This window comes from Pseudarthrobacter sp. NamE2 (assembly GCF_005796205.1).
In the GTDB taxonomy this organism is placed as follows: Bacteria; Actinomycetota; Actinomycetes; order Actinomycetales; family Micrococcaceae; genus Arthrobacter.
In genome coordinates this window covers 396472-454142 of the sequence record NZ_VAHN01000001.1, presented here as the reverse complement: position 1 = coordinate 454142, position 57671 = coordinate 396472, and the positions used below count along the sequence as shown (strand labels likewise).

General features: G+C 67.1%; 47 protein-coding genes (2 of these 47 only partly in view). 31 read left to right on the top strand and 16 right to left on the bottom strand.

The annotated features are described in order from the left end of the window. Nucleotides 1-1716 carry the 3' portion of a VWA domain-containing protein gene (locus FDW83_RS02160; RefSeq protein WP_138135950.1) on the top strand. 285 nt of this gene lie to the left of the window's left edge, so only the last 1716 of its 2001 coding nucleotides appear in the window; the start codon falls outside the window, past its left edge; its stop codon occupies nucleotides 1714-1716. On the opposite strand, the gene FDW83_RS02155 is transcribed toward FDW83_RS02160, so the two are convergent. Then, nucleotides 1713-3866, bottom strand: coding sequence for a glycogen debranching N-terminal domain-containing protein (locus tag FDW83_RS02155; RefSeq protein ID WP_138135949.1), 2154 nt, complete (start codon nucleotides 3864-3866; stop codon nucleotides 1713-1715). The two genes, FDW83_RS02160 and FDW83_RS02155, sit on opposite strands and share 4 nt — an antisense overlap. Before the next feature lie 149 nt (nucleotides 3867-4015). Here FDW83_RS02155 and FDW83_RS02150 point away from each other — a divergent pair, with 149 nt between their 5' ends. Continuing rightward, nucleotides 4016-4651, top strand: coding sequence for a dihydrofolate reductase family protein (locus FDW83_RS02150; RefSeq protein ID WP_138135948.1), 636 nt, complete (start codon nucleotides 4016-4018; stop codon nucleotides 4649-4651). A gap of 4 nt (nucleotides 4652-4655) precedes the next feature. On the opposite strand, the gene FDW83_RS02145 is transcribed toward FDW83_RS02150, so the two are convergent. Genes FDW83_RS02145 through FDW83_RS02125 form a run of 5 tightly spaced genes read right to left on the bottom strand, consistent with a single transcriptional unit; the run spans nucleotide 4656 to nucleotide 11930 of the window. After that, nucleotides 4656-5840, bottom strand: coding sequence for a VWA domain-containing protein (locus FDW83_RS02145; protein ID WP_171027411.1), 1185 nt, complete (start codon nucleotides 5838-5840; stop codon nucleotides 4656-4658). Further along, a complete protein-coding gene (locus tag FDW83_RS02140) occupies nucleotides 5837-8080 on the bottom strand; it encodes a DUF5682 family protein (protein ID WP_138135946.1) in 2244 nt (747 codons plus the stop codon). The genes FDW83_RS02145 and FDW83_RS02140 overlap by 4 nt, the downstream gene beginning before the upstream one ends. A 3-nt stretch (nucleotides 8081-8083) precedes the next feature. After that, on the bottom strand, nucleotides 8084-9190 hold the full coding sequence (locus FDW83_RS02135; protein ID WP_138135945.1) for an AAA family ATPase: 1107 nt from the start codon (nucleotides 9188-9190) through the stop codon (nucleotides 8084-8086). Continuing rightward, a complete protein-coding gene (locus FDW83_RS02130) occupies nucleotides 9187-10635 on the bottom strand; it encodes a DUF5691 domain-containing protein (protein WP_138135944.1) in 1449 nt (482 codons plus the stop codon). The genes FDW83_RS02135 and FDW83_RS02130 overlap by 4 nt, the downstream gene beginning before the upstream one ends. Then, nucleotides 10632-11930, bottom strand: a complete 1299-nt coding sequence (locus FDW83_RS02125; RefSeq protein WP_138135943.1) for an SWIM zinc finger family protein — start codon at nucleotides 11928-11930, stop codon at nucleotides 10632-10634. The genes FDW83_RS02130 and FDW83_RS02125 overlap by 4 nt, the downstream gene beginning before the upstream one ends. 212 nt (nucleotides 11931-12142) lie before the next feature. Here FDW83_RS02125 and FDW83_RS02120 point away from each other — a divergent pair, with 212 nt between their 5' ends. Together FDW83_RS02120 and FDW83_RS02115 are read left to right on the top strand one after the other, a co-directional pair. After that, nucleotides 12143-13246: an MFS transporter gene (locus FDW83_RS02120; RefSeq protein WP_138135942.1), complete on the top strand. Its 1104-nt coding sequence runs from the start codon at nucleotides 12143-12145 to the stop codon at nucleotides 13244-13246. A 32-nt stretch (nucleotides 13247-13278) separates the two neighbouring features. Beyond that, nucleotides 13279-14217, top strand: a complete 939-nt coding sequence (locus tag FDW83_RS02115; protein WP_171027410.1) for a 5'-3' exonuclease — start codon at nucleotides 13279-13281, stop codon at nucleotides 14215-14217. A gap of 112 nt (nucleotides 14218-14329) precedes the next feature. Here FDW83_RS02115 and FDW83_RS02110 read toward each other — a convergent pair whose 3' ends face one another. Continuing rightward, on the bottom strand, nucleotides 14330-14743 hold the full coding sequence (locus tag FDW83_RS02110; RefSeq protein ID WP_138135940.1) for a CBS domain-containing protein: 414 nt from the start codon (nucleotides 14741-14743) through the stop codon (nucleotides 14330-14332). Between the two features lie 230 nt (nucleotides 14744-14973). Between FDW83_RS02110 and FDW83_RS02105 the strand changes: the two genes are divergently transcribed. The 4 genes from FDW83_RS02105 (at nucleotide 14974) to FDW83_RS02090 (ending at nucleotide 18885) form a co-directional block, all read left to right on the top strand. Continuing rightward, the gene (locus tag FDW83_RS02105; RefSeq protein ID WP_138135939.1) at nucleotides 14974-15279 is read left to right on the top strand and encodes a hypothetical protein; all 306 of its coding nucleotides are present in this window, start codon (nucleotides 14974-14976) and stop codon (nucleotides 15277-15279) included. Then, nucleotides 15269-15862 carry a hypothetical protein gene (locus FDW83_RS02100; protein ID WP_138135938.1) on the top strand — a complete coding sequence of 198 codons (594 nt, stop codon included), beginning with the start codon at nucleotides 15269-15271 and terminating at the stop codon, nucleotides 15860-15862. Before FDW83_RS02105 ends, FDW83_RS02100 begins: the two co-directional genes overlap by 11 nt. Next, nucleotides 15813-18539 carry an ATP-dependent helicase HrpB gene (gene hrpB, locus FDW83_RS02095; protein WP_138135937.1) on the top strand — a complete coding sequence of 909 codons (2727 nt, stop codon included), beginning with the start codon at nucleotides 15813-15815 and terminating at the stop codon, nucleotides 18537-18539. The genes FDW83_RS02100 and hrpB overlap by 50 nt, the downstream gene beginning before the upstream one ends. A 154-nt stretch (nucleotides 18540-18693) precedes the next feature. Beyond that, complete coding sequence (locus FDW83_RS02090) at nucleotides 18694-18885, top strand: hypothetical protein (protein ID WP_138135936.1); 192 nt, start codon at nucleotides 18694-18696, stop codon at nucleotides 18883-18885. Here the strand turns inward: FDW83_RS02090 and FDW83_RS02085 are convergent. Then, nucleotides 18866-19543: an alpha/beta family hydrolase gene (locus FDW83_RS02085; protein ID WP_138135935.1), complete on the bottom strand. Its 678-nt coding sequence runs from the start codon at nucleotides 19541-19543 to the stop codon at nucleotides 18866-18868. The two genes, FDW83_RS02090 and FDW83_RS02085, sit on opposite strands and share 20 nt — an antisense overlap. Nucleotides 19544-19612: 69 nt before the next feature. Between FDW83_RS02085 and ligD the strand changes: the two genes are divergently transcribed. Then, complete coding sequence (gene ligD / locus FDW83_RS02080; RefSeq protein WP_138135934.1) at nucleotides 19613-20635, top strand: non-homologous end-joining DNA ligase; 1023 nt, start codon at nucleotides 19613-19615, stop codon at nucleotides 20633-20635. 10 nt (nucleotides 20636-20645) lie between these two features. Here ligD and FDW83_RS02075 read toward each other — a convergent pair whose 3' ends face one another. After that, nucleotides 20646-22142, bottom strand: a complete 1497-nt coding sequence (locus FDW83_RS02075; protein ID WP_240720808.1) for an HNH endonuclease signature motif containing protein — start codon at nucleotides 22140-22142, stop codon at nucleotides 20646-20648. 191 nt (nucleotides 22143-22333) lie between these two features. After that, entirely contained in the window at nucleotides 22334-22954 is a 621-nt protein-coding gene (locus FDW83_RS02070) for an L-threonylcarbamoyladenylate synthase (RefSeq protein WP_138135932.1), read from the bottom strand. A gap of 121 nt (nucleotides 22955-23075) precedes the next feature. Here FDW83_RS02070 and FDW83_RS02065 point away from each other — a divergent pair, with 121 nt between their 5' ends. From FDW83_RS02065 to FDW83_RS02040, 6 genes are all read left to right on the top strand, one after another. Continuing rightward, the gene (locus tag FDW83_RS02065; RefSeq protein WP_138135931.1) at nucleotides 23076-23510 is read left to right on the top strand and encodes a VOC family protein; all 435 of its coding nucleotides are present in this window, start codon (nucleotides 23076-23078) and stop codon (nucleotides 23508-23510) included. Between the two features lie 259 nt (nucleotides 23511-23769). Beyond that, entirely contained in the window at nucleotides 23770-24171 is a 402-nt protein-coding gene (locus FDW83_RS02060; RefSeq protein ID WP_240720807.1) for a hypothetical protein, read from the top strand. Nucleotides 24172-24204: 33 nt separating this feature from the next. Continuing rightward, nucleotides 24205-24711, top strand: a complete 507-nt coding sequence (locus tag FDW83_RS02055; RefSeq protein WP_138135930.1) for an HAD domain-containing protein — start codon at nucleotides 24205-24207, stop codon at nucleotides 24709-24711. Nucleotides 24712-24866: 155 nt separating this feature from the next. Further along, nucleotides 24867-26171, top strand: a complete 1305-nt coding sequence (locus FDW83_RS02050) for an inorganic phosphate transporter (protein WP_138135929.1) — start codon at nucleotides 24867-24869, stop codon at nucleotides 26169-26171. Then, nucleotides 26168-26389: a hypothetical protein gene (locus tag FDW83_RS02045; protein WP_138135928.1), complete on the top strand. Its 222-nt coding sequence runs from the start codon at nucleotides 26168-26170 to the stop codon at nucleotides 26387-26389. The genes FDW83_RS02050 and FDW83_RS02045 overlap by 4 nt, the downstream gene beginning before the upstream one ends. Before the next feature lie 59 nt (nucleotides 26390-26448). Further along, nucleotides 26449-27000: a dihydrofolate reductase family protein gene (locus FDW83_RS02040; protein WP_138135927.1), complete on the top strand. Its 552-nt coding sequence runs from the start codon at nucleotides 26449-26451 to the stop codon at nucleotides 26998-27000. Nucleotides 27001-27020: 20 nt separating this feature from the next. On the opposite strand, the gene FDW83_RS02035 is transcribed toward FDW83_RS02040, so the two are convergent. Beyond that, nucleotides 27021-27491: a hotdog fold thioesterase gene (locus tag FDW83_RS02035; RefSeq protein ID WP_171027409.1), complete on the bottom strand. Its 471-nt coding sequence runs from the start codon at nucleotides 27489-27491 to the stop codon at nucleotides 27021-27023. 166 nt (nucleotides 27492-27657) lie between these two features. Between FDW83_RS02035 and polA the strand changes: the two genes are divergently transcribed. From polA to rpsA, 3 genes are all read left to right on the top strand, one after another. Then, nucleotides 27658-30300, top strand: coding sequence for a DNA polymerase I (gene polA / locus FDW83_RS02030; RefSeq protein WP_240720821.1), 2643 nt, complete (start codon nucleotides 27658-27660; stop codon nucleotides 30298-30300). 63 nt (nucleotides 30301-30363) lie between these two features. Next, nucleotides 30364-31662, top strand: coding sequence for a GNAT family N-acetyltransferase (locus tag FDW83_RS02025; RefSeq protein ID WP_138135925.1), 1299 nt, complete (start codon nucleotides 30364-30366; stop codon nucleotides 31660-31662). Nucleotides 31663-31871: 209 nt separating this feature from the next. Continuing rightward, nucleotides 31872-33347: a 30S ribosomal protein S1 gene (rpsA, locus tag FDW83_RS02020; RefSeq protein WP_138135924.1), complete on the top strand. Its 1476-nt coding sequence runs from the start codon at nucleotides 31872-31874 to the stop codon at nucleotides 33345-33347. A 117-nt stretch (nucleotides 33348-33464) separates the two neighbouring features. On the opposite strand, the gene FDW83_RS02015 is transcribed toward rpsA, so the two are convergent. Together FDW83_RS02015 and FDW83_RS02010 are read right to left on the bottom strand one after the other, a co-directional pair. After that, nucleotides 33465-33974, bottom strand: coding sequence for a GNAT family N-acetyltransferase (locus FDW83_RS02015; protein ID WP_138135923.1), 510 nt, complete (start codon nucleotides 33972-33974; stop codon nucleotides 33465-33467). Further along, complete coding sequence (locus FDW83_RS02010) at nucleotides 33958-34647, bottom strand: YigZ family protein (protein WP_138135922.1); 690 nt, start codon at nucleotides 34645-34647, stop codon at nucleotides 33958-33960. Before FDW83_RS02010 ends, FDW83_RS02015 begins: the two co-directional genes overlap by 17 nt. 70 nt (nucleotides 34648-34717) lie before the next feature. On the opposite strand from FDW83_RS02010, the gene coaE reads away from it, so the two are divergent. From coaE to FDW83_RS01990, 4 genes are all read left to right on the top strand, one after another. Next, nucleotides 34718-35947, top strand: a complete 1230-nt coding sequence (gene coaE / locus FDW83_RS02005) for a dephospho-CoA kinase (RefSeq protein ID WP_138135921.1) — start codon at nucleotides 34718-34720, stop codon at nucleotides 35945-35947. A gap of 72 nt (nucleotides 35948-36019) precedes the next feature. Continuing rightward, a complete protein-coding gene (uvrB, locus tag FDW83_RS02000; protein ID WP_138135920.1) occupies nucleotides 36020-38119 on the top strand; it encodes an excinuclease ABC subunit UvrB in 2100 nt (699 codons plus the stop codon). A 218-nt stretch (nucleotides 38120-38337) separates the two neighbouring features. Next, entirely contained in the window at nucleotides 38338-39375 is a 1038-nt protein-coding gene (locus FDW83_RS01995) for a TerC family protein (RefSeq protein WP_138135919.1), read from the top strand. A gap of 99 nt (nucleotides 39376-39474) precedes the next feature. After that, entirely contained in the window at nucleotides 39475-40836 is a 1362-nt protein-coding gene (locus FDW83_RS01990; protein ID WP_138135918.1) for an MFS transporter, read from the top strand. On the opposite strand, the gene FDW83_RS01985 is transcribed toward FDW83_RS01990, so the two are convergent. The 3 genes from FDW83_RS01985 to FDW83_RS01975 all read right to left on the bottom strand — a co-directional run bounded on the left by FDW83_RS01985 (nucleotide 40822) and on the right by FDW83_RS01975 (nucleotide 45284). Then, complete coding sequence (locus FDW83_RS01985) at nucleotides 40822-42087, bottom strand: alpha/beta fold hydrolase (RefSeq protein WP_138136110.1); 1266 nt, start codon at nucleotides 42085-42087, stop codon at nucleotides 40822-40824. The two genes, FDW83_RS01990 and FDW83_RS01985, sit on opposite strands and share 15 nt — an antisense overlap. Nucleotides 42088-42190: 103 nt before the next feature. Further along, a complete protein-coding gene (locus FDW83_RS01980; RefSeq protein WP_138135917.1) occupies nucleotides 42191-42691 on the bottom strand; it encodes a GNAT family N-acetyltransferase in 501 nt (166 codons plus the stop codon). Between the two features lie 49 nt (nucleotides 42692-42740). Then, nucleotides 42741-45284, bottom strand: coding sequence for an RNA helicase (locus FDW83_RS01975; RefSeq protein WP_138135916.1), 2544 nt, complete (start codon nucleotides 45282-45284; stop codon nucleotides 42741-42743). Nucleotides 45285-45379: 95 nt separating this feature from the next. On the opposite strand from FDW83_RS01975, the gene FDW83_RS01970 reads away from it, so the two are divergent. From FDW83_RS01970 to rapZ, 9 genes are all read left to right on the top strand, one after another. Then, nucleotides 45380-46159 (top strand): trans-aconitate 2-methyltransferase, encoded by a 780-nt coding sequence (locus FDW83_RS01970; protein ID WP_138135915.1) that lies wholly within the window; start codon nucleotides 45380-45382, stop codon nucleotides 46157-46159. A 160-nt stretch (nucleotides 46160-46319) separates the two neighbouring features. Beyond that, a complete protein-coding gene (locus FDW83_RS01965; protein WP_171027422.1) occupies nucleotides 46320-48092 on the top strand; it encodes an ABC transporter ATP-binding protein in 1773 nt (590 codons plus the stop codon). Then, complete coding sequence (locus tag FDW83_RS01960) at nucleotides 48089-49903, top strand: ABC transporter ATP-binding protein (protein ID WP_370281149.1); 1815 nt, start codon at nucleotides 48089-48091, stop codon at nucleotides 49901-49903. The genes FDW83_RS01965 and FDW83_RS01960 overlap by 4 nt, the downstream gene beginning before the upstream one ends. Beyond that, nucleotides 49900-50280: a GntR family transcriptional regulator gene (locus tag FDW83_RS01955; RefSeq protein WP_138135914.1), complete on the top strand. Its 381-nt coding sequence runs from the start codon at nucleotides 49900-49902 to the stop codon at nucleotides 50278-50280. The genes FDW83_RS01960 and FDW83_RS01955 overlap by 4 nt, the downstream gene beginning before the upstream one ends. A gap of 50 nt (nucleotides 50281-50330) precedes the next feature. Next, nucleotides 50331-53249, top strand: coding sequence for an excinuclease ABC subunit UvrA (gene uvrA, locus FDW83_RS01950; RefSeq protein ID WP_138135913.1), 2919 nt, complete (start codon nucleotides 50331-50333; stop codon nucleotides 53247-53249). A gap of 68 nt (nucleotides 53250-53317) precedes the next feature. Further along, on the top strand, nucleotides 53318-54034 hold the full coding sequence (locus FDW83_RS01945) for an HAD hydrolase-like protein (protein ID WP_138135912.1): 717 nt from the start codon (nucleotides 53318-53320) through the stop codon (nucleotides 54032-54034). Next, entirely contained in the window at nucleotides 54021-54689 is a 669-nt protein-coding gene (locus FDW83_RS01940) for a 1-acyl-sn-glycerol-3-phosphate acyltransferase (protein ID WP_138135911.1), read from the top strand. The genes FDW83_RS01945 and FDW83_RS01940 overlap by 14 nt, the downstream gene beginning before the upstream one ends. A gap of 58 nt (nucleotides 54690-54747) precedes the next feature. Further along, nucleotides 54748-56775: an excinuclease ABC subunit UvrC gene (gene uvrC / locus FDW83_RS01935; protein WP_138135910.1), complete on the top strand. Its 2028-nt coding sequence runs from the start codon at nucleotides 54748-54750 to the stop codon at nucleotides 56773-56775. A gap of 69 nt (nucleotides 56776-56844) precedes the next feature. After that, nucleotides 56845-57671, top strand: the 5' portion of a protein-coding gene (gene rapZ / locus FDW83_RS01930) for an RNase adapter RapZ (RefSeq protein WP_138135909.1). 97 nt of this gene lie beyond the right edge of the window; the window shows 827 of its 924 coding nt (coding positions 1-827); its start codon is at nucleotides 56845-56847; its stop codon lies beyond the right edge, outside the window.

Below are 57671 nucleotides of genomic sequence, written 5' to 3'. Positions count from 1 at the left end.
CTGGAGGAACGCAAGCAGCTCGCCCGGGACGCGATGATGGACAACATGGACCGGGCATTCCGGGAGATGCAGCTGCAGAACCTTCCCGCGTCCACCGCGGCCGCCGTCAACGAACTCGCTTCCTACGACTGGCAGTCCGGCGCCGCAAGGGAAGCGTACGAGCGGATCAAGGACCTGCTGGGCCGGGAAGTGCTGGACCAGCGGTTCGCCGGCATGAAGCAGGCGCTCGAAGGCGCCACCGACCAGGACCGCGAGGCGGTCAGCGCGATGCTCCAAGACCTCAACGAACTGCTCGGCAAACACCGCCGCGGCGAAGACACCAACGCCGATTTCCAGGAGTTCATGGCCCGGCACGGCCAGTTCTTCCCCGAAAACCCGCGCTCCGTCGAGGAGTTGGTGGACGCGCTGGCCAAGCGCGCGGCCGCAGCCCAGCGGCTCCTGCAGTCCATGTCCGCCGAACAGCGCGACGAACTGATGCGGCTCTCGGCCCAGGCGTTCGGTTCGCCGGAGCTGATGGCCCAGCTCGACCAGCTGGACGACACGCTGCGGGCGCTCCGGCCCGGGGAGGACTGGAGCGGCTCTGAACGCTTTGAGGGCCAGGAAGGGCTCGGCCTGGGCGACGGCACCGGTGTCCTGCAGGACATCGGGGAACTGGATGCGCTGGCCGAGCAGCTCTCCCAGTCATACAGCGGCTCCCGGCTGGACGATCTGGACCTGGAGGCCCTGGCCCGCCAGCTGGGGCAGGACGCGGCCGTCACCGCACGTACCCTTGCGGAGATCGAACGGGCAATGCACGACGGCGGCTACCTGCGGCGGGGTGCCGACGGCGACCTCCGGCTGTCCCCGCAGGCCATGCGGAGGCTGGGGAAGTCACTGTTGCGGGATACCGCCCGGCAGCTGTCCGGCCGGCAGGGGCGGCGGGAAACCAGGACCGCAGGTGCCGCGGGCGACCAGACCGGCTCCAGCCGGCAGTGGGAGTTCGGGGACGCCGAGCCGTGGGACGTGACCCGGACCATGACGAACGCCATCCGCCGCACCGTGGCAGAGGGCGGCGATCCCGGCCGGGGATTCCGGCTGGGTGTGGACGACATCGAAGTGACCGAAACGGAGGCGCGGACACAGGCCGCCGTCGTCCTGCTGGTGGATGTGTCATTTTCCATGGCTGCCGAGGGCCGCTGGGTGCCAATGAAGCGCACGGCACTGGCGCTGCACCACCTGGTCTCCACGAAATTCCGGGGAGACCGGCTGCAGCTGGTCACGTTCGGCCGGTACGCGCAGTCCATGGACATCGGCCAGCTCACCGCCTTGCCGGCACTCCGGGAACAGGGCACCAACCTGCACCACGGGCTGCTGCTGGCCGGCCGCTTCTTCCGCAAGCACCCGTCCATGCAGCACGTCCTGCTGGTGGTGACGGACGGCGAACCCACCGCGCACTTGCTGCCGGACGGTGAATCGTGGTTCTGCTGGCCGCCGGACCGCGAGACCATTCGGGCCACCGTCACCGAACTCGACCGGCTGGGCCGCAGCGGCGTGCAGGCGACGTTCTTCCGCCTCGGCAACGACCCGGGGCTTGAGCGCTTCGTCCAGCGGATGGCACGGCGGATCGACGCACGGGTGGTTGCACCGGATGTGGGCGGCCTGGGCGCCGCCGTGGTGGGGGAGTACCTGCGGGCCCACGTCCGCAGTTCGTATGACGACGCCGGCTGGGCGCTTTAGGGCACGCTGTTCCGGGCGCTGCCAAGGCCGGCCTGGGCCACGAGTTCCGTCAGCCAGGGCCGGTGCCCACGGTGGAATGCGATGCCCTCCGGCAGGCCCTTCACCGACGCCTCCGAACGGGCGATGTCGATGGTGATCCGGCCGCCTCCCATGGGTGCGTTGGTGATGTGCAGGTCGCCGTACGATTCCGGCAGCGCCGGGTCCATCCAGAAGCCGCCCAGCGGAACGTGGGCGTCGTACCGCATCAGGCTGGTGATCAGCATGATGGGTGTGGTGGCTGCCCAAGCCTGCGGCGAGCAGGCGGTGGGGTAGGGCACCGGTTCCGCAACCTGGTCCCGGCTGAACCCGCAGAACAGTTCCGGAAGCCGGCCGTCGGAGTATTCTGCCGCTTCAAGCAGTGCCGTGGCGATGCGTTGCGCCTCCGCCACGAAGCCGTAACGCATGAGGCCCGCCGCGATGATGGCGTTGTCATGCGGCCAGACAGATCCATTGTGGTAGCTTGCCGGGTTGTAGGCGCCCATGTCCGTGGCAAGGGTCCGGACGCCCCATCCGCTGAACATCTCCGGCGACATCAGCCGTTCGGCCACCAGCGGCACCTTGTCATCATCGATAATGCCCTGCCAGAGGCACTGGCCCATATTGGAGGCGCAGGCGTCCACCGGGCGCTTCCTGCCGTCCAGCGCTACGGCGAAGTAGCCGCGGTCCGGCAGCCAGAACGCCTCGTTGAACTTCTTCTTCAGCGCCGCCGCCTCCCCGGTGAGCTGCGCCGCCAAAGCCGCGTCGCCGCCGTCGTACGCCATCCACGCCCGTGACAGCAGGGCGGAATACACCAAAGCCTGCACCTCGCAAAGGGCGATGGGCGGCTCCGCGAGGGTGCCGTCAGCGAAGTTGATGCCGTCCCACGAGTCCTTCCAGCCCTGGTTGAGCAGGCCCTGGTCGTTGAGGCGGGAGTACTCCACAAAGCCGTCGCCGTCCTTGTCGCCGTAGTTCCGGACCCAGTCCAGCGCACGGTCCGCGTTGGGCAGCAGGGCAGCGATGGTGTCCTTTGCGAAGCCCCAGCGGCTGACCGAGCCCAGCGTCATCACGAACTGGGGCGTGGCGTCCACGCTGCCGTAGTAGACCGACTTTCCGCCCAGGGCCAGCCCGGAGGACACCCCCAGCCGTACCTCGTGGAGGATCTTTCCGGGTTCCTCTTCACTCACCGGGTCCACCACCCTGCCCTGGTGGTCAGCCAGGGTCTGCAAGGTGCCAAGGGCCAGGGACGGGTCCACGGGAAGGGCCATTTCGGAAGCCCAGAGTGAGTCCCGCCCGAACAGCGTCATGAACCAGGGCGCTCCGGCGGCCACCACAATCCGCTCCGGATGCGCCGGGTCCTCGATCCGCAGCGCGCCGAGGTCGTCATAGCTGCGCCGCAGCGTCCGTACGATGGACCGGTTGGTCATCTGCAGCTTGGGAATCTTCGCGACCCACTCCTGGTGGCGCCGGTCGCTCGGTGACATCCCGTGCCTGGGAGGACGGGTGGCTTTGTGCGGCCCGGCAGGTGCTACGCTCAGCCGCGTGCTCCAGTGGCCGTGGCCGGGGACCAGGGCATGGTACGTGAGGGCACCGGCGGTGGCGACTGCTCCGCGTCCCCGCACCAGGACAGCCTTCCGGAGGTCCTGCCAGGCTGCGCTGATGATGAGGGAGTCGCCGTCGGCTCCGCGGACCACCTCCCAGCGCCGCTGGACCCTCGCCTCCTTCACTTCGAACAGGTCCGCAAAGTCCGAATCGACGCCAACGGAGACGCTGCACTCCACAGGGTCTCGGGAGTAGTTGCGGATGGTGATTTCCTCAACCACCCCGGCAGCCACTTCCCGCAGGCGCTCGACGATCAGGGGGCTGTCCGCGTATCCGTCCGCACGGGGGACGCGCCCAATGAACAGTGCCCGGTAGGGTTCCTTCGTTTCCGCGGTCAGCGGTTCGAGGGGCTGGCCATTCACCGCCATGTTCCACCCGGACAGGATGCGGGTGTCCTCGTGGAACACACCGTGGGGAAGCTCAGAGTGGATGTCGCCGTTGGCAGCGGAGATGCAAAAACATGACCCTTCCACCAGCGTTACGGTTCCCGCGCCCACGGGCCCCGCGGCTGTGTCCGCATTCCATCCAGCCATGTCCGCTCCTTTGACGGCTGCGACCGTTCCCGGCGGAATAGACGCTACGCCTCAGGCAGGGCTGATGAAAGGGGAGGACCCTTGAAGCCGGCCCGGTCCGGGCATAGCATTGCCGGCACATCCACGCCGATCAGTTCGAGGAGCCGGCCATGGGCGCCACACCTGCGGAAACGTCACCAGCAACCCTGATGGTGGACCTGATCATCTCCTTGGACGGGTATGCCTCCGCTGAGGGATGGCCCGGCTGGTGGGGGCTGGAGGGGCCGGAATACCTGGAGTGGCTGGACCAGGAGGCGGAGAAGAACTACACCTTCCTGATGGGTGCCAACACCTACCGGCTGATGTACGGCCTGTCCGCGCAGGCAGCGGCGGACCGCTCCGGCTTTTCAAAGGAGGAGGGCGCCAGCCTCACCGGCCTTGCCGCCGTTCCGAAAGTCATCTTCTCCTCCACGCTGCAGGCACCCCTGGACTGGCCCAACTCGATGCTGGTTCCCGGGGACGCTGTGGAGGCGGTGCGGGACATGAAACGGAACGGAACCGGGCCGTTGAGCACCCTGGGCAGCCTGAGCCTGTCCCGGTCCCTGCTGGTGGCGGGCCTGGTGGACCGGTTCCGGCTGGTTGTCTTCCCGGTAATCACCGGCAGTACCGGCCGCGAGCGCATTTACGACGGCTACCCGGACGTTGCGCTGGAGATGGTGCAAAGCCGGACCTTCGACGGCCGGCTCCAGCTGCTGGAGTACGTGCCGACGGTGCTTACCGGCCCGCCGGGCAGCGGCCAGACGTGACCGGCTAGCTTTCATGATTCGTGGGGATGCCGTGCGCGGCCGCCCAACCACTGACGTCCCGCCGCTCGATCGCGGCAGCCATCAGTTCCGGGAACAGATCCGGAGTGCAGGCGAACGCCGGAACCCCGATCCCGGCGAGCGCAGCCGCATGGCCGGCGTCGAAGGTCGGATGCCCGCTGTCGCTCAGCGCCAGCAGCGCGACCATGGTGGCACCTGATCCTACGATGGCCGCCGCACGCCGCAGCATCTCCTCCGCGATGCCGCCCTCGTACAGGTCGCTGACCAGCACGAGGATGGTCTCGTCCGGCCGGCTGATCTGGCCCTGGCAGTACGCCAGGGCGCGGTTGATGTCGGTGCCCCCGCCCAGCTGCACGCCGAACAGGACGTCCACCGGGTCGTCCAGGTCTTCCGTAAGGTCCACTACTTCCGTGTCGAAAACCACCATGCGGGTGCGGAGGGAACGCAGTGAGCCGAGCACCGCACCGAACACGCTCGAATACACCACGGACTCGGCCATCGACCCGGACTGATCGATGCAGAGGATGATTTCGCGCTGGATCTCGGTGCTTCGCCGGGCGTGGCCCACCAGGCGTTCCGGCACCACCGTGCGGTAGGCGGGCTGGTAGTGGCGAAGGTTTGCCGCGATGGTCCGGTTCCAGTCGATGTCCCGGTGCCGGGGCCGCCGGGTCCGCGCCGACCGGTTCAAGGCCCCGGTGACGGCCTGGATGGTGCGTGCCCGCAGGCGTTCTTCAAGCTGGGCCGTCACCTGCCGCACCACCGCGCGGGCCGTTTCGCGGGAGTGCTCGGGGATTACCCGGCCCAGCCCGAGCAGCGTGCCCACCAGTCCGACGTCGGGCTGCACGCTGCGCAGCATCTCCGGTTCCAGCAGCAGCTGCCTCAGGCCGAGCCGGTCCATGGCATCAGCCTGCATCACCTGGACCACCGAGGACGGAAAATAGCTGCGGATGTCACCCAGCCAGCGCGCCACCCGGGGGCTGGAGGCCCCCATGCCCCCGCGGCTGCCCTTCCGGTCCTCGTACAGTTCGTGCAGTGCCTGGTCGCGGCGGGCGTCGTCCGCGGAAAGCACCACGGCCTCGCCGCCGGGCGTGGAGACCCCGTCGGCGTCGTTCCCGCCGAGCACCAGGCGCCACCGCTTCAACCTGCCGCGCGCGGAATCTGAATCGGTCATGCTCGGGCCTCCCATCCCAGGTACCCCGCCATTGTCCGAATCGCCGGGGCAGCCGCGGCGAAGTCCAGACCCTCCTGTGCCGTGGGTGCCCCGCTGCTGCCGGTGCGGCTGACCTGCTCGCCGATCTCCCGGCGTTCCGGGCGGCTGAAGGCGGAGAACGTCCTGCGCAGGAGCGGCAGGACGTCGTCGAACACCTCCTCGTCGACCGCGCTGATCCAGCCGTCGACGATCGCCAGCAGGTGGGGGTCGTACACCAGCAGGGCGGCGTCGCCGGACAGCAGGCCGTCCAGCCACGCTGCGGCAGCGGGCGCCGGCGTGGCCAGCGAAAGGCGCCGGCTCAACCTGGCGGCCACTTCGCCGCCGTCGAGCACCCCCGCGTCCAGCAGCAGCCGGCTGGCCCGCCCCGCCACCGAACCGTGGATGCGGTCCGATCCTGCCACGGCGGCCAGTGCCTGCCGCCAGTCCCCGGGCGGCATGTCCGGCAGGAGGGCCAGGCCGTCGTTCGCTGCATCAAGGGCCCGGCGCATGGCGGCGGCAGCGTCGTCGTCGAGCCCGGCGCAGGCGGTGGGCAGGCCCACGCAGGCGCGCACTACGGTGGCGTCGAGGATTCTCCGCACCCCCGCAGTGTCCACGCCGCGGACGTTGCCGTACCTGCAGGTCCGGGCCAGGGGAGCGATGGTTTCCAGCAGCGGCGCCACGTCCTGCTGCAGGGCCGTCCGTTCGGCCAGTGCCGGTACGACGGCGCTGATCCCGTCCGGAAGGTCTGCAAGCAGGCACCGCGACAGCAGCGCACTGAGGCCGGCAAGGCTCTGGGCGTCCCTGGCCTGTTCCGCGGCGGCCGCAACTGCTGCCGAAGCGACGGTGGTCCCGTAGCGGCTCGCTTCCACCAATGCCACGCTCAGTTCCGGGTCCCACTGAAGCGTCCAGGCCTCCTTGAAGGTGCCAGTGGTGCGTCCGGTTTCGGTTGGTACACCCCAGTCAACACCCAGCAGCTGCAGGCGGTGCAGCAGCACCGACCGCGCCAGCTGGCCCGGCTTGCGCAGGTCGAGGACCAACACCTCCTCCAAGGCGCCGGGCTTCCACCGGAGGCTGCGGAGGACTGCGGCCAGATCGGCGGCCAAAGGGAGCGTGGGCACCGACTCCGGGACGTTCCCGATTTCCTGGCCGACCGTGAGCTCCCGGTGGACGACGGCGAGCGGCAGCGGCGAGCCGTCACACAGTACGGCCTGCGCGGCGTCGTCGAGCTCGGCGAGGCCGGGGCTGGGCCGGCCCCGCACGGCAGCGAGGGCCGTGGCCAGCCTGCTTGCCTCCACCACTGACGCTGTGGAGGCGTCCAGGTGCTCCCTGCGCAGGGCGTGCGCCACCCGGACCAGCCAGGTGGTTGCCACGTCGACAGGGCGATCCTGGTCCATCCAATGGGCGAAGAGGTGCTGGTACCAGCCTGGGGCGGTAACCCCGGCACCATAGCCGCTGCGGAAGCTCAGTCGGTGGGAGGTCCACGGCACCCAGGTGGCGGTGACCTTGGCCTTGGGCAGCCCGGCGAGGACCTTGCTGTCCGCCGCGGCTGCGGGGAAACCGGCCGGCACCAGTGCAGGAGCGTGGTAGGCGCCGCAGACCACGGCGATATTTTCGTGGCCTTCGCGCATGGCCGCCCTAAGGAGCCGCCGCATGGCAGCCTCCCGCAGGTTGTTTTCGACGACGTCGGGATGTTCCGCCGGCCGGGAATCCGTTGCCCGGATCTCCGCAATGGCTTCGGAGATGGCGGCGAACCTGTCCAGGGGTCCGCCCTTCCGGTGCTCGACGGCGTCTTCCCACCACCGCTCGGGGTCGCTGTACCCGGCAGCGTCCGCGAGTATCCCGATCGCGTCAGGCCGGTACGCCCCGGGGGCAGCGACATCGGGGGTGGCCGCCGTCCGGCGCATGGCAAAGGTGTTTGCTGCAGGCAGGTCAATGGCCCGCACCCCGGCGCCTATCGACAGCGCCCAGCGGATGGCCACCCACTCCGGTGAAAAGCCCGCCAGCGGGTAGAAGGAGGCCAGCCGGGGCTCATCCACCGCATAAACCAGCCCTGCTACCGGCGGCACCATGTCAACGTCGGCGAGCAGTGGCAGGACCGTGTCCAGTTCCGGCGGGCCCTCCACCAGGACCAGCTCCGGCCGGAGTTCCGCCAGGGCTTCGGCTACCGACCTGGCGGAGCCGGGACCGTGGTGACGGATCCCCAGGATGTGCACCTCGGCCATCGGTCAGTTGGACGCTTCGAGGTCGCGGCAGGCCCGGTAGAGGTCCTTCCAGTCCGGACGGTTCCGGACAACTGTCTCCAGGTATTCCTGCCAGACCACGCGGTCCTGCACCGGATCCTTGACCACCGCACCCACCAGGCTGGCGGCCACATCCTGGGCACGCACGGTACCGTCCCCGAAATGGGCGGCCAGGGACAGCCCGTTCGTCATCACCGATATGGCCTCCGCCGTGGACAAAGTGGCCGACGGCGACTTGATGGTGGTGCGCTGGTCCTGCGTCACCCCGGCGCGCAGCTCGCGCATTACCGTGACCACCCGCCGGATCTCGGACAGTTCGGCCAGGCCGGCCGGCAGTTCCAGTGCGGTACCCAGGGCGCGGACCCGGGCTGTGACGATGTCCACCTCCTGGTCGAGGGTGTCCGGAAGCGGCAGCACCACCGTGTTGAAACGGCGCCGCAGGGCCGATGACAGGTCATTGACGCCCTTGTCCCGGTTGTTGGCCGTGGCAATGACGTTGAAGCCTTTCCGTGCCTGTATTTCGGTGTTGAGTTCGGGGACGGGGAGGGTCTTCTCGCTGAGGATGGTGATGAGGGAATCCTGCACGTCCGAGGGGATCCGGGTCAGTTCCTCCACCCGGACCAGGATGCCGGCTTCCATGGCCCGCATCACCGGCCCCGGCACCAGGGCTTCGCGGGACGGGCCGTCGGCGAGCAGGCGCGCGTAGTTCCAGCCGTACCGGAGTGCTTCCTCCGGCGTTCCCGCTGTGCCCTGGACCACCAGGGAAGACGACCCCGAGATGGCTGCCGCGAGGTGCTCGCCCAGCCAGGTCTTGGCCGTGCCGGGTACACCCAGCAGCAGCAGGGCACGGTCCGTGGCCAGCGAAGCCACGGCGATCTCCACAAGCCGCTGCGACCCCAGGTACTTGGGGGTGATCTCCACACCGTTGGGCAACGTACCGCCGAGGACGTACGTGGTGACCGCCCAGGGTGACAGCCGCCAGCTGGGCGGGCGCGGGCGGTCGTCCACGCCGGCGAGTGCGTTGAGTTCCGCGGCGTAGGCGTCCTCGGCGTGGGCGCGGACAATGTCCGCCGGGGCCGGGGCATTGGTCATGGGAAGGCCTCCGTCAGTGATTGTCGGAATGAGTGGTACTGGACGACGTCACGCAGCACGCGCCGACGCGATGCGTCGTCGTCGGAGCGGCCCAGCAGGCGGCGGCACTCGTCGGCGGCTTCGGCGGGCAGTGCCGCGGGCAGGACCGGGGCAAGGATGGCGGCAACGTAGCCGCCTTCCTTGCGGGCCACGAGCTCGAGGACGGCGCCGGCCAGGTCGGGACCCCAGGGCGTGGGGAGTCCGCGGAGCAGCGGAACCAGCGCAACCGGCTGGATGCTGCCCTCGCGCAGATGCTGCGCGAGCCACCGCTCCTGCTCCTCCGCCGGCAGGCAGGAGAGGAGGCGCGCGTCTGCCCGGAGCGCCAGCAGGGCACGCGCCCATTCGCGGTCGGCGCGCAGTACGGCGGTGGCGAGGATTGCTTGGATGATCCGCGGTTCCCCGTCCAGCAGGGCGAGGGTATAAGCCGGATCCCTGCCCGCCGCCGTCGTCCAGACATCCAGCGGTGCACCGCGGATGATCGTGTCCAGCCGGCGCAGCCGGTCCGGTTCGCCGGCAGGCGGCGGAGGGGGTATCCCGTCGCGCAACGCCGCTGCGTCCGGAGCGGGCGGCAGTTCAATCTCCAGGCGCCTCCGCAGCGCACCCCTGACGCTCAGCAGCGGCCGCAGCCGGGCAGCCATGCGGGCAGCGCGGGCGCTGCCGGGAAGCCGGTCCAGGAGGGAAGCGGCTGCATCGCGCACCGTCCTGGCCTTGTCATCCAGGGACTTCTCCAGGAGCGGCTCATCCCTGGCATCGAGATTGGTTTCCAGGACCCCCAGGAACAGTGCGCGGTCGCGGGCGCCCAGGCTGTCCCACTCGGCTTCCAGGCGTTCGACGGCGGCGGCCGGGTCGGTGCGCCGCAGCAATGTCAGCTTTTCCAGGGCATCGGCGCCGGTCACCTCCCTGTCCCCGGCCGTACCGGGGAGAGGCTCCGTAACCTGGGCCCGCTGGAGCTTCTGAAGCCAGCGGCCGCGGGTTCCGATGGCCGGTTCCAGCTGGTCCCTCACGGCGGGCTGGGTCTCTGCCAGGGTAAACAACGCGGGCAGCAGCCGGTGCGGAACCCGCCGTTCGGATTCCGCTGCGAGTCGCAGCCAGTCGGCCACCAGCCGGGTCCGGAGTTCGGACCCGACGGGAGGTTGCGTGAGGAGCAGCTCGAGGAGCCGGGCGGCGTCGCCCGCGGCGGGCGGGGCATCGTCCAGCGGCGCGGCCGATGGTTGGCCGCCCTGCACGGGGACAGCCCTGCGGGCCGCACGTGTGGCCACATCAGCAAGGGCAGCCTGGCCCAGCAGCGACTCCTCGGGCGAAATCCCGTCGGGACTCTGCACATGGAGCTCCGGGGGCGGCTGGGGAACCGGATGGCGGCCCGTGCCCACCAGCGCGGCGGCCCGCAGTTCGGCCAGCCATGTCATGCGGCCACCACTGCCCCGTCAACCACCACGGACAGCGGCCTGAGCCGGCCGTCCTCGAGTTCACCGAAAACCTCGACGGCGTGTCCGCCTGTCACTGCCAGCAAGTGGTCCAGGCGGGCGTCAACCAGCGGCAGCCCCTGGCCGGAGCTGTCCTGCAACCAGCCCTGGCCGGTGCTGCCGATCCGGACTCCGGCCAGGAGCACAGGGTGGCGCCCACGCCACGGCGAGGCCGCAACCGCGGCTGACTCAGCTGCCAAAGCCCCGGCAATACTGCCGCCCGTGCCCAGCCCGTGAGCCATTGCCTTGGGTGCCACAGGGCTGGTGAACATGGCCCGTCGTGGTGCCGAGCCGGGGTAGCGGGCCACCGTTGTGTCCAGTACGGCCCCTGCCAGTTGTGGCAGGGCAAAAGCTTCACCTCGGGCGGCGAAATCGAGGACGACGACGACAGTCCCGTCCGGCCCCTGCAGCCACGTCCGCTGCTGCTGGAGGCGGCCGTCGTCGCTGCGGTGCGCGCCGAGTACCAGCCAGGGGCCGGGCAATGCCTCGGTGTTGCGGACGTCCGCAGCGGGTGTGGGCCATCCGACTGCCGCCCGAAGGTCGGCCAGCTCGTCCTGCGTCAGCCGTTCCCGCCGCGGCCAGGCTTTCGTCAGGGCCCACCAGCGGCCTGCGTGCAGCAGGAGGTGGTCCGCCCAGTCGGTGCGGGCGTGGACATCCGAAGCCATGGCCCGTACCTGCTCTGCCAGGCCGGGCAGTTGGGCGTCAACCAGCCGGGCGGCCACGGCGTCCCACCAGGAATAGGGCTGGTTGCGAACCTGGGCGAGCCCGGTCCTGACCAAGTCCGTTAGCCACCGGGCGAAATCCTCGACGCCGGCGTCCATCAGTGCCGTCCGCTCCGCCAGCCGCTTGGCCTGCGCTGCCGGATCCGCGGGGCGCGCGTCGGGGCGGCCGGTGCGTGCAGCGGCCCGCTCCGTCCGCTTGGCTGCCCACTCGCTGGCGAAGGCGGCGGTTTCGGCACCTTCCCCGGCCGTCTCTCCCCGCGCCCACAGGAGGAGCAGCGCCAGTGCATGCTTGCAGGGAAACTTCCGGCTGGGGCACGAGCACCGGTACGCCGGCGCTACCGTATCCACGCTTACCTGGTAAGGGGTCTTGCCGCTGCCTTGGCATTTCCCCCAAACGAGGTCGCCGTTGCTGCCCGTCCCGGACCAGGGTCCCGGGCGGGCCAGCTTGCGGGCGGCAACCAGGGATGCGGCATCGGGCGCGGCGCTGGCCACCCTGTCCTCGCTCCAACGCCCCATGAACCACATTGTGCCTGATGCGGGCGGCGCCGGGGAGAGGCACGGACGTGCGGATGCGCCCGCGTGTCCCGCCTGCAGGTTGCGTTCCCGTGGTCAACCGCGGGCCGCGCGGTCGGCTAAGGTGCCTTTGGTAGTAGTCACTGGGCGAGCTGATGGGGGAACAACCGGGAATGGGTGCGCTCCGGTATCTTGCCGCTTCCGTACCTCCAAGGATGGCAAGTGCCGGCTCGACCGTTGCCCTGCCAATCCTGGCCGTGCAGCAGATGGGCGATGTCGCCGTCGGGGGCCTGCTCGTTGCCGCCTCGTTGGGGCCAAGCGTGCTCGCGGCTCCGCTGGTGGGCGCGGTGCTGGACAGTACCAGGCGCCCCGCCGCCTGGGTCGCCGCTGCCTGCCTGGTTACGGCTGCCGCCTTAGCCGCGACGGCACTCGTTGGCAGTATTCCGCTGGCTGCCGTATTCGTGGTACTTGCCCTGGCCGGGGCGGCGTCGCCGTTCTACATGGGCGGTTTTTCGAGCTTCGTCGCCGGTGCTATTCCCGACATCAGGCGGGCCTTCGCGGTCGATTCACTCTCCTACAACGTGTCCGCCGTGGCCGGGCCGGCTGTCGTGGCGCTGATTGCGGTGTTCCTGCCCGCGCAGGCGGCGCTGGCTGTCCTTGCGGCGTCCGCGGCGATCGGCCCGCTGGCCGTCGGCGGCGTGGCGCTCCGTCCGCACGGCCGCGCCCAGGGGTCTCTGTGGCAGTCGGTCAAAGCCGGACTGCACCGGATCTTCAGCCACCGGCCCTTGGCCGTGGTGACCGCTTCCTCCACCTTTACGCAGCTGGGCCAGGGCGGACTGGCGATTGCCGCCGTCACGCTCTCGTTCGAGCGGGCGGGGTCGCCCGGGGAGGGTGCCGCCGTGGTGACGGCTTTCGCCATCGGCAGCCTGCTGGGCGCCGTGGTGGAGACAGCCCGGCCCGCCCGTGGCCGGCCCCATGTGGTGATGGCTGTCGGTTTCCTGGCCACGGGGCTGCTGACCGCCGCTGCCGCCATCGACCTTGGCACGGTTTGGACCCTCGCCGCGATCGGCCTGTCCGGCTTGTTCACGGCCTCAACATCCGCCGCGATGCTCTTCCTGCGGAACCTGCACAGCCCGCCGCACTTAAAGTCCCAGATTTTCACCGTTACCGCGGGTTTCCGGGTCAGTGCTTCGGCTGCCGGCGTGGCCCTTGCCGGAACCGTAACAGGGTGGGGCGGCGCTGCAACGGTTGCGGCGGTAGGGGTTGTCTGGGTCCTCTCCGCCGCCCTGATGGCCGCCTATCCCGGCCGCGGCGGGTAGCTGGAATCTTTCGTCGCGTGGAAGGATCAGGTATGCCCGATCGCCTGATGCTGCTGGACACTGCCTCCTTGTACTTCCGTGCCTTCTACGGCCTGCCGGACACCATCCGGCGTCCGGACGGGACACCCGTCAACGCTGTCCGCGGGCTGCTGGACATGATCGCCAGGCTGACCACTGATTACCACGCCACCCACCTCGTTGCCTGCTGGGACGACGACTGGCGCCCGCAATGGCGCGTGGACCTGCTTCCCACGTACAAGGCGCACCGGGTGGCGGAGGCACACACCGGCGCGCCCGACGCCGAAGTGGTTCCGGATGCCCTGGAGGCGCAGCTGCCCATGATCCGCCGTGTCCTTGGGCTGGCCGGCATCGCCATCGTGGGGGCTGCCGACCATGAGGCCGACGACGTTGTGGGCACCTACGCCAGCAACGCTCCCTTCCCCGTCGACGTCGTCACGGGGGACAGGGACCTGTTCCAGGTGTGTGACGACGGCCTGCGGGTCCGGGTGATCTACACGGCCCGCGGCATGCGGAACCTCGAGGTTTATACGGAGGAGACAGTTGTCAGCAAGTATCGGGTACTGCCGCAGCAGTACGCCGATTACGCCACCCTGCGTGGCGACGCTTCCGACGGGCTGCCGGGCGTGGCCGGCATCGGCGAGAAGACGGCGGCGTCCCTGCTCCTGAAGTACGGCACCCTCGAGGGACTCCTGGAAGCGGCGGACAATCCCGGCAGCGGAATGGCGGCGCCCGTCCGCGCCAAGCTCGCAGCCGCCGCCGGCTACCTCGAAGCAGCCCCCGCCGTCGTACGGCTGGTCCGGGACCTTGCGCTGCCAAGCCTGGAGGAAGCAGGCGCCCGGCTGCACCCGGTCGTTGGCGAGCCGCGCGGCGAACTCGAACGTTTGGCCACGGAATGGAACCTGGGCGGCTCCGTCCGGCGCCTCCTCGAAGCGCTGGACCGGACAGCGTAGCCAACGCCAGCCGCGCGGTCCCTTGGTACCCGGCAGGACGGCGGGCAACTGCTGGTCACAACAAAAGCTGCCGCAGCCTGACTGGCCGCGGCAGCTTTTGTTGTCAGCGTACTCAGTACGAAATAAATGCGACGAGTTCGCCCACACGGTCTTCGGGGTAGTTTTTCGCAATATCACCCTGACTCAAAACACCAACAAGATTGTGGCCGTCGATGACCGGGAGGCGGCGCACCTGGTGGTCCTGCATCGTCCGGATGGCTTCTTCGATGGAGTCATCCGCGCCGATGGTGACCGGTTTGCCCTGGCCGAGCTCACCGGCTCTAACCGATCGCGGGTCCCCGCCTTCAGCAAGGCATTTGATGACGATATCGCGGTCTGTCAGCATGCCCTTGAGCCGGTTGTCTTCACCGCAAATCGGAAGTGAACCGACGTCAAGGTCCTTCATCTTGCGGGCGGCTGCCTCAAGCGTCTCGTTCTCGCCGATGCACTCCGCGCCACCTGTCATGATTTCCCGTGCCGTTGCCATGGTTGTCTCCTGCTTCCGTACCTAGGGTTTTTTCCTGCCCGGAAGGCCCTGCGGGACCCGCTGGCGCCGGGCGGCCCCGGAGAGCTAACCGATGGGAAAATGCTAAGGCTACTGACTATCCATGTCCAGAGTCCGTCCCTGCCCGCGCTTGCGCCGGCGGCCTGAGGTAGTAAGCTTGCTGAGCATTACTAGTAAGCTTGCTGACTAACCGGAAGATGGAAGCAGGAGTAATGGGCACAGTACTTGGCGTAGCCTGGTCGACGATGCTGACGGCAGGCGGGGCGGCGGTGACCGCCGGCGCAAGTCTGGGTGCCGCAGGCCTTGGCGGGCTGTACTTCGCAGGGCACGTGCTCCTTGGCATCGGTATCGGCCATCTGGCGGCAATCCTCCTGCGCGTGGCTGTCCGTCGGCTCATCAGGAATACCCGCAGCCGGACAGTCGAAGGGCAGGTACCGGAAGCTCCCCTCGCCACCGTAGCGGTATTGCCGCTCCGGCCGGCAGCAGTGCCGCCGCTGAGGGGCCGGCATGCGGCATAGGCCGGCAGAAGCGGCCGGCTCCAGTCCAACCAGGCCGGCACCACCACGGACAGCCCTGGCCACAGCCGCAGCAGTTGCTGCCGCGCTTGCCGTTGCCGCGGTGGTCCTTGTGGCTTCGGGAGGATTTCGCACGGCAGATTCGGATGAAACAACACTCCGCGGTTTCCAGATCCGGGTCCTGAGCATCAGCCAGGCCGCCGCTGAAAACAGGATGGACGGGGCCCTTGCTGCCCTGCAGGCCCTGGAGGCGGACCTGGACAGCGCCGCCCGTGACGGCCGCATCTCGGCTCCGCGCCTCCGCGGTATTGAATTGGCCCTGGCCTCGGTCCGTGCGGACATCACCGGCCACCTGACTTCCCAGGCTGCGCTGGCCGGAACCACGGCCGTCCCGGCTCCTGCCGAAGCCGTGGCTGCAGAAACAGTCCCACTGCCGGAAACAATCCAGCCGGAGCAGCCAGAGGCTGGTGAAGGGGTGGAGGTCATAGTACCGCCACCAGTCCCGGCGCAGCAGGAGCAAGGCGCCGGGGTTCCGGATGCGGCAAAGGAGAACAAGGGCAAAGGCAAGGGGAACGGCAAGCCCTGACAGCGGGCAAAATGGTCGGGTGACTTCTTCCCCGGTGCAGGGCCGCTTCGCCGGCGCACAAGCCTTCGACCTTGCTGCTGTTGGTGACGGCCTTGCGTTCGCCGACTCCCTGCCGGCCCTGGCGGATGCACTGGACAACGGACCCGTGCCGGGAACAGCGGTGGTGCAGGCGCCGCCGGGCACCGGCAAAACGACGCTCGTTCCTCCGATGCTCGGCAACCATGTCAAAGGCGCCGGGCGGGTAGTGGTGACCCAGCCCCGGCGTGTGGCCGTCCGTGCAGCCGCCCGGCGGCTGTCGGTCCTTGATGGCAGCCTCCTTGGCAGCCGCGTCGGTTATGCCGTACGCGGCGAGAGGCAGGCCGGTCCGCAGACCCTGGTGGAATTCGTGACGCCCGGCATCCTTCTTCGCCGCCTGCTGGCCGATCCGGGACTGGAGGGGGTTGCCGCCGTCGTCCTGGATGAGGTCCATGAACGGGGCCTGGAGACGGACCTGCTGGCGGGGATGCTCGCCGAGGTGCGGCAGCTTCGCAGCGACCTTGCCGTCGTCGCCATGTCCGCCACGCTGGACGCCCCACGTTTTGCCGCCCTGCTGGGAGATCCCGACGGCGGTGCAGCCGCTCCCGTCGTCAGCTGCGCCTCAGTGCTTCACGAGCTTGACGTGGAGTGGGCGCCGGCGTCCGGCCAGCGCCTCGATGGCAGGGGAGTGGCGCGCGCCTTCCTGGACCACGTGGTGGACACTGCTGCCCGCGCCCATACCGCGGCCTTGGCCGGCGACGGTACCGTGGACGCGCTGGTCTTCGTCCCAGGTGCACGTGAGGTGTCGCAGGTCGCTGCCGGGCTGCGTGGCAGGCTGGGACACAGCGTCGACGTGCTGGAGCTGCACGGCCGGGTGGCTGCGGCCGGGCAGGACCGGGTGGTTTCCGGACGCCGGCCCGGGGACAAAGCCCGCGTCATCGTTTCGACCGACTTGGCCGAATCCTCGCTGACTGTACCCGGCGTCCGGCTGGTAGTCGATGCCGGGCTTGCGCGTGAGCCCCGGCGGGACTCCGGCCGTGGAATGAGCGGCCTGGTTACCGTTTCCTGCTCGCGGGCGTCGGCTGACCAGCGGGCCGGCCGGGCTGCCCGCCAGGGGCCGGGAAAAGTGGTGCGCTGCTACAGCCAGCAGGCTTACAGTGCTGCTCCGGCCCACGTGATGCCGGAGATCAAGGTTGCGGACCTGACAGCCGGGGCACTGATTATGGCGTGCTGGGGAGCTCCGGGCGGCCGGGGGCTCGCCCTTCCTGACCGGCCGCCGCGGCAGGCCCTCGAGGACGCGGTGGAGGTGTTGCGGGAACTTGGCGCCGTTTCAGCCGATGGTCATGCAACAGCCACCGGACGGGTGTTGGCAGGGATTCCTGCCGATCCGCGGCTTGCCCGGGCACTGCTGGACGGTGCCGGTCCTGTCGGTTCCCGGGTGGCCGCAGAGGTGGTTGCCGCCGTCGCGGGAGACTACCGCGCCGAGGGTGCAGACCTTCCGGGCCTCCTGGCCAGGCTTCGCCGCGACGCCGGGCCTGAAGGGCGGCGCTGGGCGGAGGAAACGGAGCGCCTGGAGGATATTCTCCGTAACGTGGGAAGTTGCGGCCCCGCAGCGGCTTTGGCCGCGCCAAACCTTTCTGTACTGAAACTGTCCGTCCCGGACCCCGGCGTGGCGGTGGGCGCCGTCGTCGCGCTGGCATTTCCGGACCGGGTGGCCCGCCTTGTGCCGGGCGGCGGCCCGGCCCAGTACCTGCTCTCGTCCGGAACCAGGGCGGGACTTCCCGCCGAAAGCGCCTTGTCCGGCCATGAGTGGCTGGCGGTGGCGGAGGTGTCCCGCGCCGGGGGCAGGGACTCGGCCGGTACCGGTGCCGTTGTCCGGGCAGCCGCGCCTCTGACGGGTGACCTTGCCCTCGCCGCTGCTTCGCATCTGCTGGCGGACACGGTGGAGGCGGAGCTGGTTCAAGGCCGGGTGACCGCCCGGAGGGTGCGACGCCTCGGCGCCATCGTGCTTTCTGATACCCCTGTGCGTGTAGCACCTGCGGAGGGCCGGAAGGCGGTCCTGGCCGCGTTGCGGAAGGAAGGGCTGAATGCCCTGGAATGGTCCTCGGCGGCTGTTGCCCTGCGCCGCCGTCTTGCTTTGCTGCGCAGGGCAGTGGGCGGGCCGTGGCCTGATGTCTCGGACAAAGCCCTGCTTCGCGGCCTTGACGAATGGTTGGGCCCGGAACTGGAATCACTGGCTGCCGGAGGATCCCTCGCTCCCGTGGACCTCACTCAGCCGCTTCGCCGGCTCCTGCCCTGGCCCGAAGCCGCCCGGCTGGACAAGCTGGTCCCGGAATGGTTGGAAGTTCCCAGCGGCTCCCGAATTCGGGTTGACTACCCGCACCATGATGAGGACACAGCCCCACCGGTGGTGGCGGTGAAATTGCAGGAGTGCTTCGGCCTCGCCGAGTCGCCCCGGCTGGTGGACGGCACTGTTCCGGTGCTTTTCCATCTGCTGTCCCCGGCACGCAGGCCGCTGGCGGTGACGGACGATCTCACCTCGTTCTGGTCCGGTCCCTACTCGCAGGTCCGGGCCGAAATGCGCGGCCGGTACCCCAAGCACCCCTGGCCGGAAGACCCCTGGACTGCTCCGGCGACGGCACGGACCAAGCAGCGGAAATAACGTCGTTCGGGGACCCGCACACGTGTGCGCACGGGTGGGTGATAAGTCCGATACACAGCTGAAACCTTGGGTCGACGTGCTGAAACATGCCTTGGCTAGGCTCGCTCCTAACGTTGGACAGCGCAGTCCATACAGCCCACGAAAGGACGAAACCATGTTTCTTTTGAACAGCCTGAACCTCTTGCTCGACGGCCGCCGCGCGGACGAGGGCCGCTCCTCCGCCGGTAGCAGCGGAAATGACTTCCCCGAGGGCCAGCTCACCTCGGCCGCCTGGGAAGGGTGGTGGCACGAGGAAGCGGCCTGGCCCGTGCCTGCCCGTCCCGGCGCTAAGTGTTGGCCCGGATAAACCCGGCCACGGGGGCTGCCAGCGACGCTCCCACTTCACCGGCCTGGCGCTTCAGTCCCGCCACGGCGAAGGAATGGTCGCCGCCGTCCACCCACTGAAGCACGCCTGACTGCCCAATCCGGGACACCACGTCGGTCAGAATCTCCGCGGTGGCGAAGGGGTCCCGGGTCCCTTGCAGGAACAGCATGGGGGTAGTCAGCCCGTACAGGTGCCCGTCCCGCAGCTTGTCGGGCTTTCCAGGCGGGTGCAGCGGATACCCGAGGTAGATGAGTCCACCGGCCGGCATCCCTTCCGCTACCGCCATGGACGCCATTCGGCCGCCGAAGGATTTTCCGGCCGCCCACACCGGGCCGGCATCCTCGTGTGCTTGCCCCTGTTCCGCAGCCAGGGCCATGGCGGCGCGCCAGGTGGCGATGGCCGCCGGCGGCCGGTCCGGGAATTTGCGGCCGGCCTCCCGGTACGGGAAGTTGAACCGGAGGCTGGCAAGGCCAAGCGCATTCAAAGCCTCGGTGAACCCGCGCAGGAAGGGGTGCTCCATGCCTGCCCCCGCTCCATGGGCGACCACGACCGTAGCCCAGGGATTTTCAGGCCGGTCGTAGGCGGCGGAGACTGCTGTTCCGTCCACGTCAAAAGAGAGGTGGGTTTCGGTCTGGGGCATGACTCCATCATGCCGGACCGGGCCGGTGAAATATGCCGGCTTCACGACGGCGGGGTGTACGTTGTCCCCATGGCGAGCGAACAGACCACCATTACCGTCCAGGGTCCCCACGGCGAACGCGAGATGCGCATTTCGAGTCCCAACCGGGTTCTCTGGCCGGACCTGGGGCTCACCAAGCTGGATCTTGCACGCTATATCTGCGACGCGGGCGAGGCCTTCATCGCGGCGAACGGTGACCGGCCGGTATCGCTGCAGAGGTATTCGGACAACATCAACGGCGAGATGTTTTTCTCCAAGAACCCGCCTAAAGGCACCCCCGATTTCGTCCGCTCGGTCAAAGTGGTTTACCCCAGCGCCCGCTCCCATCCCCAGCTGGTGCTGGACGAACCGGCCGCGGCTGTATGGGCAGTGCAGATGAACACAGTGGTTTTCCACCCCTGGCCTTCCCGGACAGCGAATACGGACAATCCTGACCAGCTACGGATCGACCTTGATCCGCAGCCGGGGACAGATTTCGACGACGCGGTTCCGGCGGCGCTGGCCCTCAGGGAGGTGCTGGCCGAAGCGGGGCTGGAGTGCTTTATCAAGACATCGGGTAACCGGGGGCTCCATGTGTACGCGCCGATCGAGCCGGTGCGGGAGTTCCTGGATGTCCGCCATGCTGTGATTGCGGCAGCCCGTGAAGTTGAACGCCGGATGCCGGACAAGGTGACCACCGCTTGGTGGAAGGAAGAACGGGGCCAGCGGATCTTCCTGGACTTCAACCAGGCCAACCGGGACCGCACCATTGCCGGTGCCTACAGCCCGCGGGCGCTGCCCCATGCCCCCGTGTCCTGTCCCATCACCTGGGATGAGCTCGAAACCGCCGATCCAAAAAACTTCACTATCCTGACCGTCCCGGAACGGCTCCGGACTACCGGTGACCCGTGGGCCGACTTCCACCGGAACCCGGGCAGCATTGACGCGCTGCTGGAGTGGTGGGAGCGCGATACGAAAGCCGGCCTGGGCGAGCTCCCCTTTCCGCCGGACTACCCCAAGATGCCGGGTGAGCCGCCCCGGGTCCAGCCCAGCCGGGCACGCAAGCAGGACTAGCCGCGGAATTTCACGGCTGGAACCAGCGGTACTGCCCGGCTGGCCCTGCCCGGCCCAACACCTGGATCGAGTTCCTGACGGGAGAATTTCGGGATGCTGCGTCCCGTCCCGGCCCAGGACCTGCACGACGGCGCACGCCCGGCAGATCCACCGGCGGCGTCACGGTGCTGGGCGGCGGCGTTTTCCTCGCTTCAGTACCGGCCCATCCTTTGGTGCCAGCCAGTGATGTTCCCGGCAACGCTGGTGCGGTGGAGGCGTACGCATGGCCCGTTGGCGTTCTTAGCAGCACGGTGTGCCGGGTTCCGGGAACCGGGACGGGTTTGGCTGACCAGCCGGGTGTTTCTTTGGTGTGGTTGCAGGCTTCGCAAAGGCCCTGGCCGTTACCGGCGCTGGTGGGCCCGTCTTTGCGCCAAGGGATGATGTGGTCGTCGTGGCGGATGGGCGCGTCACAGTACGGGGTCCGGCAGACGTTGTCCCGGACCTGGATGAAGCGCCGGAGTCCGTGCGGAAAGAGCCGGGCCCGTGAGTCCATCGCGACAAGATCCCCTGTGGCGGGTGCTGTGTAGAGCCGCCGGACCCAGACGGTCAGCTCTTCTTTACTTCGGGCCAACCCATCAATGGTGACCTTTCGGGCCCATGCGGCGGGGACGGTGCCGTAGCCGGTCAGGCGTGCCGGTTCGCTGTCGCCCTGGAGGAGGGTGCGGTCGGTCATGACGAGCTGGACTTCGATCCTGCTGACCCCGCCCTTTACCCCGGTGGCTCTTTCGACGAGGGTGTCGGCCATAATCTGGCCCTTGCCCCGCCCATCTCCCACAGCCCGGAGCCTGTCGGCTTCCTTGGTCAGCGCCGCGTAGACGGCCACGCCCTGGGCGACGGGCAGCAGCGCAGTTAGGCGCGCCATGGTGTCCGGCGCCGGCCGCAACGACACCGTCCGTTCATTCACCGCGTGGCTGGCCCGCTTCGCCACCGACCGCGGGTCCTTCCGGTACGCGGCGGCCTTGACGGCGGAGATGATGGCCCGGTCACCGGCGCCGTCGAAGGTCCCGGTGTCGGCGGCGAGTTCCTCGTCCACCGCGGCCCGGTCCTCCACGGACAGGCAGGCGGTTTCCTTGACGATCAGCGTGGTCCGCCACTCGTTCAGCTGCCCGGACCGGAACGCCGCATACGTCCGGGGCATCCCGGTGAGGGCCTTGGCCAGTCCCAGCAGCCTCCCGCCCCGGGCCGGGGACTCCCGCCGCGCCAGCGCCACCTGCGCCGCTACTCCGGTACCCTGCTCCCCGGCAGGGACACCGGCGGCGGCCTGTTCCCGCCGCTGCTGCAGGTCAAAAGCCACTGTGACCTCGGCCTGCCTCGCCGCCACCAACGCCTTCACATCCTCAAACTGCCGCAGCTGATCAACCATCCCCGGACCATCAGCAGCCACAGGCACAGCAGCCAGAACCCTCAGGGCATCGGCAACCGTCGGGGGTCTACCGCTCCCCGCCACCACTGCCCCAAACGCCTCCATGAACAAAGTCTTCCAGCACCCTCCGACAATTCCCGGCACACTAAAGCCCTAGGTGGAAAACGCCCGGCGCCTGCCGGACGAAGCGCGTAAGAGGACGGACCGCCGTCGTGATGATTCGGAGGTGCCCAGGCAAAGCCGCTGCGGACGGTTATCCCCGGCCGGCCGAGATTGACAGATGCGCCGGCGTTGGCCTACTCGAAGCGGGACGGATCGCCCGTACCCCGCCGGACCACCTCGGCCAGGCCGCTGGAATAGTCCACCACGGTGGTGGGATCGGAACCGCAGTCACCGGCATCAATCACGGCGTCCACCACATGGTCCAGCCGCTCCTTGATGTCCCATCCCTGCGTCAGCGGATCCTCCTCGTCCGGGAGGAGCAGCGTACTGGACAGCAGCGGTTCGCCCAGTTCCGCCAGCAGCGCCTGCACCACCCTGTTGTCAGGAATCCGGACGCCCACGGTCTTCTTCTTGGGATGCAGCAGCCGTTTCGGCACTTCGCGCGTCGCGGGCAGGATGAACGTGTAACCGCCCGGCGTGACAGCCTTGATGCTGCGGAACACGTCGTTCCCGATGTTGACGAACTGTCCAAGCTGGGCGAAGTCCCGGCAGACCAGCGTGAAGTGGTGCTTGTCGTCCAGCTGCCGGATAGTCCTGATCCTGTCCAGGGCTTCCCTGTTGCCCATCTGCGCGCCCAGCGCGTAGCAGGAGTCGGTGGGGTAGGCGAGCAGGCCGCCGTCGCGCAGCATTTGCACTGCCTGGGCGATGGCGCGGGGCTGGGGATCCTGTGGATGAACGTCAAAGTATCTGGCCATGGCCTCGAGCCTATGCGCCGCCGCCCCGCCGCACCATCACGGGGACAAAACCCCTACCAGCAGGAGGTTCTTTCAGGCAGGATGTTGTTCGTCCCTGCCAGTCCCGACGTCAAGGAGCACCATGCCGACCATCCTGAACCCCTACCTCAGCTTCCGCGACAATGCCCGCGAGGCGATGAACTTCTACCAGTCCGTCTTCGGCGGCGACCTCCGGCTCAGCACCTTCGGCGAGTACCAGGCCAGCGAGGACCCGGCTGAAGCGGAGAAGATCATGCACGGGATGCTGACCACGCCGCAGGGTCTGGTCCTCATGGGCGCCGACACCCCGAACAGCATGGAATACAGCCAGGGGTCATCCATCTCCATTTCCCTGAGCGGCGAGGATGAAGCGGAACTCCGCGGCTACTACGAGAAGCTGAGCGCCGACGGCGGTTCGGTCACCGTACCAATGGAGAGGTCGCCCTGGGGCGACGTCTTCGGCATGTGCACGGACCGTTACGGCACCGCGTGGCTGGTCAACGTCAACACAGCCCAGGGCACCACGGGCGCGCCCTGACCCACCGGCCAGGCTTAACCAAGCAAAAGGGCACGACGGCGGGCGGCGCCACGGTGCGCAAGGGGCGTGCCATGGCGCTCCCGCTGACGCAGCCCTGCCGGCCTGTTGAGGCGCAGGGTGTGGCCTGCAAGGATGGACGCGTGGAGTCCCTGCTTGGGTTGCTTGACGACAGCTGGTGGCTCGTCTTTCCGCTTCTCGCCTTCCTGGGCAACTCGGCCGGCAATGGCGCAAGGCCAGTGAGCGCCGCGACCAGCGGAGGGTGGAACTGTACAAGCCGAAGAACCGGGCCCGGGAAGCCGAAAAGGCTTCCGCGGCGGAAGTGGAAGCGCTAATGGCGTCCCACGATGAAACCAACCGCCGGTGGCTGGAGTACGAACTCGACGGCGGAAAACTCATCGACTTCCCCCTTGTGACCGATGTCCGGGAGGACCGGCGTATCAGGGACAGCAGGTTCACGGGCCCCGAGCGCGAACGCCTGGTTACTGCCCGGAAGCTGCTGATGATCGAGGAAAACCACGCCGCCACGCCCGCTGAGCGGCAGGCCGCCTACAAGCGGGCCCGCAAGGAACTTGGCGGCCTCATCGTCCTCCCGGACGTCACCGTTGCCGCGCTCGAAGAGCGCGTGGCTCCAGGCCTGGACATGGGCAGGCAGCCCACCTAACCACTGCCCGGCTTAGCGGCTGAAAGGAACAGTGTGGCACGGACCCTTTATATCGACGTCGACGGCGTCATCTGTCCTTTTGGTCCGCAGGGAACCACTGACTGGGGCAGTGCCTGGTGCCTGGCGGACGCAGGCATGCTGCCCGTGGCCTATGCCCGGGAACTCGTAGACGGCCTGAACTCCCTGGCCCGCGCAGACGGAGTCCGATGCGCCTGGCTTACCAGTTGGGAAGAACTAGCGCCGCAGTATTTATGCCCCGCCATCAGCCTGGACGGCACGAGGTGGCCCACCCTGTCAGGGGCGGGGGCAGGCAGTGGAACCGGCTGGTGGAAGCTCCGGGCCATCCAGGACCACGTGGAAGCCACCATGCCGGACGCTGTTGCCTGGATTGATGACCAGCTGGCGTTCGAAGCCGAGGCCCGGGAGTGGGCACGCTTCCTCGGACGGCGGATCCTGTGTGTTTCTCCGGATCCGCGGCGCGGGATTTCCCGGCATGAGCTGGCCGCAGTCCGGGCATTCCTCACGAAGCCGATGTTTTGACCTGATGCCCGGGACGCGTACGATCGATAGGGTTTCGCACCGGCTGGGTTAACGCCGCAAGTCATTACAAGCAAACAGCTGGTGAATACTGCTGTGCATGGCAGCAGCCGGGGGGAAGAAACTGCCGAACGTCGACTCTGCAGATTGGGCAACAGGTGGATATCACCTTCATGGTGGCGCTGGTCATCGCGCTGGCACTATTTTTCGACTTTACGAACGGCTTCCACGACACCGCCAACGCCATGGCCACGCCCATCGCGACCGGTGCCATCAAGCCGAAATCCGCGGTAACCCTGGCTGCCATCCTGAACCTGGTGGGAGCGTTCCTGTCCACCGAGGTGGCCAAGACGGTTTCCGGCGGCATCATCCGTGAAGGTTCGGACGGCATCCAGATCACGCCGGACATCATCTTCGCCGGCCTGATGGGGGCAATTCTCTGGAACATGATCACGTGGCTTAAGGGGCTGCCGTCGAGTTCCTCGCACGCCTTGTTCGGCGGCCTGATCGGTGCCGCGGTGGCGGGCATCGGGTTCCACTCCATCAAGTTGGAGGGCCTGCTGCAGAAGGTCATCCTTCCGGCTATCTTTGCGCCGCTGATCGCGGGCATTGTCGCCTATATCTGCACCCGCCTCGCCTACGCCCTCACCTCCCGGCACGATCCCGAGACCGGCAGCAAGCTGACGCAGAAGCGCGGCGGATTCCGCACCGGCCAGATCTTCACCTCCAGCCTGGTGGCCCTGGCCCACGGCACCAACGACGCCCAGAAGACCATGGGCATCATCACCCTGGTCCTGATCGCCGCAGGAACCCAGGATCCGGGTTCCGGCCCGGAATTCTGGGTTATCGCCGCCTGTGCTTTCGCCATCGCCATCGGAACCTATGCCGGCGGCTGGCGGATTATCCGCACCATGGGCGCCGGGCTCACCGAAGTGAAGCCGGCACAGGGCTTCGCCGCTGAAACCAGCACTGCCTCCGCTATCCTTGCGTCGTCCCACCTCGGCTTTGCCCTTTCCACCACCCAGGTGGCCTCCGGTTCCGTCATCGGGTCAGGCATGGGCCGCAAGGGAACCAGTGTGCGCTGGAGCATGGTGGGTAAGATCGCGCTCGGCTGGCTGTTCACCCTGCCCGCCGCCGGCCTAGTCGGTGCCCTGACCGCACTGCTGGTCAAGACCGGCACGGTGGGCGTGCTGATCGCGGCCATCGCCGGAACGGCAGCAGTCCTGTTCATGTTCTTCTACTCCCGTAAGTCCGCCGTCGGCCACCACAACGCCATCGAGGTCGAGGAAGCAGGACAGGCCGTCAAGTTCCGGAAAAAGAAGGGACTGGCGCGTGCCCGGGCCAAGGCCAGGGCGCAGGAGAAGAACCTGGCGCCCGAATCCAGCCGTACGGGCCTCGGAACCCCCGATGCGGAGGCCGCTGCCAGCGCCGACGCCGACACCTCCAAGGAGACCCAGCGATGAAGTGGTTGGAACTCGTGACCGTGGCCGGGGCAACCCTGGTCGCAGCCGTCACGGTGGTAGTCCTGTATTCACTGGGTGTCCGGCTGACAGCCATCGCCGCCGATTCCCGGCAGGCCTCGCCCGGCGTCAAAAAGTCCTTTGCCTACATCTGCTTCGGGCTGTGCGGCTTCGCCGTACTGTTCGGGCTCTACCTGATCATCCCGTACTTCTCCGGCTGACAGCCGCCGGTCCCGCCGGTCCTCTGGGCAGGCCGGACGGTGTTGGCTAGGCTGGCCCCATGTCCCGCATCCAATACTTCGTTGCTGCCTCGCTCGACGGCTTCATCGCCACCCCCACTGACGACCTCGGCTGGCTCCTGCAGTTCGACGGTTTCGAGGGCGGTAGCGAGAGCTACGAAACGTTTATGGCGGGCGTCGGCTGCATCGTCATGGGCGGGGACACCTACGCCTGGCTGATGGAGCACGAACTGGACAAGTGGCCGTATCCCGGCACGCCCAGCTACGTCTTCACCCGCCACGAATACACGGCGCCGGCCGGGGCGGACATCACGTTCGTCCGCGGTGACGTGGCGGAGTTTGTGGCTGATTTCAAGCAGGACGCAGCCGGAAAAAATGTTTGGGTGGTGGGCGGGGGAAACCTGGCCGCCCAGTTCGCGGATGCCGGCCTGCTCGACGAAATCATCCTTTCCGTCATCCCCGTGGTCCTGGGCAGCGGAAAGCGCCTGCTCCCAGTGGAGGGCCCGACGCCGCCGCTTGAGTTGGCTGCCTCCCGCACCCTGGGCAGGGGCGTGGTGGAGTTGCGGTACCTTCTGGGGAACAGCGGCACCTGACATGCTGCCCAGGGGAGTGCCTAGGTTGCGGTGGCGTTGTCCCTGACCATGTTGGTGATCCGGGCGGTGGACAGCCGTCTGCCCTGCGCGTCCGTCATTACCACTTCATGCGTGACCAGGGTGCGGCCCAGGTGGATCGCCGTGCATGTGCCCGTCACCAGTCCCGACGAGATGGAGCGGTGATGGGCTGCACTGACCTCGATTCCTACCGCGTGCCGGCCTGGCCCGGCGTGGATACCCGCGGAGAACGAGCCCAGCGTTTCGGCCAGCACCACGTGCGCACCGCCGTGCAGGATCCCGGCCACCTGGGTGTTGCCTTCCACAGGCATCGTGGCAACAGTCCGCTCAGGACCCATCTCGAGGAAGTGGATGCCCATTTTCACCACCAGGGCGCCGATCCCGTACCGGCCCAGCCAGCCGTGCAGGTGCCCGGGAATGCCTGCCGCCGTGAGCTCCTCCGCGAAGGGGCCGGGCGTGAAATTGTCGATCATGGCAACTAGGCTGGCACCTGTGAGTGAAACAACCAAACCGGCCCCTTTCCCGTCCCCAGCCAAGCCCGAAGTTCCTGCCCCCGCCGGTGAATCGGTTTCAGCTACTGCAGCACCCGTGGTGCCCATAAGCGGCAAACCGCGCCTCCTGGTGCTTGACGGCCACTCCATGGCTTTCCGTGCTTTCTTTGCCCTGCCTGCTGACAAGTTCTCCACCATGAACGGGCAGCACACCAACGCCATCCACGGATTCACATCCATGCTGATCAACCTGATCAAGGAGCAGCAGCCCACGCACATCGCCGTGGCGTTCGACGTGTCGGACGAGACCACGCACCGCAAGGCCCAGTACAGCGAATACAAGGGCGGGCGGAACGAAACGCCCCGCGAGATGAGCGGACAGATCGACCTCATCGCCCAGGTGGTGGAGGCCTGGGGCATCAAGACCATCAAGCTGCCCGGATACGAAGCGGACGACATCCTTGCCACGCTTGCGGTGATGGGGGAGAAGGCCGGCTTCGAGGTGCTGCTGGTGTCCGGTGACCGGGACGCCTTCCAGCTCATCACGGACAACGTCTTTGTGCTGTACCCGAAGAAGGGCGTCAGCGATATCCCCCGGATGGACGCCGCCGCCATCGAGGCAAAGTACTTCGTCAGTCCGTCCCGGTACTCGGACCTTGCGGCGCTCGTGGGGGAGACGGCGGACAACCTGCCCGGCGTCCCCGGTGTCGGCCCCAAAACGGCGGCCAAGTGGATCAACCTTTACGGTGGCCTTGAAGGCGTCCTGGAGCACGTGGACTCCATCGGCGGGAAGGTGGGCGACGCGCTGCGCGAAAACGTCGACAATGTGAAGCGCAACCGGATGCTCAACCAGCTCCACACGGACCTGGAACTGCCTGTCACCCTCGATGACCTGTACCAGCCGCGGCCGGACCAGGCAGTCCTCGAGGACCTGTTCGACCAGCTCGAGTTCAAGACCATCCGCAGCCGGCTCTTCGCGCTTTACGGCGAGGAGGACACCCCGGCGGCCGAGCGGGCCAACATCGATACTCCGCAGTACGTAACCCCAGGCGATGCAGCCGGCCTGTCCGCATTCCTGGCAGGAGGTGTTGGCCACCGCTCCGCGGTTGCGGTGGACCTGGTGCCCGGACGGATTGGTGAGGGCGCAGCTGCCCTGGCAATCGTCCGTGACGGCGCCGCCGCCTACCTGGACCTGTCAAGCCTGGACGCCGAAACGGAGAACGTCCTGGCAGAGTGGCTCCGGAACCCGGAAGCGCCCAAGGTCCTGCACGGCTTCAAGGCTGCCCTGAAAGCGTTGACGTCCCGGGGCCTGGAGCTCGAAGGCGTGGTGGACGACACCTCCATCTCCGGCTACCTCATCCAGCCGGACCGCCGCACCTACGAACTCGCCGAACTCGCGCAGCACCACCTGAACGTCGGGATTTCCCCCGCCACCGCAAAGGCCGGCCAGCTTGAGCTCTCCTTCGACGGGGACGACGCCGCGGCCGCCGGCGCGCTCGTGCAGGCTGCCGCCGTCGTCCACGCCCTTAGCCGCTTCTTCGAGTCCGAACTCAGGGAACGCCGCGCCGAGGAACTGCTGTCCACGCTGGAACTTCCGGTCGCCCGGGTCCTGGCGGACATGGAACTGGCGGGCATCGGGATCGACATGGACCGGATGGACGAGCAGCTCGCAGACCTTGCCCGGGTGATCGACGACGCCCAGGAACAGGCATTCGCGGCCATCGGCCACGAGGTCAACCTGGGTTCCCCCAAGCAGCTGCAGACCGTCCTGTTCGATGAGCTCCAGCTTCCCAGGACCAAGAAGATCAAGTCGGGCTACACCACCGACGCCGCGTCGCTGAAGAACCTGCTGGAGAAGACCGGGCACGAATTCCTGGTCCAGCTCATGGCGCACCGGGAAGCAGCGAAGCTCCGCCAGATGCTCGAGTCGCTGAAGAAATCGGTGGCCGAAGACGGGCGCATCCACACCACGTACGCCCAGAACGTGGCCGCCACGGGCCGCATCTCGTCGAACAACCCCAACCTGCAGAACATCCCCATCCGCAGCGAGGAAGGCCGGCGCGTCCGCGGCATCTTCGTGGTAAGCGAAGGCTACGAGTGCCTGCTCTCGGCTGACTACTCCCAGATCGAGATGCGCATCATGGCGCACCTGTCCGGCGACGAAGGCCTCATCCAGGCGTACCGGGACGGCGAGGACCTTCACCGGTTCGTGGGCTCGAACATCTTCCACGTGCCGACCTCCGAGGTCACCAGCGCCATGCGCTCCAAGGTGAAGGCCATGTCCTACGGACTGGCCTACGGCCTGACGTCCTTCGGGTTGTCCAAGCAACTGGAGATCTCGGTTGACGAGGCCCGCACTCTGATGAAGGACTACTTCGACCGGTTCGGCGCCGTCCGTGACTACCTCCGCGGCGTGGTGGACCAGGCCCGGGTGGACGGCTACACCGCAACCATCGAAGGCCGCCGCCGCTACCTGCCGGACCTCACCAGCACCGACCGGCAGCTGCGGGAGAACGCCGAGCGCATCGCCCTGAACAGCCCCATCCAGGGCTCGGCGGCGGACATCATCAAGCGCGCCATGCTGGGTGTGCACGCTGAACTGAAGGCCCAGGGCCTCCAGTCCCGGATGCTGCTCCAGGTCCATGACGAACTGGTCCTCGAGGTGGCGCCGGGCGAACGCGCGGCCGTGGAGAAGCTGGTGACGGAGCAGATGGGCGCCGCGGCGGACCTGCAGGTGCCGCTGGAGGTCCAGATCGGGGTGGGCCCCAGCTGGTTCGACGCCGGACACTAGCAACCTGCCGGCCTGCAGTGTTTGTGCTGGTCATGCGCCGGATGGATGGCTAGGCTCGGATGAATGGGCGATCTGAGCGGCAGCTATGAAATCCGGCGCTTCGGCGCCGTCTCCAAGGGCAACACCGGCTACGCCGCAGCGGACACCTGGGCAAGGGCGGTGGCGTTCGGTTTCCATGAGTCCACCCGTACCCCGGAGCATGTGGAGAAGTCCCTCGCCACCTACGAACTGGACGGCCGGATCCTGACCGGCGCCTACCAGACCGCGGCCGTCGCGCCGGGTTCCCTGCCCGCAGAGGTTCCCGTGGCCACGTTCGCCACGTTCCGCAAGACTCTCAACGTCGGCTTCGGCCGGACCCTGGAAACGCAGATGGTCACCTCGGTGACGGTCCGCACGTCGCACCGACGCCGGGGATTGCTGCGCCGGATGATGGGCGAGGACCTCCGCCTCGCCCGGGAGGACGGCGTCGCCATGGCGGCGCTGACCGCTTCCGAGGGAACCATCTATGGCCGGTTCGGGTACGGCGTTGCCAGCTTCGAGCGATCGGTCAAGGTGGACACCACGGCGCGGTTCAACCTGCAGCACCAGCCCACCGGCTGCGTCGAGGTCGCCGATCCCAAAGTCCTGCTGGATCTGGCGCCGGTGGTCTTTGACCGCGTGCACCGGGTAACTCCCGGATCGCTCGGCCGGCAGGAATGGTACCGGCAGCTGGCCTCCGGCTCCCTGGGCCGCGACGGCAAGGAGGATCCGGCCATCAAGGTGGCCCTCCACTACGGCCCCGGCGGTGGCGTGGACGGGTACGTCTCCTACAAGTTCCTGGGTTGGGAGACCACGCCGTACACGGTGGAAGTGGTGGACCTGGTAGCGGCCACCAACGACGCCTACCTGGAACTCTGGCAGTACCTTGCGGCAATCGACCTCGTGGAAAGGGTCAGCTGGGACGAAGCGCCCCTGGATGATCCGCTCGGCTGGGCCCTTACTGATCCGCGCTGCATCGATTCGTCCGACAGCCGGGACATGCTCTGGCTCCGGATCCTCGACGCGCCCAAGGCGCTGGCGGCCCGCCACTATCCAACGGACGGCCGGCTGGTCCTGGACCTGCGCGATCCACTCGGCCTCACGGCAGGAACCTGGTCGCTGGCCGTGGAAGGCGGCCAGGCCGCCGTCGAACGCGTCCCGGATGGTACCCCCGCGGATCTCGCCCTGGATGTCTCCGCCCTGTCCTCGATCTACCTTGGCGCGGTGTCTCCAGTGACGCTTGCGGCGGCCGGGAAAATCCGCGAGAACACAGGCGGTGCTGCCCTGAAGGCCGGGCAGATGTTCGCGGTGGAACGGGCGACCCACTGCCTCACGCACTTCTGACAGGGACCTGCCGGCTGGTGCTTTTGACCCCTGTTGGCGCGTACGACTAGAATAAACGGGCGTGTACCACGTGCACGTTCTGTAAAATCCACAAAATCAGGATGACCCGGAGGATCCGTCGGATTCACCGCGAATCGCGCCTGCGTTCCATAACGCGGGCGCGCCGGTTTGCCTGACCGACTAACTATCCACAACGGAGCCCCTACTACATGACCATCACCTCCACCGAGAAGCCCGGTACCCCGCAGGTCGCCATCAACGACATCGGTACCGCTGAGGACTTCCTCGCAGCTGTCGACGCCACCATCAAGTACTTCAACGACGGAGACCTCGTCGAAGGTACCGTCGTCAAGGTCGACCGCGATGAAGTCCTGCTCGACATCGGTTACAAGACCGAAGGTGTCATCCCCTCCCGCGAGCTGTCCATCAAGCACGACGTTGACCCCGGAGAAGTTGTCTCCGTCGGCGATCAGGTCGAAGCCCTGGTGCTCACCAAGGAAGACAAAGAAGGCCGTCTGATCCTCTCCAAGAAGCGTGCTCAGTACGAGCGTGCCTGGGGCGACATCGAGAAGGTCAAGGAAGAAGACGGCGTCGTCACCGGTACCGTCATCGAGGTTGTCAAGGGTGGTCTTATCCTCGACATCGGCCTGCGCGGCTTCCTGCCCGCATCCCTCGTCGAGATGCGCCGCGTGCGCGACCTGGCTCCGTACATCGGCCAGCAGATCGAAGCCAAGATCATCGAGCTCGACAAGAACCGCAACAACGTGGTCCTGTCCCGCCGTGCATGGCTTGAGCAGACCCAGTCCGAGGTCCGCTCCACCTTCCTCAACAAGCTGGAAAAGGGCCAGGTCCGTCCCGGCGTTGTTTCCTCCATCGTCAACTTCGGTGCCTTCGTGGACCTGGGCGGCGTCGACGGCCTGGTTCACGTTTCCGAGCTGTCCTGGAAGCACATCGACCACCCGTCGGAGGTTGTCGAGGTTGGCCAGGAAGTCACCGTCGAGGTCCTCGAGGTGGACCTGGACCGCGAGCGTGTCTCCCTGTCCCTCAAGGCCACCCAGGAAGACCCGTGGCAGACCTTCGCCCGCACCCACGCCCTCGGCCAGGTTGTTCCGGGCAAGGTCACCAAGCTCGTTCCGTTCGGTGCGTTCGTCCGCGTCGAAGACGGCATCGAAGGCCTGGTCCACATCTCCGAGCTGGCGGTCCGCCACGTTGAACTGGCCGAGCAGGTTGTCTCCGTTGGCGACGAGCTGTTCGTCAAGGTCATCGACATCGACCTCGAGCGCCGCCGCATCTCGCTGTCCCTCAAGCAGGCCAACGAGGGCGTGGACGCTGACAGCACCGAGTTCGATCCCGCTCTGTACGGCATGGCCGCAGAGTACGACGAAGAGGGCAACTACAAGTACCCCGAGGGCTTCGACCCCGAGTCCAACGAATGGCTCGAGGGCTACGAGGCGCAGCGCGCCGCCTGGGAGCAGCAGTACGCTGACGCCCAGACCCGCTGGGAAGCACACAAGAAGCAGGTTGCCCAGCACGCTGCCGACGACGCTGCTGCCGCAACGTCCGGTGACGGCGACTCCGGCGCCACCAGCTACTCCTCCGAGCCTGCTGCCACCGATTCCGGTGCCGGCACCCTGGCTTCGGACGAGGCTCTTGCCGCCCTGCGCGAGAAGCTGACCGGCAACTAATTGCCACCGGCCGGATTTCCGGGCTGACACATCGGGCCCCCGCACCTGCGGGGGCCCGATGGCGTTTAACTGAGTGGCACTAAACGCTCCCAAACGGCCGTTTCGGTGCGTTAGCTGCTAGTCAGTTGGGAGGTCGACGACGGCGTGGACGGTCCCGTCGGCGTCAGGCGTCAGGTGCCCGCCCAGGGAGGCGAGCAGCCGGCGGGCGGCGCCGTTGCCGGCGAGGGTGCGGGCGGTGAGCCGCGCGATGCCGGCGGTGCGCGCTTCGGCGAGCACCAGCCGCAGCGCGGCGGTGCCGATCCCGCGGGACCGGAAACTCCTGCCCAGCCAGATCCCCGTTTCGGCGGTGGGCACTCCCTCTGGCTGCGGCGCGAGCTTCAGGCGGACGGAACCCGCCACCTTCCCCTCGCAAAGAACCGCCCACGTCTTTTCCCCCTGCCCGCCCGCCAGGCCAGTGGCGGCCCGGTGATGCCCAAGGAACCATGCGGTCCGTTCCAGGTTCCAGCCGGGGCCGCCCAGCGGGGGAGCAACTTCGTCCGGGGACGCATCCCGCTTGGCCAGGTCGAGGAGCTCCTCCAAAACCGCATCGTCCACATCCGCCAGCGACACGTCAGGGAAGCGGGACATCAACCCACTCCGTTCCTTCGGGGGTGAGGACCGCTGCGCCGGCGGTCAGGGACAGGATGCGGCCGGCGGCAGCAGCAATTTGGGCGTCATCGTCCGGCAGCGCCAGGCGCAGTACGGTGTGCTGTCCGCCGTAAGTTGTCCCACCCATGGCGAAGCCTGCCGCCCGCAGGTCGTTCTCCAGCCTGCCGGCGGCTTCGGGCGGCACCGCCGTCGAACAGATCCGCAGCCTGCTGCGGCGCACCATCGGGACAAGCGCAAGCGCGGAAGAGACCGACTCGGAGTAGGCGCGCACCAGGCCTCCCGCGCCGAGCAGCACCCCGCCGAAATAGCGCACGACGACGGCGCTGACGTCACTGAGGTCCGTCACCCCCGGCGCGGTTTCCCTTTTGGCCAGGGCTTCCAGCATGGGAATCCCCGCGGTGCCGGAGGGCTCGCCGTCATCACTTGACCGCTGGATCTCCCGGTCCGGACCGATGATGAAGGCGGAACAGTGGTGCCTGGCGTCGTGGAACTCGCGTCGCAGTCCGGCCACCAGGTCCCGGGCGTTCTCTTCTGTGCCTGCCCGGCGGAGGACGGTGATAAACCGCGACCGCTTGATCTCCAGCTCGTGGCGGAAGTCCGGCCCGGGGGCCAGTGTGGTGTACGCCGTGGCCCGGCTGTCCTGGTTGTGCACCCGGCCCAGTCTAGCGGTGGGCCCACTCCGCCGAGGGCGGGGCGGTGGTGGGGAAGGATAGGGTGGGACCGTGCTCAAGATCGGGTTGACGGGCGGGATCGCCTCGGGAAAGTCACTGGTGGCCGCACGGTTGCAGGAGCGCGGCGCGGTGCTGGTGGACGCAGACGCCCTGGCCCGGGAGGTGGTGGAGCCGGGGACCGACGGGTTGCGCCGTGTGGTTGAGGAGTTCGGGGCCGGCATGCTGGATGACGGCGGACGGCTGAACCGTGCCCGCCTCGGCGAAGTGGTCTTCGGGAATGCCGGGCGGCTTGGCGTGCTGAACGGCATCATCCATCCGCTGGTCCGTGCCCGCGCCGCAGCCATCGTCGACGCCGCTGCCAACGACGCCGTGGTGGTCCAGGACATTCCGTTGCTGGTGGAAACGGGGCAGGGGAGCGACTTCCACCTGGTGGTGGTGGTGGACGCGCCCGACGAGGTGCGGATCCGGCGGATGCACGAGAACCGCGGCATGAGCGAAGAAGCCGCCCGTTCCCGGATGGCAGCCCAGGCATCGCGGGCCGACCGGCTGGCCGCAGCCGACGTTGTCCTGGACAATTCGGGCAGCGTGGAGGACCTGGTGAAGCAGGTCGACGACCTGTGGGAGGGACGGCTGCTCCCGTTTGCCCGGAATCTCGCCCAGGGATCCCGGGCGGAGCGGAACGGGGGGCCGGTGCTGGTCCCGTCGCGCTCCGAATGGCCGCAGGAGGCCCGGCGGCTGATGGACCGGATCGGCAAAGCTGTCTCCGCCCGGGGCGGCCAGGACCCTGTGTCCTTCCGCCTCGAGCACGTCGGCTCCACCTCGGTTCCCGGCCTCGATGCCAAGGACGTCATCGACCTGCAGCTGGCGGTCCCGGACCTTGGCCTGGCCGATCGTCTGGCCGCGGTCCTGGCCGCAGCCGGCTTCCCTGCCGTGCCCGGCATCACCGCGGATATGCCAAAGCCAACCCATCCGAAACCGGAGCAGTGGGAAAAGCGGTTCCACGCGAACGCCGACCCCGGCCGGGCGGTCAACCTGCATGTCCGGGCCGAAGGCTCTCCCGGTTGGCGCTATGCCTTGTGTTTCCGGGACTGGCTGCGGGCAGATCCCGCTGCCGCAGCGGACTACCTCGCGCTCAAGCGGCGGCTGGCCGCAGAGCACGCCGGCGACGGGTCCGCCGAGGCGTACGCGGCCGCGAAGGAGGAGTGGTTTGGCCTTGCCGGGGAACGCATGGAAGCGTGGGCCGGCAGCACCGGGTGGGCGCCGCCGTCGTCCCTTTCCTGAGCGGGGAAGGGGCGTTGTTCGCCCGTAACGGACTCGCCCGCGGCTGTCCGGGCCCGGTTGTACATTAGATCCATGAGCCTTGCGCAGGACATTAATCGCGTAGTACACCCCTTCGAAGTAGTCAGCGAATACAAGCCCGCCGGGGACCAGCCGGCCGCCATCGCGGAGCTCACGGAGCGCATCAACAACGGCGAAAAGGACGTGGTGCTGCTCGGTGCCACGGGTACCGGCAAAAGCGCCACCACGGCCTGGCTGATCGAGCAGGTCCAGCGGCCCACTCTGGTGATGGTGCAGAACAAGACCCTCGCGGCTCAGCTGGCCAACGAGTTCCGCGAACTCCTGCCCAACAACGCGGTTGAATACTTTGTCTCCTACTACGACTACTACCAGCCGGAAGCCTACGTCCCGCAGACGGACACCTTCATCGAAAAGGACTCGTCCATCAATGAGGAAGTGGAGCGGCTGCGGCACTCCGCCACCAACGCGCTGCTGACCCGCCGTGATGTGGTGGTGGTGGCCACGGTCTCCTGCATCTACGGCCTGGGTACCCCGGAAGAGTACATCGCAGGCATGGTGACGCTCCGCAAGGGGCAGGAGATGAACCGGGACGCGCTGCTGCGGAAGTTCGTGTCCATGCAGTACGCCCGCAATGACATGGACTTCCACCGCGGCACCTTCCGCGTCCGCGGCGACACCGTGGAGATCATCCCCATGTACGAGGAACTGGCGCTCCGCATCGAGTTTTTCGGCGACGAGGTGGAGAACATCTACACGCTGCACCCGGTCACCGGCGAGGTCATCCGGGAGGAGACCGAAATGTACGTCTTCCCCGCGTCCCACTACGTTGCCGGGCCGGAACGCATGACCCGGGCCATCAAGTCCATCGAGGACGAACTGGCCGGGCGGCTGCAGGTGCTGGAGAGCCAGAACAAGCTCGTGGAGGCGCAGCGGCTGCGCATGCGCACCGCCTACGACCTCGAGATGATGCAGCAGATGGGCTTCTGTAACGGCATCGAGAACTACTCGCGCCACATCGACGGCCGAAGCCAGGGATCGGCGCCGCACTGCCTCCTGGACTACTTCCCGGACGACTTCCTGCTGGTGGTGGATGAGTCCCACGTGACCATTCCGCAGATCGGCGCCATGTACGAGGGCGACATGTCCCGGAAGCGGACCCTCGTGGACCACGGCTTCCGGCTGCCCTCGGCCATGGACAACCGGCCGCTCAAATGGGACGAGTTCCTGGAGCGCATCGGGCAGACCGTCTACCTGTCCGCAACTCCGGGCAAGTACGAGCTCGGCAAGGCGGACGGCTTCGTCCAGCAGATCATCCGCCCCACCGGCCTGGTGGACCCGGAAGTCATCGTCAAGCCCACCAAGGGCCAGATCGACGACCTCCTGGGCGAGATCCGGACCCGGGTGGAGCGGGACGAGCGCGTCTTGGTCACCACGCTGACCAAGCGCATGGCGGAGGACCTCACGGACTACCTGCTGAGCCATGGCGTCAAGGTGGAATACCTGCACTCGGACGTGGATACGCTGCGGCGCGTTGAACTGCTGCGCGAGCTAAGGCTGGGCAGCTTCGACGTCCTGGTGGGCATCAACCTCCTGCGTGAAGGCCTGGACCTCCCCGAAGTCTCCCTGGTCAGCATCCTCGACGCGGACAAGGAAGGATTCCTGCGTTCCTCCACGTCCCTGATCCAGACCATCGGCCGCGCCGCCCGAAACGTGTCCGGCCAGGTGCACATGTACGCGGACCGGATCACCGACTCCATGGCCAACGCCATCGATGAGACCAACCGGCGCCGTGCCATCCAGGTGGCGTACAACCAGGAGAACGGCGTGGACCCGCAGCCCCTCCGGAAGAAGATCGCCGACATCACGGACCAGCTGGCCCGCGAGGACGCCGACACCCAGGAACTGCTGAACAACAACCGGCTGGCCAAGGGCGCCAAGCGCAGCAAGTCAGGAGCCAAGGGCGGCGCCCAGGTGCGCTCGGACGGGCTCGCCGCCGCCCCCGCAGAGGACCTGGTGGGCCTGATCGAACAGCTCACGGAGCAGATGCACGGCGCCGCCGCCGAGCTGCAGTTCGAAGTGGCGGCCCGGATCCGGGACGAGGTCAGTGAACTGAAGAAGGAACTGCGCCAGATGCAGGCCGCAGGCCACGCCTGAGGGCCGTCCCCATGACACAAAGCCCGGGCCGGGAAGGGCAGCTCTCCCGGCTGGGGTACAGTTAACGTCACGTAGGGGAGTATCCCGAGCGCTACGATCGTCAACACGCAGGGCATAGTTGCCCCGCCGGGCGTAGCGGGCCGCCAGGTCAGCACCAAGTGCACAGGCAGGCCGGAGAGACTTACACCGCATCTCTGTACCCTGCGAAAGGCTACCCTGTGCTCGAATTGCCCGTGTGGTTCGAGGTCGGCTCCTTTGTCGTCCTCGGCCTGATCCTCCTCATCGACCTCCTCCTGGTGGTCCGCCGCCCGCACGAGCCTTCCATGAAGGAAGCCGGCCTGTGGGTGGCGTTCTACGTCACCCTCGCCTTGATCTTCGCCGGCCTGATGTTCGCCTTTACCGGGCCTGAATACGGCGGCCAGTTCGTGGCGGGCTGGGTCACCGAATACAGCCTCAGCATCGACAACCTGTTCGTCTTCATCATCATCATGGCCAGGTTCTCCGTGCCCCGGAAGTACCAGCAGGAAGTCCTGATGGTGGGCATCATCATCGCCCTGATCCTGCGCGGCATCTTCATCCTCCTCGGCGCGATCGTCATCGAGCAGTTCAGCTGGGTGTTCTACATCTTCGGTGCCTTCCTGCTGTGGACCGCGTGGAAGCAGGCCAAGGACGAGGGCGAGGACGAGGAAGACCGGGAGAACCCGCTGATCGCCAAGATCCGCAAGGTCATCCCGATGTCCGAGACGTTCGACGGCGGCAAGCTCCGGACCACCGTGAACGGCAAGAAGGTCTTCACCCCGATGCTGATCGTGTTCATCACCATCGGCCTCACGGACCTCCTGTTCGCCGTGGACTCCATCCCCGCGATCTTCGGACTCACCCAGAGCCCGTTCATCGTGTTCACGGCCAACCTGTTCGCCCTGATGGGCCTGCGCCAGCTTTACTTCCTGCTGGGCGGCCTCATGAACCGCCTTGTCTACCTGAAGCACGCCTTGTCCTTCATCCTGGCCTTCATCGGCGTCAAGCTCGTGCTGCACGCCATGCACGTCAACGAACTGCCGTTCATCAACGGCGGACAGCACATCGAGTGGGCACCCGAGATCCCCACGTTCGTGTCCCTCGCGGTCATCGTCGGCACCATCATCGTCGCCGTTGTCGCCAGTCTGCTCAGCTCCAAGGCCCAGGCCGCACACCTGGATCCCCGCCTCGAAGAGGACGCACGCAAGAGCCGCAGCGACGTTGACCAGACCCGCTAGGTCCCCCTGAAAAGCAGGAATCCCGGCTGCACCGCGGCCGGGATTCCTGCTTTTAATTGACCCCTGTGGGAGGCCGCTTCCGGGGACTAAGCTCTGTCCATGGCCCCCGAAATAATGACGGAAGAGGGCGTGCACCGGGTGCAGCGGCGCACCGTGGTCCTGCTGGCGGCTGCACAGGTTTTCGGTGGTATCGGCACCGGCGCCACCGTTTCCATCGGGTCCATCCTCGCGGTCGAGCTGTCGGGTTCCAGTGCCTGGGCGGGCGCCGTCGCCACGGTCATGACCCTGGGAGCGGCCCTGGCGGCGCTGCCCTTGGCCGCAGTGGCGGAGCGCAGGGGCCGGCGGATCGGACAGGTCACGGGCCTGTCCGCAGCCCTGGCCGGAACGGTACTGATGGTGCTGTCCGTTGTCACCGGAGTCTTCGTCCTCCTGGTTTTGGGCGCCGCGGGAATCGGTGTGGGAACCGCTGCCAGCCTGCAGGCCAGGTTCGCGGCCGTGGACCTCGCCGACCAGGAACACCGCGGCAGGGCCCTCTCCATAGTTGTGTGGGCGGTGACTGTCGGGGCCGTTGCCGGACCCAACCTGATCCAGCCGGGCACAGTGGTGGGTTCGGCACTGGGACTGCCGCCGGTCGCGGGCCCGTTCGTGATCTCCGGTGCCGGGCTGCTGGTGGCAGTACTGCTGGTGCTCGCCGGCCTCCGGCCGGATCCGCTGCTGCTGGCCCGCGAGCTTGCAGCGTCAGCTGAGGCCCGGCTTTCGGGCACCCCGCCGCCCGGTCTCCCGCATCCGACGTCACAGGCCGCCGGAAGGACACCGGGTGCCCTGGTACGCGGCATGCGTGCCATCCGGTCCTCCCGGAGCGCGTTGCTGGCGGTGGCTGCAGTTGTCGCTGCGCACGCTGTCATGGTGGGCGTGATGTCCATGACGCCGCTGCACCTCCAGCACCTGGTGGAAGGGCCGGGTGCCTCCCACGCCGGCCACATCGCTTCCGGCGACGTGCTGGTGATCATCGGGTTCACCATTTCGCTGCACATTGCCGGCATGTTCGCACTGTCGCCGCTCATGGGTTGGCTCACGGACAAAGCCGGACGCACCGAGACCATCATGATCGGCTGCGCATTACTGATTACCGCGGTCCTGGTGGCCGGATTCGGCGAGGGCTCCACCGCGGCTGTGGCCGTTGGCCTGGTGTTGTTGGGCATGGGCTGGTCCGCCGCCACCGTATCCGGGTCAACGCTCCTGGCCGAAAGCGTGGGGCAGGAGTCCCGCGTGGTGGTGCAGGGCGTGTCCGATATGCTGATGGGCGCTGCCGGCGCCGTGGGCGGCGCCATATCCGGGCTGGTGCTTAGCTGGACAGGTTACCTCGGGCTGAACATGCTGGGCGGAGTGGTGGGCGCTTCCGTCCTGGCCGCGGCGTTTTTGGCCAGGGTCGCGGGGCGCCGGCAGTCAGCGGCGGCCTGACCTGGCCATTCCAAGTAGCCGCCCAAAGATGCCCTCGCCGTCGTCGGCAATGCCGTCATGGTGGAAGTCGCCCGTCTCCCAGACCTGGAGCCCGCGGACCGCGGCGGCTGTTTCCAGGGAGAGTTTGCGGTCCACGTAGATGTCCTCGGAGTAGACCGCGGCAGCCACCGGTACCCGGTTGGCCGCCAGTTGCCGTACGTCGTAGAGCGGTCCCCAGTCCTGTTTACGGGCAAGAAGTTCCGCCACTTCGCGGAGGGGCTGCAATGCCGGGTCCTGTTCGAAGTACCACGGGTAGATCATTTCACCCGTCAGCAGGAGGGGCTCGGCGTCGGGCCGGAATTCCGGGTACTCATCCAGCACCCGCCAGGCAGACCAGTTGGTTGCCAGGCCCTGGCCGTAAATGGTTTCGTGCATCAGGGCGTACAGCGGGTTGGAACGGCGGGAGACGATGCCCTGCACCTGCTCCAGGAACGGGTCGGACAACCGCGGGCCGTCAGGGGTGCCGGCAAAGGCGTCCTCCAGCAGGTAATGGAGGCTGTCCACCCGGGTGTTGCCGCCCAGGAACGCACCCACCATTTGGAAGCGCTCCACGGTGAGGGGACTGCCGTCGGGCAGGAACTCGGGCGTGCTTTTCAGGTGGCGGGCCACACGGTCCACGGTCTCACGGTCTTCCGGATACCACGTGAAGTACTCGGCATTGCGCGCCGCCACCCGCTGGAAAGTGGCACGGTAGACGTCGTCGGCCGGCCCCGTCAGGGGCGGCAGCCCGCCCGTGATCAGGACCTCGCGAAGGCCGGCGGGAGCAAAGGACAGGTACGTCACGGCGCAGAAACCGCCGTAGCTCTGGCCGAACACACTCCAGGGCGGCGAGCCGAGGGTCCTGCGGACCAGTTCAGCATCGGCCACGATGGAGTCAGCCCGGAAGTGCTCCAGGTACGCAGCCTGCTCTTCTGCGGAACCCCGCAGCGGCAGGGTGTTGCGGTCCACGGGGGTGGAGAGGCCTGTGCCCCGCTGGTCCAGCATCAGGATGCGGAACTCCTTCGCGGCTGCCTTGCTCCAGCCGCCCAGGGAGCCGAAGCGGTTGCCGCGCCCGCCGGGACCGCCCTGCAGGAACAGCAGCCACGGAAGCTTTCTGGCTTCCTCCTCGCTGTGCGACGACGAAACGTATTCGCGGGCGAAAACGGTGATGGCCTCCCCGTCGGGGACCAAATGGTCCAGCGGGACGGTGAAGAAGTGCTCCACCGTCCGCATGCCGCGGAACTCATGCCGTGCCCGGATCTCATGCTGCCCCGCAGCGTCCTGCCCTGGGCGGAGAAGGCGGGTCAGTGCCCTGACGGCGCCGGGATGCCGTGCGTCAGCCATTGGCCCCAGCGGGGACCGCACTGCCGAACTGCTCAAGGGCGTCGCCGCTGAGACGGAAGGTGGACCACCCGTCCATGGGGCGCGCTCCGAGGCGGCGGTAGAAGTTGATGGAAGGCTCGTTCCAGTCTAGGACGCTCCACTCCACCCGGGCGTATCCGTTCTCTACAGCGATGGCGGCGAGGTGCTGCAGCAGGGCCTTGCCGTGTCCTTCACCGCGGGCGTCGGGGCTGACGTAAAGGTCCTCAAGGTAGACGCCGTGGGTGCCTTCCCAGGTGGAGTAGTTAAGGAACCACAGGGCAAAACCGCGGACCTCGCCGGCCTCGTTCTCCGCCATGGCGGCGTAGACGCGCGGGTTCTCACCGAAAAGGACCTGCCGCAGCATGTCCGGGGTGTTGCGGACGGCGTCCGGCTCCTTCTCGTAGTGCGCCAGCTCGTGGATCATCCGGAGGATCGCAGGGATGTCATGCTCGGTTGCGGGGCGGATAACACTCATTGTTCGAGCTTACCGCCGCGGCGGGGCCCTTCCCTCAGGTACTCCGGCTTCACAGGCGGTTGACGTCCGCCACCCGGACCACCGCGGTTCCGGTATCGTCCGAGCCTGCCAGGTCAACCTCCGCCGAGATTCCCCAGTCATGGTTCCGGGCCGGGTCGTCGAAGATCTGCCGGACCTTCCACGTCCCCGGTTCTTCCGTGATGATGAGCAGCCCGGGCCCGCGGGCGTCGGGACCTGTGCCGATGTCGTCGTGTTCATCGAAGTAGTCGTCCAGCGCGTCTTCCCAGCGGTCCCGGTCCCAGCCGGACCCGCCGTCCAGTTCGCCCAGGGCTTCGGCGTCCTCGTCCGCAAAGAGCTCCACCCGGCGGAACATCTCGTTGCGGACCATCACCCGGAATGCCCGGATGTTGGAGGTCAGGGATGGCGGCGGAGGCGGCGGCGCGTCATGCGGCGTGGGCGCGGCGCCGGTGGCCAGTTCCTCCCATTCGTCCAGCAGGCTGGAGTCCACCTGGCGGACCAGTTCGCCCAGCCAGGCGATGAGGTCTTCGAGGTCGTCGCGCAGCATGTCCTGCGGCACCGTCTGCCGGAGGGCCTTGAACGCGTCAGCGAGGTACCGCAGCACGATGCCTTCGGACCGGGCCAGCCCGTAGAACTGCACGAACTCGCCAAAGTTCATGGCCCGCTCGTACATGTCGCGCACCACGGACTTCGGTGCCAGTTCGAAGTCGCCCACCCAGGGGGCCGCCTTGCGGTAGACCTCGAAGGCGTCTTCGAGGATGTCGGCGAGGGGCTGCGGATAACTGACCTCTTCCAGCATGGCCATCCGCTGCTCGTAATCGATGCCGTCCGCCTTCATGGCCGCCACTGCCTCACCGCGGGCCTTTTTCTGCTGGGCGGAAAGAATTTGCCGCGGCTTTTCCAGGGTCGCCTCGATCACGGAAACCACGTCCAGGGCGTACGACGGCGACGCCGGGTCAAGGAGTTCCAGTGCGGCAAGTGCGAAGGGGGAGAGCGGCTGGTTCAGCGCGAAGTTCGGCTGGAGGTGGACGGTAAGCCGGACAGTGCGGCCGTCCTGGCCCCGCTGGTCTGCCGGAATCCGCTCCACCACCCCGGCTGCCAGCAGTTCCCGGTAGATCCCGAGCGCCTTCTTCATCAGCCGCAGCTGGGAGGGACGCGTCTCGTGGTTTTCCGTGAGCAGGCGGCGGGCGGCCGCGAACGGGTCCCCGGGCCGTTCCATGAGGTTCATGAGCATCGCGTGAGTGACGCTGAAGCTGGAATTGAGGGGGTCAGGGACCGATTCGACCAGCCGTTTGAACGTTGGCTCCCCCCACGAGACAAACCCTTCCGGCGGCTTCTTCTTGACGACCTGGCGGAGCTTCTTTTGGTCGTCCCCGAACTTCGCCACTGCCTTGGCCATGGCACGCACATTTTCCGTCACGTGCTCCGGCGCCTGGACCACCACCGTTCCGGCGGTGTCGTACCCGGCCCGCCCGGCACGCCCTGCTATTTGGTGGAACTCCCGGGAGTTCAGCAGCCGGGTGCGGACGCCGTCGTACTTGCTCAAGGCCGTGAGCAGGACGGTGCGGATGGGGACGTTGATGCCCACGCCGAGCGTATCGGTGCCGCAGATGACCTTAAGCAGTCCGGCCTGGGCCAACTGCTCCACCAGGCGCCGGTACTTGGGCAGCATCCCGGCGTGGTGCACGCCGATGCCGTGCCGGACCAGCCGGTTCAGCGTTTTCCCGAAGCCGGCAGCGAAGCGGAAGTTCGCAATGAGCTCGGCAATCCTGTCCTTCTCTTCCCGCGTGCAGACGTTGATGCTCATCAGCGTCTGGGCACGGTCGATGGCTTCGACCTGGCTGAAGTGCACCACGTAGACCGGCACCTGCCTGGTCGCCAGCAGTTCCTCCAGCGTCTCGTGCACGGGCGTCTCGTGATAGTAGTAGTGCAGCGGAATGGGCCGCTCCGCCGAGCTCACCGTGGTGGTGGGCCGGCCGGTGAGGTCCGTGAGTCCTTTTTCGAACCTGGTGACGTCGCCCAGGGTGGCGGACATCAGCAGGAACTGCGCCTGCGGGAGCTCCAGCAGCGGCACCTGCCACGCCCAGCCGCGCTGCGGGTCCGAGTAAAAGTGGAACTCATCCATGATGACTGCGCCCAGCCCGGCGGCAGCACCCTCCCGCAGGGCAGTGTTCGCAAGGATCTCCGCGGTGCAGCAGATGATGGGCGCGTCCTGGTTGACCCCTGAGTCGCCGGTGATCATACCCACGTTTTCGGCGCCGAAAATCTCGCAGAGCGCGAAGAACTTCTCCGACACCAGCGCCTTGATGGGCGCGGTATAGTAGCTGCGCCGCCCATGGGCCATTGCCTGGAAGTGGGCGGCGATGGCCACCAGCGATTTTCCGGAACCGGTGGGGGTGGCCAGGATGACATTGGCTCCCGTGGCCAGTTCCATGATGGCTTCATCCTGCGCCGGATACAGCGCCAGTCCGCGGCTCTCCGTCCACTCCACGAAGCGGGTGTAAAGGTCGTCGGGGTCGACGGCGGCTGAAGGACTCCTGGCGGGCAGGTCAGGAAGCTGGTCAACGAGTCTCATTGATTTCCAGCTTAGTGCCATCCCGTGACAGGAAATTTGTCCGCTCCCGGCTAGGCTTCCCTACAAAGTGACAAGTCGACGCAGCAGGGAAGCTTATGCAATGGGATCCGGCCAAGTACGTGCAGTTCGGCGATCATCGGCACCGGCCGTTTTTCGACCTTACGGGCAGGATCCTTGCCGAACAGCCGGCCTTGGTGGTGGATCTGGGATGCGGCCCGGGCAATCTGACTGCCACCCTCGCAGAACGCTGGCCGGGCGCGGAGGTGGTGGGAATCGATTCCTCCCCGGACATGCTCGCGAAGGCGGCACCCCTGTCCGAAAGATACCCGTCCCTGAACTTTGAAAAAGCCGACATCTCCGGCTGGACACCGCCAGCAGGCACGGACGTGGTGGTCAGCAACGCCGCGCTGCAGTGGGTTCCCGGGCACCGGGACATGATCCGGTCATGGCTGGAAGTGCTGCGCCCGGGTGCATGGTTCGCGATGCAGGTTCCGGGGAACTTCAACGCGCCGTCCCATGCGCTGATGCGCGAACTGGCGGCGTCCGCCCGCTGGGCGCCGCAGCTTGGCGAAGTTCTGCGCGGCGGCGAATCGGTTGGGGAACCAGCGGACTACCTGCAGATCCTGCTCGACGGCGGCTGCACGGCGGACGCCTGGGAGACCACGTACCAGCAGCTTCTGCCGGGTCCGGACCCTGTCCTCGAGTGGGTGCGGGGGACCGCCCTGCGGCCGGTTCTCGCCGCGTTGCCGGCCGTGGACGGCGAGGAGTTCGAAGCCGAGTACGCGGCTGCCCTGCGCGCGGCATATCCGCCGGGGAGCCACGGAACGGTGTTCCCGTTCCGGAGGATCTTCGCGGTGGGCTGCAAGGAAGGTTAGATCCTCCAGTCGGTGGACTTTGTCTACAGCACGGTCAAGCGGGTTGACAGCGATAGTAAGTGATCTGCCTTACAATGGCGGGATGTGGCTGACTGGGGGAAAGGCTACCGCCGCCCGCAGGCTTCCTGAGCTTACTGGAGGTGCGTTGCTGATCGGACTCATGGGGCGCCTCCTCGCAGCGCACAAGGCCCCGGTCGCCGCCATCGTCCTCCTGCAGCTGGTCCAGGCTGCCGCGAACCTCCTGCTCCCCACCGTCAACGCAGCGATCGTCGATGACGGCATTGTGGGAGGCGATCCCGGAGTTATCGCACGGCTGGGCGCCCTGATGGCCGGAATCGCGGCCGTCCAGGCCGGCGCAGCGGTAGCTGCGGGCTTCTGCGCCGCCGTCGTGGCCATGAAAACGGGGCAGCGGCTCCGCATGGAGATTTTCCTGAAAATCCAGGAACTGTCCTCCCAGGAGGTTGCCCGGTTCGGAACCCAGAGCCTGACCACGCGGGCCACTAACGACGTCCAGCAGATCCAGGCTTTTACGCTCCTGGTGTGCACCATGCTGATTGCGGGCCCGGCCATGGGGCTTGGCGGCGTCATCCTCGCCCTGCAGCAGGATGTCGGCCTGTCAGCGGTGATCATCGTGATCGTACCGCTGCTTGTACTGATCATGTCGGCCATCGTGGGGCGCCTCATCCCGCTTTACCGGGAGGGGCAGGACCTGCTGGACAACGCCGGCGGCATCCTGCGGGAGCAGATCATCGGAGCAGGCGTCATCCGGGCCTTCGTGCGCCAAAAGCATGAAATCGCCCGGTTTGGGGAGGCAAATACCAGCCTTACGGCCAACAATCTCCGGTCCGCACTGCTGGTGGCAGCAATGCTCCCATTGACAATGCTTGTGGTGAACCTGTCGTCGGTGGCCGTCGTCTGGTTCGGCGGGGAGCGGATCCAGGCCGGCCAGATGAATGTCGGTGCGCTGACCGCATTCATCGCCTACATCATGCAAATCCTGCTGGCCATCATGATGTCCATGTACGTCCTGATGACGGCGCCGCGCGCAGCAGTATGCGCGGAACGCATCTGTGCCGTCCTGGACACCGAGCCTTCCGTGCGGGACCGGCAGGTATTTGGGGCAGGCGTCCGTTCCGCAGCGCCGAAAATGCCGTCAGCGCCGAAGACGCCGCAAGGGCCGGCGTCCGGGCACGGAGTCCTCGAGTTCAGGAACGTCGGGTTTTCCTATCCTGGAGCAGAGGAACCCGTTCTCGCAGGCATCAGTTTTGTTGCCCGACCCGGCAGCACCACGGCCGTCCTGGGGTCCACGGGCAGTGGAAAATCCACGCTATTGAACCTGGTCCCGCGTTTCCTCGAGTCCACGGAGGGAGATATTTTCCTGGATGGGGCTGACATCCAGGATCTGACGCTGGACGCGCTCCGCGGAAGCATGTCCATCGTGCCCCAGCAGGCGCACCTTTTTTCCGGCACCATTGCAGAAAACCTCCGTATGGCAGCTCCTGAAGCCTCCAACGACGAACTGTGGGACGTCCTGGAGAAGGCCCAGACCATGCGGTTCATGCGCGACCTCCCGCTGGGCCTCCACACGCCCGTGGGCCAGGGCGGAACCACGCTGTCCGGGGGCCAGCGGCAGCGGCTGTGCATCGCACGCGCCCTGCTCCGCAAGTCATCCCTTTTCCTCTTCGACGACAGCTTCTCTGCGCTCGACTACGACACCGAGACGCGGCTGCGGGAGGTGCTGGAGGCAGAATTGGCGGACGCAGCCGTCCTCATGGTGGCCGAGCGTGTGTCCGCCGTCGAAGGCGCCGGCCTGATCCTGGTGCTCGACGGCGGCCGCATCGTGGCGCAGGGCACGCACCCCGAACTGCTGGAAACGTCCGGCACCTACCGCGAAATCGTCGAGTCCCAGCTGGCACTGGACAGCCCGCTGTGACGGGGACGGCCGGCATCGAAAGTCCGGAAACCGGCTTCCGGACCACCGCACGCAGGCTGCTGGGGCTGCTGCGCCCGTTTCGGCGGCCCATGCTGGGGGCCTTGGCGGCGACCTGCGCCTTTGCCGGCCTGAACGTGGCAGCCCCAAAGTACCTCGGTGACGCCACGGATGTTGTGGTGGACGGCATCTTCGGCAGCGGCATCGACCAGGAACGCCTGGCCATCCTGCTCATGGGCGTGGCGCTGATATACGTGTTCGCCTCCCTCTTCAACTGGATCCAGGGCGCCCTGACGGCCCGCTCCGTCCAGGGGCTGATGCACAACCTCCGCTCTGCCGTCGAGGACAAGCTGCACCGCCTGCCCGCCACGTACTTCAGGGAGCGCTCCCGGGGCGACGTGCTGAGCCGTGCCACCAACGACATCGACAACATCTCGCAGGCGTTGAACCAGATCCTCACCCAGCTGATCATGTCAGTCCTCATGTTGTGCGGGTCGCTGGCCATGATGCTGTGGATCTCGCCCCTGCTTGCCGTCATAGCACTTGCCACCATGCCCCTTTCCACCTGCATCACCGTGCTCGTGGCCCGAAGGGCCCAGGCCCACCACGCGCGGCAGTGGACCGAAACCGGGGAGCTGAATGCCCAGGTTGAGGAGTTCATCACCGGGCACGAGGTCATCAAGGCCTTCGGCCGCCAGTCCCAGACCGCCGAGGTGTTCGCACGCAGCAACCGGCGTCTCACCCGTGCCGCCACCAGAGCACAGTTTGCGGCAGGCGTCGTCCAACCGCTAATGGTGCTGATGTCCAACCTGAACTACATCGCCGTAGCCGTCGTCGGGGCGCTCCAGGTGATCTCAGGGGCCATGACGATTGGCGGTATCCAGGCGTTCATCCAGTTCAGCAGGCTCTTCAGCCAGCCCGTCGGGCAGATCGGCGGCCTGCTCGGCCTCATCCAGTCCTGTGCCGCCTCCGCTGCGCGCGTCTTCGTCCTGCTGGACGCGGAGGAGGAAGAACCTGCACCGGATGACCCAGGCACGCCGGCCGTGGGGGAGGGGCCCATCGTTTTCCATGACGTGACCTTCGGCTACCCAGGCTCGGCTCCGGCAGTCCGGAATTTGTCCTTCAGGGTGGAACCGGGGCAGACGGTGGCCGTCGTGGGCCACACCGGAGCCGGCAAAACCACCCTGGTGAATTTGCTGCTGCGCTTTTGCGAGCCGACCTCCGGCAGGATCACCATCGACGGCAGGGACATCGCCGCGATGCCGCGGGACCGGCTGCGTTCCAGGTTCGGCGTGGTGCTGCAGGATGCGTGGCTGTTCAACGGCACCATCCGTGACAATATCGCCTACGGCCTGCCAGGCGCCGGCGACAATGAAATTGTGGCCGCAGCGGAAGCGAGCCACGTGGACCGCTTTGTCCGGTCGCTGCCCTGCGGGTACAGCACCGTGCTTGAGAACGGCGGCGAACCCCTCAGCCAGGGCCAGCGGCAGCTCATCACCATCGCCCGGGCACAGCTGGCAGGCCGGTCGGTCCTGGTCCTCGACGAAGCCACCAGCTCTGTGGACTCCAGGACAGAGCTGCTCATCCGGAAGGCGATGCAGCGGTTGCGGCGGGGCAGGACAAGCTTTGTCATCGCACATCGTTTGTCCACGATCCGGAACGCTGATCTAATTCTGGTCATGGACCAAGGACGCATCGTAGAGCAGGGAACCCACGCGGAGCTCCTGGGGGCGAACGGCTACTACGCCCGGCTGTACAACGCGCAATTCAGCAGCCGGTGCGGCCGGACAGGCGTGCTCGAGGCGGACCGGTGAAGACTTCCCCGGACTTTCCCGGCGCCTGGAAGCCCAATGCTGCCAGCACAGTTGCACTGTATGAGCAGCTCCGGCTGCACATCATCCACCTCGCGGACAGCGGAGCGCTCCCTGCGGGCACCAGGCTTCCCGCGGTCAGGGCCCTGGCCGAGCGCCTGGACGTGGCGCCGCACACCGTTGCCCGCGCCTACAGGGAACTCGAAGCTGCCGGAGTTGTGGCCACCCGCGGCCGGAACGGGACCTTTGTCTCAGCACGTGACGAACGTCTCAGTGGGCTCTCCGCCGCTGCCGCAGCGTACGCGGAAGCCGCAAAGTCGCAGGGAGCAACGTTCGCCGAGGCGGTTAAGCTGCTGGCGGCAGCCTACGACGCCGGGTGAAGCGCCTGCCGGCGTGCGTGTTCGAAGAAGTTTTCGATTAGCATTATTGGGTGCCTAAAGCCGTAGCTGAAGAAACCGCCCTCGACTCTCCGCCCGTAGCACTGGCTCCCGCCCTGCAGCGTCCCGACCTGTCCCGCCTGGTGGTAAAGGGCGCCCGCGAGCACAACCTCCGGAACGTGGACCTGGACCTGCCGCGCGATGCGATGATCGTCTTTACCGGCCTCTCGGGTTCCGGCAAGTCTTCCCTGGCCTTTGACACCATCTTCGCTGAGGGCCAGCGCCGCTACGTTGAGTCACTCTCTGCGTACGCGCGGCAGTTCCTGGGCCAGGTGGACAAGCCCGACGTGGACTTCATTGAAGGCCTGTCCCCGGCCGTGTCCATCGACCAAAAGTCCACCAGCAAGAACCCGCGTTCAACGGTGGGCACCATCACTGAAATCTACGACTACATGCGCCTGCTCTGGGCGCGCGTTGGCCGTCCCCACTGCCCGGTCTGCGGTGAGCCTGTGGCCAAGCAGACCCCGCAGCAGATCGTGGACCAGCTCCTCGAGCTGGACGAAGGCACCCGCTTCCAGGTCCTGGCGCCCGTGGTGCGGGGACGCAAGGGCGAGTTTGTCGACCTTTTCAAGGAGCTCAGCGCCAAGGGCTACTCCCGCGCAAGGGTGGACGGCGATCTCGTCCAGCTCAGCGACCCGCCCAAGCTCGGCAAGCAGTTCAAGCACACCATCGAAGTAGTGGTTGACCGCCTCGTGGTCAAGGAAGGCATCAGCCAGCGCCTCACCGACTCCATCGAAACCGCGCTGGGGCTCGCCGAAGGCCGTGTCCTGGCTGAGTTCGTGGACCTTGAAGCGGATGATCCGGCACGGATGCGGGCGTTCTCCGAAAACCTGGCGTGCCCCAACGAGCATCCCCTGGCCATCGACGAGATTGAACCCCGGTCCTTCTCGTTCAACAATCCGTTCGGTGCGTGTGCGGCCTGCAGCGGCATTGGAACCAAGCTGGAAGTGGACGAGGAACTCATCGTCCCCAACCCGGAACTCTCGCTGGCCGAAGGTGCCATCGCCCCCTGGTCCCTGGGAACGGCCACCACCGAATACTGGAACCGGCTCCTCGAAGGCCTCGCCAAGGAACTCGGCTTTTCCATGGAGACGCCATGGGAGAAGCTGGGCAAGGACGTCCGGCAAACCGTGCTCCACGGCAAGGACCACAAAGTGGTGGTGCAGTACCGCAACCGCTTTGGCCGGGAACGCAAATACAGCACGGGGTTCGAAGGCGCCATCCAGTATGTCCACCGCAAGCACGGTGAAACCGACTCCGACTGGGCCCGCGACCGCTACGAAGAGTACATGCGGCAGATCCCGTGCCCTGCCTGCAACGGTGCGCGCCTCAACCCCGCTTCACTGTCGGTGCTGATCAACGGCAAGTCCATTGCAGAAGTCTCGGCCCTGCCCATGCGCGAGTGCGCCGACTTCCTGAATACCCTCGTGCTGACCGGCCGGGAAGCCCAGATTGCCCACCAGGTCCTCAAGGAGATCCAGGCACGCCTGACATTCCTCCTGGACGTAGGCCTGGAGTACCTCAACCTGGAGCGGCCCTCCGCCACCCTTTCCGGCGGCGAGGCCCAGCGCATCAGGCTGGCCACGCAAATCGGCTCCGGCCTGGTCGGCGTGCTCTATGTCCTGGACGAGCCGTCCATCGGTTTGCACCAGCGGGACAACCGGCGGCTCATCGAAACCCTGACCAGGCTCCGGGACATGGGCAATACCCTCATTGTGGTGGAACACGACGAGGACACCATCCACGTTGCCGACTGGATTGTCGACATCGGCCCCGGCGCCGGAGAACACGGCGGCCAGGTGGTCCATTCCGGCTCCTACAAGGAACTGCTGGAAAACACCGCATCGCTGACCGGCGACTACCTGTCCGGCCGCAAGAGCATCGAGGTGCCCGGGAAGCGCCGCAAGTACGACAAAAAGCGTGAGATCAAGGTTGTCGGTGCACGCGAGAACAACCTGGACAACGTTGATGCGGCCTTCCCGCTGGGACTGCTGACGGCGGTGACCGGCGTGAGCGGCTCCGGCAAGTCCACCCTGGTGAACGAAATCCTCTACAAGGTGCTGGCGAACAAGCTCAACGGCGCCAAACAGGTAGCGGGACGGCACAAGACAGTCCAGGGACTGGAGCACCTGGACAAGGTGGTCCACGTTGACCAGAGCCCCATCGGCCGCACGCCGCGCTCCAACCCGGCAACCTACACCGGTGTCTTCGACAACATCCGCAAGCTCTTCGCGGAAACCACCGAAGCGAAGGTCCGCGGCTACCTTCCCGGCCGCTTCTCCTTCAACGTCAAAGGCGGCCGCTGCGAGGCCTGCTCCGGTGACGGCACGCTGAAGATTGAGATGAACTTCCTGCCGGACGTCTACGTCCCCTGCGAGGTGTGCCACGGCGCGCGTTACAACCGGGAGACACTGGAAGTGCACTACAAGGGCAAGACCATCGCCGATGTCCTCAACATGCCCATCGAGGAGGCGGCGGAATTCTTCGCGGCGTTCTCGCCCATTGCACGGCACCTGAACACCCTGGTGGACGTGGGCCTTGGCTACGTCCGGCTGGGTCAGCCGGCAACCACCCTGTCCGGCGGCGAGGCGCAGCGCGTCAAACTGGCGGCGGAACTGCAGAAGCGGTCCAACGGCCGGAGTGTCTACGTCCTGGACGAACCCACCACGGGCCTCCACTTCGAGGACATCCGCAAGCTGTTGATGGTGCTGCAGGGTTTGGTGGACAAGGGCAACACCGTCATCACCATTGAGCACAACCTGGACGTGATCAAGAGCGCCGACTGGATCGTGGACCTCGGTCCCGACGGGGGTTCCGGCGGCGGCCGGATCGTGGCGACAGGGACTCCGGAGCAGGTGGCGGCGTCCACCACAAGCCACACCGCTACTTTCCTCGCCGAAATCCTCAGGTGAGGTGCGGGAGTATTCCTCACCAGGCATACGAGTTTCAGGCACTCTTGCAGGCATGAGAAACTAACCCGGTGACCTCAACAACAGTGCCCGTGATCTTTGACCTGGACGGCACTCTTGTCGATCCGGCCGGTGGAATAACAGAAGGCATCGCGGCGGCCCTGACCGCAGTGGGACTGCCCGTTCCCGGCCAGGACCTGCTCCACGCGATGATCGGACCCAAGCTCAGCGATTCCCTGCTCAACGTGGCCCAGGTGCCGGCCCAACTGTTGGATGAGGTCATCCGGCGCTACCGCCAGTACTACATGGAAACCGGCATCGCGCAGGGCCGCCTTTACCCGGGTATGCGTGAAGTCCTGGAGGCGTACGCTGCAGCGGGAAGGCCCATGGCCGTCGCCACGCAGAAGCCGCAGACGCTGGCCCGGACGGTCCTGGCGCATCACGGGATCGGGAAGCTGTTCCAGAGCATCCGTGGTTCCGCGGACGATGAAACCGCCGTGGACGGTGTTCCCCTGGGGAAAACCGAGATCATCGGTGCCGCGCTCAAGGACCTGGAAACCCAGCATGCCCTGATGGTGGGGGACCGGGCCCAGGATGTGTCCGGAGCCATCGCCAACGGGCTTGACTGCATCGGGGTCGCCTGGGGTTTCGCTCCGGACGGCGAACTGGAGGACGCCGGTGCGGTCGCCGTCGTCAACACGGCCGAAGAACTGGCGAAGGCCATCGACAAGCTGCAGGCCATCCACTCTGCCGCCATGAGTGAGGTGACCAACGATGGAAATGTTTGAGACGGTCCGCTGGACCACGCGCAGCCTGATCGCGGGCACCTGCCGGCCCACCGTCGTCGGCATTGACAACGTGCCCACGGACGGGCCGTTCATTGTGGCGCCCAACCATCTGTCCTTTTTTGACAGCGTCATCGTGCAGGCGCTGATGCCCCGCCCGGTCGCCTTTTTCGCCAAGGCGGAGTACTTCACCACCGGCGGGATTAAGGGCAAGGTGATGAAGGCGTTCTTCGAATCGGTGGGATCCATTCCGGTGGAACGCGGCGAGCAGGCGGCCAGCGTCCAGGCGCTCAAGACCCTCCTGGACATCCTTGAGTCGGGCCGCGGCATCGGCATCTATCCCGAGGGCACCCGTTCGCGCGACGGCATCCTTTACCGCGGCCGCACCGGCGTCGGCTGGCTGGCACTGACCACGGGGGCTCCGGTCATCCCCGTGGGCCTGATCGGCACGGAAAACCTGCAGCGTGCCGGCGAAAAGGGGGTCAAGCCGCAGCACTTCACCATGAAGGTGGGGGAGCCACTGTATTTCGACAAGACCGGGCCGGACCACTCCCTGCCGGCACGCCGCGAAGTGACGGACCGGATCATGGACGCCATCGCCGGACTCAGCGGCCAGGAACGCTCCACGAGCTACAACCAGAGCAAAGCCGCGGAATAGCCGGCAGGGGCAGGACAGACCGGCACAGCCACCGGCTGCGGCTCAGTAGAATATATAGGTGGCAAATCCAGCAACGTACCGGCCCAAAACCGGTGAAATCCCCACCAACCCCGGGGTATACCGGTTCCGTGATCCCCATGGCCGGGTCATCTACGTGGGCAAGGCCAAAAGCCTCCGCTCGCGGCTCAACTCCTACTTCGCGAACCCGGCGGGGCTGCTGCCCAAGACCTATGCCATGGTCCACGCGGCCAGCAGCGTGGAATGGACCGTGGTGGGCAGCGAGCTGGAATCGTTGCAGCTGGAATACACCTGGATCAAGGAATTCAAACCGCGGTTCAACGTGGTGTTCCGCGACGACAAGACCTACCCCTACCTGGCCGTCACCCTGGGCGAGAAGTACCCTCGCGTCCAAGTGATGCGCGGGGATAAAAAGAAGGGGACCCGCTACTTCGGCCCCTACACCGCAGGCGCCATCCGGGAAACCATGGACACCCTGCTCCGCGTGTTCCCGGTCCGCAGTTGCAGCGCCGGGGTCTTCAAGCGCGCCGAGGCTACCGGACGTCCCTGCCTCCTGGGCTACATCGACAAATGTTCGGCCCCGTGCGTGGGCCGCATCTCGCCCGAAGACCACCGCGCCCTCGCCGACGATTTCTGCGCCTTCATGGGCGGCGAGGCCAAGCGCTTCATCGCCAAGCTGGAAAAGCAGATGGCGGACGCCGTCGCGGAGCTCGACTACGAGCGTGCCGCCAGGATCCGAGACGACATCGCCGCACTCCGCAAGGTCTTCGAGCGCAATGCGGTGGTGCTTGCCGAAGACACCGATGCCGACATCTTTGCCCTGCACGAGGACGAACTGGAAGCCGCCGTACAGGTGTTCCACGTCCGGGGCGGCCGGATCCGCGGCCAGCGCGGCTGGGTGGTGGAGAAGGTGGAGGATTTCACCACGCCGGACCTGGTGGAGCACCTCCTGCAGCAGGTCTACGGCGGCGACGGCGACAGCCACGGCAGGCTGCCCCGCGAAGTGCTGGTGCCGGTGCAGCCCAGCAACGCGGGAGAACTTGCGCAGTGGCTGGGCGGCATCCGCGGGGCGAAAGTGGACATCCGCGTCCCGCAGCGCGGTGACAAGGCAGCATTGATGTCGACCGTGCGCGAGAACGCCGAGCACGCGCTGAAACTCCACAAGACCCGCCGGGCGGGGGACCTCACCGTCCGTTCCCAGGCGCTCCAGGAACTGCAGGAAGCCCTGGACCTGCCCGTGCCGCTGCTCCGCATCGAGTGCTTCGACGTTTCGCACGTCCAGGGCACCAACGTGGTGGCCTCCATGGTGGTGGTCGAGGACGGGCTGCCGAAGAAGTCGGACTACCGGAAGTTTTCCGTCACCGGGCCGGCAGCCGCTGACGACACAGCAGCCATGCACGACGTGCTGACCCGGCGGTTCCGCCACTACCTGCAGGACAAGTCCGCCCAGGTGGACGAATCTGCGCTGGCCCCGGAACCGGAAGGCGTCCGCAGCACCTCCTCCGCCGTGGACAACGCTGAGCCCGCCGCGGTCCGGGACACTACCACGCCGGCGCCGCGGGCAAAGTTCGCCTATCCGCCCAACCTGGTGGTGGTGGACGGCGGAAAGCCCCAGGTCAACGCTGCCGCCCGGGCGCTGGCGGACCTGGGCATCGATGATGTTTACGTCGTGGGCCTTGCCAAGCGGCTGGAGGAGGTCTGGCTCCCCGACAGTGACTTCCCGGTCATCCTTCCGCGCACGTCGCAGGGCCTGTACCTGCTGCAGCGCATCCGCGATGAGGCCCACCGCTTCGCCATCTCGTTCCACCGGCAAAAGCGCGGCAAGGCGATGACCGTGTCAGCGCTGGACGGTGTCCCCGGGCTGGGAGCGTCCAAGCGCAAGGCACTCCTGGCGCATTTCGGCTCGGTCAAGAGCGTCAAGGCTGCCACCGCGGAAGAGCTTTCCCAGGCGAAGGGGATCGGCCCCGCCCTGGCGGGCGCCATCGTGAACCATTTCTCTGCAGAGGGTCCGGCCGCAGCCACAGTGCCCGCCATCAACATGACCACCGGCGAAATCATCGAATCTTAGCTAGGGTAAGGGACGGGGTTGCGCCGGAGTGCGGCCCTGCGCGGCAACAACAGGAACGGGGCGGACTTAATGGCAGAGACGACGGCGGGATCCGGGGCCAGGCAGGACGGGATGGAACCCGTCAAGCCGCTCGAAGCCGAACTGCTGGTGGTCACCGGAATGTCCGGGGCAGGGCGGAGCACTGCCGCCGACGCCCTCGAGGACCACGGCTGGTACGTCGTGGAGAACCTGCCGCCCCAGATGCTGGGCACCCTGGCGGAACTGGTATCCCACGCCCCGCAGTCCATTCCCCGGCTGGCAGTGGTGATCGACGTCCGCAGCAAGGGCCTGTTCGCGGACATCCGCGCCGCCCTGGGAGCACTGGCGGCCAGTGGAGTCACCTTCCGGGTCCTTTTCCTCGACGCCAGCGACGACGTCCTGGTCCGGCGGTTTGAACAGGGGCGCCGGCCCCACCCGCTGCAGGGCGGCGGCCGTATCCTCGACGGTATCGCTGCCGAGCGCGAGCTGCTCCAGGAACTGCGCGACAGCTCCGACGTCGTCCTGGACACCTCGGGCTACAACGTCCACGGCCTCGCCACCGCCATCACTGAGCTCTTTAGCGAAACCGGGCCGGTGGCCCTGCGGCTGAACATCATGAGCTTCGGTTTCAAGTACGGCCTGCCCGTGGACGCCAACTACGTCGCGGATGTCCGCTTCATCCCCAACCCGCACTGGGTGCCCCAGTTGCGCCCGCATACGGGGCTGGACAAGGACGTGAGCGAATACGTCCTGGAAGCCGAGGGCGTCAAGAACTTCGTTGACCGCTACGTCATGGCGCTGGAGCCGGTCCTGGACGGCTACCGCAGGGAGAACAAGCACTACGCCACTATCGCCGTGGGCTGCACGGGCGGGAAGCA

What these genes read in the sequence shown, in the direction of transcription:
- FDW83_RS02155 (WP_138135949.1), bottom strand. Translation starts at nt 3,866, where the DNA reads ATGGCTGGATGGAATGCGGACACAGCCGCGGGGCCCGTGGGCGCGGGA.
- FDW83_RS02150 (WP_138135948.1), top strand. Translation starts at nt 4,016, where the DNA reads ATGGGCGCCACACCTGCGGAAACGTCACCAGCAACCCTGATGGTGGAC.
- FDW83_RS02145 (WP_171027411.1), bottom strand. Translation starts at nt 5,840, where the DNA reads ATGACCGATTCAGATTCCGCGCGCGGCAGGTTGAAGCGGTGGCGCCTG.
- FDW83_RS02140 (WP_138135946.1), bottom strand. Translation starts at nt 8,080, where the DNA reads ATGGCCGAGGTGCACATCCTGGGGATCCGTCACCACGGTCCCGGCTCC.
- FDW83_RS02135 (WP_138135945.1), bottom strand. Translation starts at nt 9,190, where the DNA reads ATGACCAATGCCCCGGCCCCGGCGGACATTGTCCGCGCCCACGCCGAG.
- FDW83_RS02130 (WP_138135944.1), bottom strand. Translation starts at nt 10,635, where the DNA reads ATGACATGGCTGGCCGAACTGCGGGCCGCCGCGCTGGTGGGCACGGGC.
- FDW83_RS02125 (WP_138135943.1), bottom strand. Translation starts at nt 11,930, where the DNA reads ATGGGGCGTTGGAGCGAGGACAGGGTGGCCAGCGCCGCGCCCGATGCC.
- FDW83_RS02120 (WP_138135942.1), top strand. Translation starts at nt 12,143, where the DNA reads ATGGCAAGTGCCGGCTCGACCGTTGCCCTGCCAATCCTGGCCGTGCAG.
- FDW83_RS02115 (WP_171027410.1), top strand. Translation starts at nt 13,279, where the DNA reads ATGCCCGATCGCCTGATGCTGCTGGACACTGCCTCCTTGTACTTCCGT.
- FDW83_RS02110 (WP_138135940.1), bottom strand. Translation starts at nt 14,743, where the DNA reads ATGGCAACGGCACGGGAAATCATGACAGGTGGCGCGGAGTGCATCGGC.
- FDW83_RS02105 (WP_138135939.1), top strand. Translation starts at nt 14,974, where the DNA reads ATGGGCACAGTACTTGGCGTAGCCTGGTCGACGATGCTGACGGCAGGC.
- FDW83_RS02100 (WP_138135938.1), top strand. Translation starts at nt 15,269, where the DNA reads ATGCGGCATAGGCCGGCAGAAGCGGCCGGCTCCAGTCCAACCAGGCCG.
- hrpB (WP_138135937.1), top strand. Translation starts at nt 15,813, where the DNA reads ATGCGGCAAAGGAGAACAAGGGCAAAGGCAAGGGGAACGGCAAGCCCT.
- FDW83_RS02090 (WP_138135936.1), top strand. Translation starts at nt 18,694, where the DNA reads ATGTTTCTTTTGAACAGCCTGAACCTCTTGCTCGACGGCCGCCGCGCG.
- FDW83_RS02085 (WP_138135935.1), bottom strand. Translation starts at nt 19,543, where the DNA reads ATGCCCCAGACCGAAACCCACCTCTCTTTTGACGTGGACGGAACAGCA.
- ligD (WP_138135934.1), top strand. Translation starts at nt 19,613, where the DNA reads ATGGCGAGCGAACAGACCACCATTACCGTCCAGGGTCCCCACGGCGAA.
- FDW83_RS02075 (WP_240720808.1), bottom strand. Translation starts at nt 22,142, where the DNA reads ATGGAGGCGTTTGGGGCAGTGGTGGCGGGGAGCGGTAGACCCCCGACG.
- FDW83_RS02070 (WP_138135932.1), bottom strand. Translation starts at nt 22,954, where the DNA reads ATGGCCAGATACTTTGACGTTCATCCACAGGATCCCCAGCCCCGCGCC.
- FDW83_RS02065 (WP_138135931.1), top strand. Translation starts at nt 23,076, where the DNA reads ATGCCGACCATCCTGAACCCCTACCTCAGCTTCCGCGACAATGCCCGC.
- FDW83_RS02045 (WP_138135928.1), top strand. Translation starts at nt 26,168, where the DNA reads ATGAAGTGGTTGGAACTCGTGACCGTGGCCGGGGCAACCCTGGTCGCA.
- FDW83_RS02040 (WP_138135927.1), top strand. Translation starts at nt 26,449, where the DNA reads ATGTCCCGCATCCAATACTTCGTTGCTGCCTCGCTCGACGGCTTCATC.
- FDW83_RS02035 (WP_171027409.1), bottom strand. Translation starts at nt 27,491, where the DNA reads ATGATCGACAATTTCACGCCCGGCCCCTTCGCGGAGGAGCTCACGGCG.
- polA (WP_240720821.1), top strand. Translation starts at nt 27,658, where the DNA reads ATGGCTTTCCGTGCTTTCTTTGCCCTGCCTGCTGACAAGTTCTCCACC.
- FDW83_RS02025 (WP_138135925.1), top strand. Translation starts at nt 30,364, where the DNA reads ATGGGCGATCTGAGCGGCAGCTATGAAATCCGGCGCTTCGGCGCCGTC.
- rpsA (WP_138135924.1), top strand. Translation starts at nt 31,872, where the DNA reads ATGACCATCACCTCCACCGAGAAGCCCGGTACCCCGCAGGTCGCCATC.
- FDW83_RS02015 (WP_138135923.1), bottom strand. Translation starts at nt 33,974, where the DNA reads ATGTCCCGCTTCCCTGACGTGTCGCTGGCGGATGTGGACGATGCGGTT.
- uvrB (WP_138135920.1), top strand. Translation starts at nt 36,020, where the DNA reads ATGAGCCTTGCGCAGGACATTAATCGCGTAGTACACCCCTTCGAAGTA.
- FDW83_RS01990 (WP_138135918.1), top strand. Translation starts at nt 39,475, where the DNA reads ATGGCCCCCGAAATAATGACGGAAGAGGGCGTGCACCGGGTGCAGCGG.
- FDW83_RS01985 (WP_138136110.1), bottom strand. Translation starts at nt 42,087, where the DNA reads ATGCGGACGGTGGAGCACTTCTTCACCGTCCCGCTGGACCATTTGGTC.
- FDW83_RS01980 (WP_138135917.1), bottom strand. Translation starts at nt 42,691, where the DNA reads ATGAGTGTTATCCGCCCCGCAACCGAGCATGACATCCCTGCGATCCTC.
- FDW83_RS01975 (WP_138135916.1), bottom strand. Translation starts at nt 45,284, where the DNA reads ATGAGACTCGTTGACCAGCTTCCTGACCTGCCCGCCAGGAGTCCTTCA.
- FDW83_RS01970 (WP_138135915.1), top strand. Translation starts at nt 45,380, where the DNA reads ATGCAATGGGATCCGGCCAAGTACGTGCAGTTCGGCGATCATCGGCAC.
- FDW83_RS01965 (WP_171027422.1), top strand. Translation starts at nt 46,320, where the DNA reads ATGGGGCGCCTCCTCGCAGCGCACAAGGCCCCGGTCGCCGCCATCGTC.
- FDW83_RS01940 (WP_138135911.1), top strand. Translation starts at nt 54,021, where the DNA reads ATGGAAATGTTTGAGACGGTCCGCTGGACCACGCGCAGCCTGATCGCG.